This is a genomic window from Paraburkholderia sp. UYCP14C (assembly GCF_004197395.1).
In the GTDB taxonomy this organism is placed as follows: Bacteria; Pseudomonadota; Gammaproteobacteria; order Burkholderiales; family Burkholderiaceae; genus Paraburkholderia.
The window spans coordinates 57,080-114,586 of the sequence record NZ_SELS01000006.1 but is presented as its reverse complement, the minus strand read 5'-3'; the positions used below and the strand labels follow the sequence as shown (position 1 = coordinate 114,586).

The 57,507-nt window shown below is 65.1% G+C and carries 51 protein-coding genes and 1 other RNA gene (2 of these 52 only partly in view); 27 read left to right on the top strand and 25 right to left on the bottom strand.

Annotated features, from left to right (window positions below; translation table 11 throughout):
* The 12 genes from EVC45_RS07520 to EVC45_RS07465 all read right to left on the bottom strand — a co-directional run.
* Positions 1-557, bottom strand: partial view of an SDR family oxidoreductase gene (locus EVC45_RS07520; protein ID WP_129957385.1) — the 5' portion only. The gene continues 250 nt to the left of window position 1, outside the view; 557 of the gene's 807 nt are visible here — the first part of the coding sequence; its start codon is at positions 555-557; its stop codon lies beyond the left edge, outside the window.
* Positions 558-608: 51 nt separating this feature from the next.
* Entirely contained in the window at positions 609-1,766 is a 1,158-nt protein-coding gene (locus tag EVC45_RS07515) for a C40 family peptidase (RefSeq protein ID WP_129957384.1), read from the bottom strand.
* 211 nt (positions 1,767-1,977) lie between these two features.
* Positions 1,978-3,825, bottom strand: coding sequence for a PhoH family protein (locus EVC45_RS07510; protein ID WP_129957383.1), 1,848 nt, complete (start codon positions 3,823-3,825; stop codon positions 1,978-1,980).
* Between the two features lie 355 nt (positions 3,826-4,180).
* A complete protein-coding gene (locus EVC45_RS07505; RefSeq protein ID WP_129957524.1) occupies positions 4,181-4,642 on the bottom strand; it encodes a peroxiredoxin in 462 nt (153 codons plus the stop codon).
* Between the two features lie 175 nt (positions 4,643-4,817).
* Positions 4,818-5,711 carry a polysaccharide deacetylase family protein gene (locus tag EVC45_RS07500; protein ID WP_129957382.1) on the bottom strand — a complete coding sequence of 298 codons (894 nt, stop codon included), beginning with the start codon at positions 5,709-5,711 and terminating at the stop codon, positions 4,818-4,820.
* Positions 5,712-5,721: 10 nt separating this feature from the next.
* Entirely contained in the window at positions 5,722-6,768 is a 1,047-nt protein-coding gene (locus tag EVC45_RS07495; protein ID WP_129957381.1) for a bifunctional UDP-4-keto-pentose/UDP-xylose synthase, read from the bottom strand.
* Entirely contained in the window at positions 6,765-7,694 is a 930-nt protein-coding gene (locus tag EVC45_RS07490) for a formyltransferase (protein WP_129957380.1), read from the bottom strand. Before EVC45_RS07490 ends, EVC45_RS07495 begins: the two co-directional genes overlap by 4 nt.
* Complete coding sequence (locus tag EVC45_RS07485) at positions 7,691-8,734, bottom strand: glycosyltransferase (protein ID WP_129957379.1); 1,044 nt, start codon at positions 8,732-8,734, stop codon at positions 7,691-7,693. Before EVC45_RS07485 ends, EVC45_RS07490 begins: the two co-directional genes overlap by 4 nt.
* Positions 8,735-8,740: 6 nt before the next feature.
* On the bottom strand, positions 8,741-9,892 hold the full coding sequence (locus tag EVC45_RS07480) for a DegT/DnrJ/EryC1/StrS aminotransferase family protein (protein WP_129957378.1): 1,152 nt from the start codon (positions 9,890-9,892) through the stop codon (positions 8,741-8,743).
* Between the two features lie 176 nt (positions 9,893-10,068).
* Complete coding sequence (locus EVC45_RS07475) at positions 10,069-10,440, bottom strand: SMR family transporter (protein ID WP_129957377.1); 372 nt, start codon at positions 10,438-10,440, stop codon at positions 10,069-10,071.
* 24 nt (positions 10,441-10,464) lie between these two features.
* The gene (locus EVC45_RS07470; RefSeq protein ID WP_129957376.1) at positions 10,465-12,297 is read right to left on the bottom strand and encodes a glycosyltransferase family 39 protein; all 1,833 of its coding nucleotides are present in this window, start codon (positions 12,295-12,297) and stop codon (positions 10,465-10,467) included.
* 119 nt (positions 12,298-12,416) lie between these two features.
* Positions 12,417-12,791 carry an Mth938-like domain-containing protein gene (locus EVC45_RS07465; protein WP_090804589.1) on the bottom strand — a complete coding sequence of 125 codons (375 nt, stop codon included), beginning with the start codon at positions 12,789-12,791 and terminating at the stop codon, positions 12,417-12,419.
* A 469-nt stretch (positions 12,792-13,260) separates the two neighbouring features.
* On the opposite strand from EVC45_RS07465, the gene EVC45_RS07460 reads away from it, so the two are divergent.
* From EVC45_RS07460 to moaE, 6 genes are all read left to right on the top strand, one after another.
* Positions 13,261-14,508: a pyridoxal phosphate-dependent aminotransferase gene (locus EVC45_RS07460; protein ID WP_129957375.1), complete on the top strand. Its 1,248-nt coding sequence runs from the start codon at positions 13,261-13,263 to the stop codon at positions 14,506-14,508.
* A 101-nt stretch (positions 14,509-14,609) separates the two neighbouring features.
* The gene (locus EVC45_RS07455; protein WP_129957374.1) at positions 14,610-15,941 is read left to right on the top strand and encodes a homoserine dehydrogenase; all 1,332 of its coding nucleotides are present in this window, start codon (positions 14,610-14,612) and stop codon (positions 15,939-15,941) included.
* A gap of 8 nt (positions 15,942-15,949) precedes the next feature.
* Positions 15,950-17,401: a threonine synthase gene (gene thrC, locus EVC45_RS07450; protein ID WP_129957373.1), complete on the top strand. Its 1,452-nt coding sequence runs from the start codon at positions 15,950-15,952 to the stop codon at positions 17,399-17,401.
* A 224-nt stretch (positions 17,402-17,625) separates the two neighbouring features.
* The gene (gene glp, locus EVC45_RS07445; protein ID WP_211193385.1) at positions 17,626-18,906 is read left to right on the top strand and encodes a gephyrin-like molybdotransferase Glp; all 1,281 of its coding nucleotides are present in this window, start codon (positions 17,626-17,628) and stop codon (positions 18,904-18,906) included.
* Positions 18,907-18,951: 45 nt separating this feature from the next.
* A complete protein-coding gene (moaD, locus tag EVC45_RS07440; RefSeq protein WP_027197565.1) occupies positions 18,952-19,209 on the top strand; it encodes a molybdopterin converting factor subunit 1 in 258 nt (85 codons plus the stop codon).
* A gap of 50 nt (positions 19,210-19,259) precedes the next feature.
* Positions 19,260-19,736 (top strand): molybdopterin synthase catalytic subunit MoaE, encoded by a 477-nt coding sequence (moaE, locus tag EVC45_RS07435; RefSeq protein ID WP_129957372.1) that lies wholly within the window; start codon positions 19,260-19,262, stop codon positions 19,734-19,736.
* A gap of 72 nt (positions 19,737-19,808) precedes the next feature.
* Here the strand turns inward: moaE and EVC45_RS07430 are convergent, their stop codons facing one another.
* Complete coding sequence (locus tag EVC45_RS07430) at positions 19,809-20,363, bottom strand: group III truncated hemoglobin (RefSeq protein WP_129957371.1); 555 nt, start codon at positions 20,361-20,363, stop codon at positions 19,809-19,811.
* Positions 20,364-20,615: 252 nt separating this feature from the next.
* Here EVC45_RS07430 and EVC45_RS07425 point away from each other — a divergent pair, with 252 nt between their 5' ends.
* Together EVC45_RS07425 and clpB are read left to right on the top strand one after the other, a co-directional pair.
* Entirely contained in the window at positions 20,616-21,146 is a 531-nt protein-coding gene (locus tag EVC45_RS07425; protein WP_129957370.1) for an Rrf2 family transcriptional regulator, read from the top strand.
* A gap of 170 nt (positions 21,147-21,316) precedes the next feature.
* Positions 21,317-23,914, top strand: coding sequence for an ATP-dependent chaperone ClpB (clpB, locus tag EVC45_RS07420; RefSeq protein WP_129957369.1), 2,598 nt, complete (start codon positions 21,317-21,319; stop codon positions 23,912-23,914).
* Positions 23,915-24,095: 181 nt separating this feature from the next.
* Here the strand turns inward: clpB and EVC45_RS07415 are convergent, their stop codons facing one another.
* Together EVC45_RS07415 and EVC45_RS07410 are read right to left on the bottom strand one after the other, a co-directional pair.
* Positions 24,096-24,632, bottom strand: a complete 537-nt coding sequence (locus EVC45_RS07415) for a YidB family protein (RefSeq protein ID WP_373682999.1) — start codon at positions 24,630-24,632, stop codon at positions 24,096-24,098.
* Entirely contained in the window at positions 24,632-25,225 is a 594-nt protein-coding gene (locus tag EVC45_RS07410; protein ID WP_129957367.1) for a helix-hairpin-helix domain-containing protein, read from the bottom strand. The genes EVC45_RS07415 and EVC45_RS07410 overlap by 1 nt, the downstream gene beginning before the upstream one ends.
* Before the next feature lie 319 nt (positions 25,226-25,544).
* Here EVC45_RS07410 and EVC45_RS07405 point away from each other — a divergent pair, with 319 nt between their 5' ends.
* Both EVC45_RS07405 and EVC45_RS07400 read left to right on the top strand, forming a co-directional pair.
* Positions 25,545-26,072: a MerR family transcriptional regulator gene (locus EVC45_RS07405; protein ID WP_129957366.1), complete on the top strand. Its 528-nt coding sequence runs from the start codon at positions 25,545-25,547 to the stop codon at positions 26,070-26,072.
* Positions 25,991-26,401 carry a carboxymuconolactone decarboxylase family protein gene (locus tag EVC45_RS07400; RefSeq protein ID WP_129957365.1) on the top strand — a complete coding sequence of 137 codons (411 nt, stop codon included), beginning with the start codon at positions 25,991-25,993 and terminating at the stop codon, positions 26,399-26,401. Before EVC45_RS07405 ends, EVC45_RS07400 begins: the two co-directional genes overlap by 82 nt.
* Positions 26,402-26,522: 121 nt before the next feature.
* Here the strand turns inward: EVC45_RS07400 and EVC45_RS07395 are convergent, their stop codons facing one another.
* The 8 genes from EVC45_RS07395 to trxA form a co-directional block, all read right to left on the bottom strand.
* Entirely contained in the window at positions 26,523-27,902 is a 1,380-nt protein-coding gene (locus tag EVC45_RS07395) for an MATE family efflux transporter (RefSeq protein WP_129957522.1), read from the bottom strand.
* A gap of 2 nt (positions 27,903-27,904) precedes the next feature.
* Positions 27,905-29,662 carry a glycosyltransferase family 39 protein gene (locus EVC45_RS07390; protein ID WP_129957364.1) on the bottom strand — a complete coding sequence of 586 codons (1,758 nt, stop codon included), beginning with the start codon at positions 29,660-29,662 and terminating at the stop codon, positions 27,905-27,907.
* Between the two features lie 276 nt (positions 29,663-29,938).
* Entirely contained in the window at positions 29,939-30,202 is a 264-nt protein-coding gene (locus tag EVC45_RS07385) for a type B 50S ribosomal protein L31 (protein ID WP_129957363.1), read from the bottom strand.
* A 178-nt stretch (positions 30,203-30,380) separates the two neighbouring features.
* Entirely contained in the window at positions 30,381-31,214 is an 834-nt protein-coding gene (locus tag EVC45_RS07380; protein WP_129957362.1) for a zinc-dependent peptidase, read from the bottom strand.
* A gap of 14 nt (positions 31,215-31,228) precedes the next feature.
* The gene (locus tag EVC45_RS07375) at positions 31,229-32,785 is read right to left on the bottom strand and encodes an MFS transporter (RefSeq protein WP_129957361.1); all 1,557 of its coding nucleotides are present in this window, start codon (positions 32,783-32,785) and stop codon (positions 31,229-31,231) included.
* The gene (locus tag EVC45_RS07370; RefSeq protein WP_129957360.1) at positions 32,782-33,336 is read right to left on the bottom strand and encodes a MerR family transcriptional regulator; all 555 of its coding nucleotides are present in this window, start codon (positions 33,334-33,336) and stop codon (positions 32,782-32,784) included. Before EVC45_RS07370 ends, EVC45_RS07375 begins: the two co-directional genes overlap by 4 nt.
* A gap of 178 nt (positions 33,337-33,514) precedes the next feature.
* Entirely contained in the window at positions 33,515-34,783 is a 1,269-nt protein-coding gene (rho, locus tag EVC45_RS07365; protein WP_008921615.1) for a transcription termination factor Rho, read from the bottom strand.
* Positions 34,784-35,062: 279 nt separating this feature from the next.
* Positions 35,063-35,389 (bottom strand): thioredoxin TrxA, encoded by a 327-nt coding sequence (trxA, locus tag EVC45_RS07360; protein WP_013089343.1) that lies wholly within the window; start codon positions 35,387-35,389, stop codon positions 35,063-35,065.
* Positions 35,390-35,899: 510 nt separating this feature from the next.
* On the opposite strand from trxA, the gene ffs reads away from it, so the two are divergent.
* The 8 genes from ffs (at position 35,900) to EVC45_RS07320 (ending at position 44,665) form a co-directional block, all read left to right on the top strand.
* Positions 35,900-35,998, top strand: an RNA gene (gene ffs / locus EVC45_RS07355) — signal recognition particle sRNA small type.
* 180 nt (positions 35,999-36,178) lie between these two features.
* On the top strand, positions 36,179-38,710 hold the full coding sequence (locus tag EVC45_RS07350; RefSeq protein WP_129957359.1) for a DNA polymerase III subunit gamma/tau: 2,532 nt from the start codon (positions 36,179-36,181) through the stop codon (positions 38,708-38,710).
* Between the two features lie 73 nt (positions 38,711-38,783).
* A complete protein-coding gene (locus EVC45_RS07345; RefSeq protein ID WP_027197578.1) occupies positions 38,784-39,110 on the top strand; it encodes a YbaB/EbfC family nucleoid-associated protein in 327 nt (108 codons plus the stop codon).
* Positions 39,111-39,332: 222 nt separating this feature from the next.
* Positions 39,333-39,929 carry a recombination mediator RecR gene (recR, locus tag EVC45_RS07340; RefSeq protein ID WP_018418135.1) on the top strand — a complete coding sequence of 199 codons (597 nt, stop codon included), beginning with the start codon at positions 39,333-39,335 and terminating at the stop codon, positions 39,927-39,929.
* Between the two features lie 453 nt (positions 39,930-40,382).
* The gene (locus EVC45_RS07335; protein ID WP_129957358.1) at positions 40,383-41,624 is read left to right on the top strand and encodes a CaiB/BaiF CoA-transferase family protein; all 1,242 of its coding nucleotides are present in this window, start codon (positions 40,383-40,385) and stop codon (positions 41,622-41,624) included.
* 163 nt (positions 41,625-41,787) lie between these two features.
* On the top strand, positions 41,788-42,825 hold the full coding sequence (locus tag EVC45_RS07330; RefSeq protein ID WP_129957357.1) for an ABC transporter substrate-binding protein: 1,038 nt from the start codon (positions 41,788-41,790) through the stop codon (positions 42,823-42,825).
* Positions 42,826-42,955: 130 nt separating this feature from the next.
* Positions 42,956-43,768, top strand: a complete 813-nt coding sequence (locus EVC45_RS07325; protein WP_129957356.1) for an ABC transporter ATP-binding protein — start codon at positions 42,956-42,958, stop codon at positions 43,766-43,768.
* A 72-nt stretch (positions 43,769-43,840) separates the two neighbouring features.
* Positions 43,841-44,665 (top strand): ABC transporter permease, encoded by an 825-nt coding sequence (locus EVC45_RS07320; RefSeq protein WP_129957355.1) that lies wholly within the window; start codon positions 43,841-43,843, stop codon positions 44,663-44,665.
* Positions 44,666-44,741: 76 nt separating this feature from the next.
* Here the strand turns inward: EVC45_RS07320 and EVC45_RS07315 are convergent, their stop codons facing one another.
* Positions 44,742-45,716 carry an NADPH:quinone oxidoreductase family protein gene (locus EVC45_RS07315; RefSeq protein ID WP_129957354.1) on the bottom strand — a complete coding sequence of 325 codons (975 nt, stop codon included), beginning with the start codon at positions 45,714-45,716 and terminating at the stop codon, positions 44,742-44,744.
* A gap of 343 nt (positions 45,717-46,059) precedes the next feature.
* Between EVC45_RS07315 and surE the strand changes: the two genes are divergently transcribed.
* From surE to rlmD, 6 genes are all read left to right on the top strand, one after another.
* Positions 46,060-46,818 carry a 5'/3'-nucleotidase SurE gene (gene surE, locus EVC45_RS07310; RefSeq protein WP_129957353.1) on the top strand — a complete coding sequence of 253 codons (759 nt, stop codon included), beginning with the start codon at positions 46,060-46,062 and terminating at the stop codon, positions 46,816-46,818.
* Positions 46,815-48,026, top strand: coding sequence for a protein-L-isoaspartate(D-aspartate) O-methyltransferase (locus tag EVC45_RS07305; RefSeq protein ID WP_129957352.1), 1,212 nt, complete (start codon positions 46,815-46,817; stop codon positions 48,024-48,026). Before surE ends, EVC45_RS07305 begins: the two co-directional genes overlap by 4 nt.
* Before the next feature lie 5 nt (positions 48,027-48,031).
* Complete coding sequence (locus tag EVC45_RS07300; protein WP_129957351.1) at positions 48,032-48,982, top strand: peptidoglycan DD-metalloendopeptidase family protein; 951 nt, start codon at positions 48,032-48,034, stop codon at positions 48,980-48,982.
* An 11-nt stretch (positions 48,983-48,993) separates the two neighbouring features.
* Positions 48,994-50,082 carry an RNA polymerase sigma factor RpoS gene (gene rpoS, locus EVC45_RS07295; protein WP_129957350.1) on the top strand — a complete coding sequence of 363 codons (1,089 nt, stop codon included), beginning with the start codon at positions 48,994-48,996 and terminating at the stop codon, positions 50,080-50,082.
* Between the two features lie 4 nt (positions 50,083-50,086).
* The gene (locus tag EVC45_RS07290) at positions 50,087-50,863 is read left to right on the top strand and encodes a 3'-5' exonuclease (RefSeq protein WP_129957349.1); all 777 of its coding nucleotides are present in this window, start codon (positions 50,087-50,089) and stop codon (positions 50,861-50,863) included.
* 165 nt (positions 50,864-51,028) lie between these two features.
* Positions 51,029-52,459, top strand: coding sequence for a 23S rRNA (uracil(1939)-C(5))-methyltransferase RlmD (rlmD, locus tag EVC45_RS07285; RefSeq protein WP_129957348.1), 1,431 nt, complete (start codon positions 51,029-51,031; stop codon positions 52,457-52,459).
* A gap of 93 nt (positions 52,460-52,552) precedes the next feature.
* Here the strand turns inward: rlmD and EVC45_RS07280 are convergent, their stop codons facing one another.
* Positions 52,553-53,413 carry an outer membrane protein assembly factor BamD gene (locus EVC45_RS07280; protein ID WP_129957347.1) on the bottom strand — a complete coding sequence of 287 codons (861 nt, stop codon included), beginning with the start codon at positions 53,411-53,413 and terminating at the stop codon, positions 52,553-52,555.
* Between the two features lie 38 nt (positions 53,414-53,451).
* Between EVC45_RS07280 and EVC45_RS07275 the strand changes: the two genes are divergently transcribed.
* The 3 genes from EVC45_RS07275 to phaC form a co-directional block, all read left to right on the top strand.
* Complete coding sequence (locus EVC45_RS07275) at positions 53,452-54,702, top strand: RluA family pseudouridine synthase (protein WP_129957346.1); 1,251 nt, start codon at positions 53,452-53,454, stop codon at positions 54,700-54,702.
* A complete protein-coding gene (gene pgeF / locus EVC45_RS07270; protein WP_129957345.1) occupies positions 54,699-55,562 on the top strand; it encodes a peptidoglycan editing factor PgeF in 864 nt (287 codons plus the stop codon). The genes EVC45_RS07275 and pgeF overlap by 4 nt, the downstream gene beginning before the upstream one ends.
* A 608-nt stretch (positions 55,563-56,170) precedes the next feature.
* Positions 56,171-57,507, top strand: partial view of a class I poly(R)-hydroxyalkanoic acid synthase gene (phaC, locus tag EVC45_RS07265; RefSeq protein ID WP_129957344.1) — the 5' portion only. 478 nt of this gene lie beyond the right edge of the window; the window shows 1,337 of its 1,815 coding nt (coding positions 1-1,337); the start codon lies at positions 56,171-56,173; its stop codon lies beyond the right edge, outside the window.

The following is a 57,507-nucleotide window of genomic DNA, read 5'->3' as shown; positions in this document are numbered from 1 at the left end:
ATGCCGTAGCGCGCGTAGTAATGCGCCAGGCCGACGGTCGCGAGCATCAGCGCCGCGTTCGCCGCGCCGCCCGCGATATGGATGTCGCTCGCCACCTTTCCGCCCATGCCGATGATATTGACGATCGTGCCCGGCTCGGCACCGCCGTTGGCTTTCGCGCGCTCGGCCATCCGGCGCAGCACCTCCTGCTGTGGATAGATATACGGGAAATACTTCGCTTCCATCGTCGCGCGGAATGCGTCGGCGTCGAGCGTCTCGGGGTCGTACCTGCGCGCGGCGCCGGCGCTATTGATCAGCACGTCGATCGGGCCCACCGCGGTGCTGACTTCCTCGACGATATCGGCGGCGCTGTGCGGCTCGTGCAGATCGGCGCGCGTGCGGTGCACGTGCAAACCTTCCTGTTTCAGCTGTTCGTAGGCGCGCGCCAGGTTGGCGGGGTCGCGCGACACGATCGCCACCTTCGCGCCTTCCTGTGCGAAGGCGCGCGCGCAGGCGAAGCCGATGCCTTTGCTGCCGCCGGTGATGAGCACCACCTTACTTTTGAGCCCGAGTTCCATGGTCGTTACCCGCCGTCGAAAGAATATCGATGACGATAGCAGATCACGGCGTCAGAAGTTGCCGTTCGCGAAACGGGCGATCGGGTCGTCGCTGCTTTGCGTCGGTGCGGGCACGCCGTGGGAGGCCGTCGACGCACGCATGACCTGCACGGCGCCAGTGCCTTCGGTCTGCTGCATCTGCCGCGCCTGGCGTTCCGCGATGGAAGCGGGCGGCGGCGGTTCGAATGCATCGGCGGCGGCGTCGATTGGGTCGGGTGCAGTTTGCGGGAGGGAGCGGCCGGTCGTCGCGGACTGCATTGGTTGAGCGGGTGAGGTAGCGCCGCTGTCATATGTGCTTGCCTGAGTCGCCGGCACGACCGCCGCTGTCACGGCGCCTGCCGAGCGCGCCTGCAGTTGCGCGGCGCTCAGGCCCGCCGGCGGCGGCTCGAATTGATCGGCTTGCGCAACGGGCGTGCCGCCGCCTGCACTGCCCGCCGGAGTCGTGCTCGCGACCGGGCGGGCCGGTGCAATCGACGGCGCGCTCGACATCGCCGTCGTGCCTGCATAGGTCGACGCGGTCGGAACCGCTACGGTGGTTGCCGCGCCCGTCGCCGTCGCTGCCACCGCAGCACCGCGCTCGGTCTGCGGCGCCGCCGCCTGATAACTCGGTGTATCGAACGGCGCCGGCGTCGCCGCCGGTCCCGCCATCCGGCGGATGCCGTCGAAGCGCTTCGCCCAGTAGGGATTGGTCAGATAGTCGAGTCGCACGGTGCCGCCCGTCGACGGCGCGTTGACGAAGCGCAGCTTGCCCACATAGATGCCGACGTGCGAATGCGCGCGCCCGGTGGTGTTGAAAAAGATCAGATCGCCGGGCGCGATTTCGTCCGGTTCGACCGACTCGCCGCGCCCGCTCATCTCGGCCGTCGTGCGCGGCAGGTTCACCGACGCCGCGCGCAGCACGACGTACCGCACGAGCCCGCTGCAATCGAAGCCGCTGTCGGGCGTATTGCCGCCCCAGCGGTAGGGCACGCCGACGAGGCTCATCGCCTGGATCGAGATTTCCTCGCGGCCGATGCTGTGATCGACGAAGTGGGGGAAACCGGGCGGCGGCGCGTGATACGCGCCGTTCGCGACGACGATGCCACCGCCGCCGCGCGAGCTCTTCTGCGGCGCGCCGGCGCAGGCGGCGAGCAGCAGGACGGGCAGCAGCGATAGGGCGAGTCGGCGCATGAAGACGGCACGGGCGGTAAGCGCCCATTTACTCACTGACGATGTCGGGATGGTAGCCGCCCAACAAGGCTGCCGCAAGAATTGTTGATAAATTACTTGAAGATTGCGCGCTAAGTGTTGCCGGCGTGGAACGCAGGGGCGATAAAAAAGCCGCGTCCGGAACGAACCGGACGCGGCTTGCGATGGAACAGCCGGAAAAACCGGCGAACGCCTAGAGAATCTCCGACGCGTAGTCAGCGAGGCGCGAGCGCTCGCCGCGCGCGAGCGTCACATGTCCGCTATGCGCCCAGCCCTTGAAGCGATCGACCACATAGGTCAGGCCCGAGCTGCCCTCGGTCAGGTAAGGCGTGTCGATCTGCGCGATGTTGCCCAGGCAGATGATTTTCGTGCCCGGACCCGCGCGCGTGACAAGTGTCTTCATCTGCTTCGGCGTCAGGTTTTGCGCCTCGTCGATGATCAGATACTTGTCGACGAACGTGCGACCGCGCATGAAGTTCATGCTCTTGATCTTCAGGCGCGAGCGGATCAGCTCCTGGGTCGCGGCGCGGCCCCATTCGCCGGCGGCGTCGTCGGTTTTCTGCAGCACTTCGAGGTTGTCGTCGAACGCCCCCATCCACGGCTGCATCTTTTCCTCTTCAGTGCCCGGCAGGAAGCCGATGTCTTCGCCGACCGGCACCGTCGCGCGCGTCACGATGATCTCGTTGTAGCGCTTGTCGTCGAGCACCTGCGCGAGGCCCGCCGCAAGCGCGACCAGCGTCTTGCCGGTGCCGGCCTGGCCGAGCAGCGTGACGAAGTCGATTTCCGGATTCATCAGCAGGTTCAGCGCGAAGTTCTGCTCGCGATTGCGCGCCGTTATGCCCCACACGTTGTTCTTGTGGTGGCCGTAGTCACGCAGCGTTTGCAGCAGCGCGGTCTTGCCGTTCAGCTCGCGCACCAGCGCATGGAACGCGGGCTCGCCGTTCTGCGGCTCCAGATAAACGAACTCGTTGACCAGCATCGACGCGCACAGCGGACCCGTCACCCGGTAGTACGTGGTGCCGGTTTTCGTGTCCTGCCAGCTTTCCATGCCCTTCGCGTGCCGGGTCCAGAAGTCCTGCGGCAGCATCCGCACGCCCGTGTACAGCAGGTCGCTGTCCTCGAGCACCTGGTCGTTGAAGTAGTCTTCGGCGGGCAGGCCGAGCGCATGCGCCTTGATGCGCATGTTGATGTCTTTCGACACCAGCACGACCTGGCGATCCGCGCGATCGCGCTGCAACGCGCGCACGACGCCGAGGATCTGGTTGTCGGCCTTGCCTTCGGGCAGACCTTCGACCGGCTCGATCGCGGTCAACTTGGTCTGGAAGAACAGCCGTCCGGACGCCTCACGGCTGCCCAGACGCGCGAGCGAAATGCCGTCGGTTATGTCACCCGCGTTCGCGACGAGCGCGTCGAGCGTGCGGCTCACCTGACGCGCGTTACGCGCGACTTCCGACATCCCCTTCTTGTGGTTGTCGAGCTCTTCCAACGTCATCATCGGCAGATAGACGTCGTGCTCCTCGAAGCGGAACAGGCAGCTTGGATCGTGCATCAGCACGTTGGTGTCGAGCACGAACAGCTTCTGCACCTCGGCCGGCGTCGCGCTCGTGCCGCGTTTCTTGCGCGTGGTGGCCGGGGCTGCCGCGGCGGGCGCCGCAGCGGTTTCGGCCGAGGGCTTCTTCGCGGCAGGCGTGCGTGCGACGACCGGCTGCGCTTCGGCCTCATCGGCTTCGAGCGACGGGCGCGCGGACGGAACCGGCTGCAGCAGCGCGGCGGTCTGTTTGGTCTTGCGGCCGCGCGCCGGCGCGGGTTGCGCTGTGGCGGGCGACTCGACGGCGGGCACGGGCCGCAGCGTAGTGGCGGCGTTGGCGGCGTGCGCCATCGGTGTGGCGACATTGGCGCGGCCGTAATCGGCCGACTCTGCGGATTCCCCTTCACGCGCCTGTTTTTTCGCGGTGGAGCGCGCGGGCGTGACGGCTTTGGCCTTGTATTCGTCAGGCGACAAAAGATTGCCGAGCTTGCTGGGGGGAGTAGGCAAAGGCATGGTTTCCCTCGAAATGATCGGGTCACATATCGTGCGCCGCCTGTCGCATTCTGACGATGTCCTGATGGGACGCCCAGTTTGCGCGAGGAGGCGCGCATTCGGTCTAGAGATGCCGGTTCGCCTGGTCTTCGATAGGCTCCTTGACGGAAACGCGCGAACCAGTGAACGAGCGGTCGCGCGCAATTAAAAAAGCCGCCGCCCCGGCATTCGGGGCAAGCGGCTCGACGATGATGCTCTCATTGCGCCTCACGCTCCGAACGGCACCGGTGAATCCGGTCAAGCGGCCGTCAGGGCTGGCGCAGCGGAGAAAAATGTGGGGTGGACAGGCACTCATTGCGGCCCAATATAACGCGCATCAAAGCGCTTGTACAGCCTCCAGAATGTCGTCGACGTGACCTGGCACTTTCACGCCGCGCCACTCCTGGCGCAGCACCCCATCGGCGTCGATGAGGAACGTGGAGCGCTCGATTCCCCGCACCTCTTTGCCATACATTTTCTTCATTTTGATGACGGCGAAGAGGGCGCACAGCGCTTCTTCCGGATCGGAAATCAGCGGGAAGGGCAGTTCGAGCTTGGCCTTGAAGTTGTCATGCGAACGCAGGCTGTCGCGCGACACGCCGATCACCTCCGCGCCTGCCTTTTTGAACTTCGGATAAAGATCGCGGAACTGCAGCCCTTCGGTCGTGCAGCCCGGCGTGTTGTCCTTCGGATAGAAATACAGCACCACCTTCTTGCCCCGCAGCTTTGACAGCGTGATCTCGCCGCCCGTCGCGGCGGCGGTGAAGTCGGGGATGGGTTGGTCGACTGCGATGGACACGAGGTTCTCCGGTTGGGTGGGGCCGGCGTCGCTAGGTGCCGCGGCGTCGGCCGGTCTGTCGTCGAGGTTGTTGTTGTTCGGGGCCACGAACGGCGCGCGGCCTGGCGGTTGTCGCGCCGCGGGGGCGGCAGGCAGACAGCAAGCCGCGTGCTCGCCAACACCGCGCCGCAGCCCTTCAGGGCTGGACGATCAGTTCGCCGGAGCGCCCCGGAATCTCACCCCACGTTACAGGGTACGATGGCAGCGTGTCGCGGTCTAGCGTGGCGTAGTAATCGCCCATCGTCGCGAACGTGTGGCCTTGCGCGCGCCAGCCTTCGAGCAATTGTTCGAATACCGGCGCGAGTTTCTGTCCTTCGAGTTCCGCGTGCAGCGTGAACACCTGGTCGTGCGGATTTTTTTCGGTTTGCTTCAGCATCCAGGCGGCGACGTTGTGCGTGTCGACACCGTCGACGCCCAGTACTTCGTCGAGCGTCGGCAGCGTGGTCGGCATCTGCACGTGCGTCAGCGTCTTGCCGTCGACCACCGGCAGATAAGGCGAGTGGCCGCGGCCGTCGGACGCGTAGCGCATGCCCCACGCGTCGATCTGCTGGAACGCGTGCCCGTTCATCTGCCAGCCCGCCGCGCCGTGCGTGACGGGCGGCGCGCCGAATACCTCGATGAAGCGCGCGTGGCTCTGCTGCATCTGCGCGACGGTCCATGCGCGATCTTTGGCCCGCACGTTGTCCTGCCAGTACACGTGATCCCACGTATGGATGCCGCACTCGAAGCCGGCTTCGTGGATCGCGCGCATCTCGGCCGCGGCCTTCGCGCCGATGTCCGGACCGGGCAGCAGCACGCCGTACATCAGTTGCTTCACGCCGTAATGCTCGACCACCGACGTGCGCGACACCTTCTTCAGAAAGCCCGGCCGCAGCACGCGGCGCATCGCCCAACCGGTGTGGTCGGGCCCGAGGCTGAACAGGAAGGTGGCGCGCGCCTTGAAGCGATCGAAGATGCGCGCGAGATTCGGCACGCCTTCGCGGGTGCCGCGCAGCGTGTCGACGTCGATCTTCAGGACGATGCGAGCCAAGGACGCGCCCTTATTGCTGTTCGACGAGTGCGCGGGCTTCCGCGACGTGGCCGCGATACGCCTCGAAAATCTTGCGCAGCGCTTCGTCGAAAGTCGACCTGGGGGCCCAGCCGAGTTCCTGCATCGTGTTGTCGATCTTCGGCACGCGGTTCTGCACGTCCTGATAGCCGTTGCCGTAGTAGGCGCCCGACGACGTTTCGACCAGTTGCACCTGCTTGGCCGAGTCCGCGTATTCGGGGTATTCGGCCGCGAGTGCCAGCATCTTGTGCGCGAGCTCACGCACCGAGAAGTTGTTGGTCGGGTTGCCGATGTTGTAGATCTTGCCGGTGGCGACGCCGTTCTTGTTCTCGATGATCTTCATCAGCGCGCCGATGCCGTCGTCGATATCCGTGAACGCGCGCTTCTGCGCGCCGCCGTCGACGAGGCTGATGTTCTCGCCGCGCACGATATGGCCGAGGAACTGCGTGACCACGCGCGAGCTACCTTCCTTCGGCGTGTAGATCGAGTCGAGGCCCGGGCCGATCCAGTTGAACGGACGGAACAGCGTGAAGTTCAGGCCTTCCATGCCGTAGCCCCAGATCACGCGGTCCATCAGCTGCTTCGAGCATGCGTAGATCCAGCGCGGCTTGTTGATCGGGCCGTACGACAGCTGCGATTCTTCCGGATCGAACTGCTCGTCCGTGCACATGCCGTAGACCTCGGAGGTCGACGGAAACACCAGATGCTTGCCGTACTTGACGGCCGAACGCACGATCGGCAGGTTCGCTTCGAAGTCGAGTTCGAACACGCGCAGCGGCTGCTTCACATACGTTGCGGGCGTGGCGATCGCGACGAGCGGCAGAATCACATCGCACTTCTTGATGTGATATTCGACCCACTCCTTGTTGATCGTGATGTCGCCTTCGAAGAAGTGCATCCGCTCATGATTGACGAGGTCGCCGAGACGTTCGGTCTGCATGTCCATCCCGAACACTTCCCAGTCGGTCGTTTCGAGAATGCGTTTGGACAGGTGATGGCCGATGAAGCCATTCACACCCAGAATCAGGACTTTTTTCATGAATGAGATTGGATGAGCTGGGCGAGTTCCGCCGGACTGACGGCAGTCTCGCCGCCGTCGTGCTGGTGCCGCAATTCGTGGATGTTGATCGCGCGGCCGTCGCCGCAGATCGCGAAAACGGCATTATCGCTTACGTGCAGGCCCGGGGGCAAATCCGAGCGGAGCGCGCCGGGCGCGGCGAGCCGCGCGCGCGCGACGATGAAACGGTGGCCGTTCAGATCGGCGAAAGCGCCCGGATACGGCGGCGCGACCGCGCGGATCAGGTTGTAGACCTGCTGCGCGGACTGGCTCCAGTCGATGCGGCCGTCTTCAGGCTTGCGCCCGCCGTAGTAGCTGCCGTGCGCGAGATCGTTCGGCAGATGCGGCGCCTCGCCCGCGAGCAGCGCCGGCAGCACGCGCCACAGCGTCTGCTCGGCGGCGACCGTGACCTTGTCGAAGACCTGCGCGGCGGTGTCGTCGGGCAGGATCGGCACCGGGGTTTGCGCAATGATCGCGCCCGCGTCTGGCTTGGCCGCCATTTCGTGCAGCGTCGCGCCGGTTTCGCTTTCGCCGTTGAGCACCGCCCAGTTGGTCGGCACGCGACCGCGATACTTCGGCAGCAGCGAGCCGTGCATGTTGTAAGCGCCCCGTGCGGCCATCGCGAGCAGCTCGAGCGGCAACATGTGGCGGTAATAGAACGAGAAGATGAAGTCCGGCCGCGCGGCGCTCACCGCGGCGCGCAGTTCCGGACTCTTCGGATCGGCCGGCGTGACGACCGGGATGCCGTGCTCGGCCGCCACCGATGCCACGCTGCCGAACCAGATGTTCTCGCTCGGGTTGTCTTCGTGCGTGACGACGAGGGCGACGTCGACGCCGCGCGCGAGCAGCACCTGCAGGCAGCGCACGCCGACGTTGTGATACGCGAAGACGACGGCGCGCGGCTTCATTGCGTACGCCCCTGATCGCCGACCGGCACCGGCTGCGCGCCTTGCACGACGGTCGGACGCGGCGCTTCGGCAACGGCCGCGCCGTCGCGTTCTTCGAGAATGGTTTGCACCAGATAACGCGGCCGCGCACGCACCTGCTGATAGATCCGGCCGATGTATTCGCCGAGCAGGCCGAGCGCGAAGATGATCACGCCGAGCAGGAAGAAGGTGATAGCGAACAGCGTGAACACACCCTGAACTTCCGCGCCGATGATGAAGCGGCGAATCAGCAGCAGGACGAACAGCGCCGCGGACCCTATCGACAGGATCACGCCGATGAACGACAGCCATTGCAGCGGCACCACCGAGAAGCCGGTGACGAGGTCGAAATTCAGGCGGATCAGCGAGTACAGCGAGTACTTCGATTCGCCGGCGAAACGCTCTTCGTGCGCGACCTCGATTTCCACCGGATTCTGCGCGAACGTGTACGCAAGCGCCGGGATGAACGTGTTGATCTCACCGCAGCGATTGATCGTATCGATGATGTGACGGCTGTACGCGCGCAGCATGCAGCCCTGGTCGGTCATCTTGATGCGCGTGATGCGCTCGCGCAGATGGTTCATCGCGCGCGAGGCCTTGCGGCGCCACAGGCTGTCCTGGCGCTGCAGGCGGATCGTGCCGACGTAGTCGTAGCCCTCGCGCATCTTCGCGACGAGCTTGCCGATTTCCTCGGGCGGATTCTGCAGGTCGGCGTCGAGCGTGATGACGATGTCGCCGCGCGACTGCTCGAAGCCCGCGAGAATCGCCATGTGCTGGCCGTAGTTGCCGTTCAGCAGGATCACGCGCGTCGTGTCGGGGCGCGCGCGAAACTGCTCGGCGAGCAGCGCCGCGGATTTGTCGCGGCTGCCGTCGTTGATGAAGATCACTTCATAGCCGGTGCCGAGCGCGTCGAGCGCCGGATAGAGGCGCGCGAACAGCGCGGCCAGTCCGGCTTCCTCGTTGTACACCGGGACGATGATCGACACTTCCGGTGCGACGGCGCGATGTTCCGAATAAGTCATGTCCGCTTACTTTCCGTAGTGTTCGCAAATTTCGTTGACCGCGCGGCACACGCGCTCGACGTCGCCTTCGTTCATCAGCGTGAAGAGCGGCAGCGTGACGGTGGTGGCGCCGAAGCGCTCCGCGTGCGGGAACATGCCTTCCTTGAAGCCGCGCGCGCGGTACAGGGAAAACAGGTGCAGCGCCGGGTAGTGCACGCCCGAGCCGATGCCGCGCTCCTTCAGTTCACCCATGAAACCGGCGCGGTCGATCGACAGTTTCTCGAGCGGCAGTGTGATCTGGAACATGTGCCAGTTGCTGTTTTCGAAGTCCGCGAACGGCAGGCCCACGCCGAGCTTCACGGCCGCGCCGCCCTCGAGGTGCGCGAAGTACGCGCGCGCGAGCTTTTTGCGCTGCGCGATGAAGCGCTCGAGATGCGGCAGCTGGCCGAGGCCGACGCGCGCGGCGACGTCGGTCAGGTTGTACTTGCCGCCGAGCACGTCGCAGTCCATGCCGTCGAAGCCGGTGCGCGTAATGCCCTGCAGCCGGTACTTCTGGGCGAGCAGCGCTTCTTCTTCGTTGTTCAGCACGAGCGCGCCACCCTCGACCGAGGTCAGGTTCTTGTTCGCGTGAAAGCTGAACGACACGATGTCGCCGAGCTTGCCGATGCGCTCGCCGTTCCAGGTGGAGCCGAACGCCTGTGCGGCGTCTTCGATCACGCGCAGCTTGTGCGCGCGGGCGATCGCGTACAGACGGTCCATGTCGACCGGCAGGCCGGACAGATAGACGGGAATCAGCGCCTTGGTGCGCGGTGTGATGGCTTTTTCGAGCAGATCGAGGTCGATGTTGCGCGTGACCGGGTCGATATCGGCGAACACCGGCGTCGCGCCGGTTTCGAGGATCACGTTGCAGGTCGACACCCAGGTGGCCGGCGTCGTGATGACTTCGTCGCCGGGACCGACGCCGGCGATGCGCAGGCCGATTTCGAGCGTCGCGGTACCGGAATTGAACGTGCGCACCGGGCGGCCGCCGCAGAATTCGGACAGCGCGGCCTCGAACTTCTGGTTCTGCGGGCCGGTGGTGATCCAGCCGGAACGCAGCACGTCGGCGACGCCCTGGATCGTTTCCTCATCGATCTCGGGTTTGACAAACGGCAAAAACGGGACTTGTGACTGGCTCATGAATGCATCGCTCGATTGAAAGGGGCGCAGCCCGACGGGCGCGAAGTAAACCACAAACTACGCGCAAACCCAAGCCCGCGGCTGAAAAAACGCAACCGCACAGCTTACCGCGGCCTACCTTACGGCAGGCTTAGGCGGCTCGTGTGCCGCGCGGGTTCCTGCGCGGGTCGCCGTGCCTAGCTGCGCGTCAGCACGACCACGCCGAGGAGAATGATGCCGATGCCGACCAGCTTCTGCACCGACATCACTTCGCCGAACAGATACCACGCCGCGATCGCGTTGACGACGTAGCCGAGCGACAGCATCGGATAGGCGATCGACACGTCCACGCGCGAGAGCCCGACGATCCACACCACCAGGCTGATCACGTAGCAGGCGACCCCGCCGATGATCGGCGGCTGGGTCGCCAGCCTGAAGCCGATGGGCAGGATGTTCGCACGGGTGAATTCGAAGTGTCCAACGGCATTCGTGCCGGCCTTGAGCAGCAGTTGCGCGCCGGCATTCAGCGAGACGCCGGCGAGGATGCAGAAGAGGGAAATGGGGTTCATCGAACGGTCTGGCTCTCGAAAGGGTTAGGGCTTGGCCGCGGAGGCGGGGGCCGCCGTGGCCGATGCCGCGGGCGGCGTCTCGGCGACTGTCGAAGCGGCGGAAGCGGGCGCGGCCGTTGCGGCGTCGGCAGGGCCGGCGGCGGCCGGCGCCGCGTCGGCGAGCGGCTTCATCACCACCACGCGGCGCGAGTCGCGCGCGATCACCTGCATCGGCACGCCTTGCTTGACGAGGCGGTCGTAGGTCGGGGGCGGGATCAGCGCGAGCGCATAGCGATCGGCTTTCCAGCGCTCGATCCACGCGTCTTCCGTCGGCACCCATTTTTGCGGCTCGACGGACACGCCGAACGCGAGCTCGTCCGGGTGCGCGACCATGATCATCGTGTGGCCGATGTAGAACGGCAGCGTGTGGTCGAGCACGCCGACCGAGTAGAACGGCGTGTCGGGCGGCAGCTGCGCGAGCTCCGCCTTGATCGCGGGGGCGAGCGGCGCGCCGGAGCTCAGACGCCCGAACACGTCGTGGCCGGTGCCCGCGATCGTGCCGAGCAGCACCCAGCCCGCGCCGAACGCGGCGAGGCTGCCGAGACCGACCCGCGCGTTGGCGCCCACGCCACCCTGGCCGCGGCGGTTCAGCCACAGCGCGAACAGCGTGAGGACGAACGCGACGGCCAGCGCGGCCAGCACCCACACGCGGAATGCGACATAGAGCGCGGCCGGGTTGCGCGCGGTGCCGAAGCGCGGCAAGAACAGCGCCGCGAACGCGGCGACCACGAAAAACAGCGCGTAGCCCGCCAGATGGCGCCGGAGCTGCTCGCGCGTGACGAGCGGCAGATACATGCCGATCAGCATCGCGATCGGCGGCGCGATCGGCAGCGTGTAGGACAGCAGCTTCGAGTGCGACGCGCTGAAGAACAGGAAAATGAAGACGATCCACGTGAGCATCAGCGTGACCGGCGCGAAGCCGTTCGGCTGGCGCGGCTGGCGCCACGCGTGTCGCACGCTTTGCACGGTCACCGACAGCCACGGCAGGAAGCCCACCAGCAGCACCGGCACGAAGTAGTAGAACGGGCCGGGACGATTCTGCTCGGGCGTCAGATAGCGCTGGAACTGCTGGACGATGAAGAAGAAGTTCAGGAATTCCGGATTGCGCTGCTGAACGAGTACGAACCACGGCGTCACGATCGCGAAAAAGACGATCAGACCGCTCACCAGATGCAGTCGCTTCCACAGCGCCCAGTCGCGCGCGATCAGCGTGTAGAGCACCAGCACCGCGCCCGGCAGGATCAGCCCGACCAGGCCCTTGGACAGCACCGCCAGCGCCATCGACGCCCAGCAGACCCACATCCAGCCGCGAGCGCACGACGGCCGCAGGTTGGGGCGCTGCGCGAGCAGCAGCGAGCACAGCGTGAGCGCCATCCAGAACGACAGGCCCATGTCGAGCGTGTTGAAGTGGCCCATCAGGTTCCAGTACGGCGAGCAGGCGAGCACGAGCGCCGCGAACACGCCGGTCGCCGCGTTGAACACGCGCGCGCCGGTGAAACCGATCAGCAGCACGCCGGCGAAGCCCGTCAGCGCGGTGTAGAGGCGCGCCTGCCATTCGCCGATGCCGAACCACGCGAACGTCAGCGCGTTCGCCCAGGTTTGCAGCGGCGGCTTCTCGAAGTACTTGTAGGCGTTGTAGCGCGGCGTGATCCAGTCGCCGGTCAGGAACATTTCGCGCGCCATTTCGGCGTAGCGGCCTTCGTCGCTCGGCAGCAGGTGGCGCCAGCCGAGCGGCACGAACCAGATCACGGCGAGAACCAGCACCAGCAACAGGAGCGCGGTGCGGTTGAGCGGTAGCCTCGACGGCGTATCGTTCATCAATTTCAACCCTTTTTGTTATCGACGGCGCGCGCACGGGCGCGGCGCGGGGGCAAGAACGGCGGGCGGCCGGGCGTCCCGGCGCGAGCCCACGTGGGATGCGCCGGAGCCGGACACCCTCAGGCTTCGATCAGCAACGCGGCCGCGACCTTGCGGCCCTCGGCCATCAGGATGTTGTAGGTGCGACAGGCTGCCTTGAAGTCCATCGTTTCGACGCCGATGCGTTTGGCGGTCAGCGCGGCGGTCAGGCGCGGGTGCGGAAAGCGCAGCCGCTCGCCGCTGCCGAACACGACCACCTCGGGCGCGGCGTCGACCAGCATCGCGAAATGCTCGGCGCTCAACTGCTCGAACGACGAGACGGGCCAGGGAATGACCGGCGCGTCCGGCAGCACGAGAATGCTGCCCGCGTGACGCACCAGATTGATTTCGACGTAGTCGGCGCCGTAGCCGGTAACGGTATTCAGCGCGCCGCTGGAATCCTGATGTAATTTCAAATTGGTTTTCCGAAGTCGTCGTGAGACGTCATGCGTGTTGCCGGCCTGACTGCACGTCGCACAGGCCGCGCGGTTCGACGCCGCGGTTCGACGCGTATGACACACGAAAAGGCCGAAAAGGCTTGCCGATGCGGGTGGTGCATTGCGGAAGTCGGCCAAAATCCGCTAAATTATAACTTTTTAGCCGCCTTGCGGCGCCCCTCGCTCAAGCGCCGCCACAAGCCGCGCTGCGCGCACCGGCGTGGCCCACCGGCTACCTGTGTTGGCATCGCCCGCTTTCGCTGCGTTATTTCCCGCGCCGGAACCCGGAAAGCCGCGGCCGCTCGACAGTTCGACCCCATTTCGCGGACGGCCGCCTGCGCCGGTGCCGCCGCGTCCGAATTCCCCGTCGCGGTGAATCCGAGCGGCCCGGCGTCGTCAGCCGGGCCCCGTTTGCCCAAGGTTTGCCCCAGCCATCAACCAGGATGAAGTGCCCGCCGTGAAACCGATTCTCAAATCCAACAAATTGTTGAATGTCTGCTATGACATTCGCGGGCCCGTCCTCGAACATGCGAAGCGGCTCGAAGAAGAGGGCCACCGCATCATCAAGCTGAACATCGGCAATCTGGCGCCGTTCGGCTTCGAGGCACCGGACGAGATCATTCAGGACATGATCCTGAACCTGCCCAGCTCGTCGGGCTATTCCGATTCGAAGGGCGTGTTCGCCGCGCGCAAGGCGATCATGCATTACACGCAGCAAAAGGGCGTGCACGGCGTCGAGCTCGACGACATCTACATCGGCAACGGCGCCTCCGAGCTGATCGTGATGGCGCTGCAGGGCCTCGTCAACGACGGCGACGAGGTGCTGCTGCCCGCGCCCGACTACCCGTTGTGGACCGCCGGCGTGAGCCTCTCGGGCGGCACGCCGGTGCACTACATCTGCGACGAGTCGAATAGCTGGATGCCCGATCTCGATGACATCCGCGCGAAAATCACGCCGAACACGCGCGCGCTCGTCGTGATCAACCCGAACAACCCGACCGGCGCACTGTATTCGGACGAACTGCTGCTCGGCCTGATCGAGATCGCGCGCCAGCACGGCCTCGTGATCTTCGCCGACGAGGTCTACGACAAGATCGTCTACGACGGCAAGACGCACACGTCGCTGGCCTCGCTGTCCGAAGACGTGCTGACCGTCACGTTCAACAGCCTGTCGAAGAGCTACCGCTCGTGCGGCTATCGCGCCGGCTGGATGGCGATTTCGGGCCTGACCGGCGAGAACCGCCGGCTCGCGAAAGACTATCTGGAAGGGCTCGGCATCCTCGCGTCGATGCGGCTGTGCCCGAACGTGCCCGGCCAGTACGCGATCCAGACCGCGCTCGGCGGCTATCAGAGCATCAACGACCTGATCGTGCCCGGCGGGCGGCTGTACAAACAGCGCGAACTCGCCTACGACATGCTGACGGCGATCCCCGGCGTGAGCTGCGTAAAACCGGAAGCGGCGCTGTACATGTTCCCGCGCCTCGACCCGAAGGTGTATCCGATCCAGAACGACCAGCAGTTCATCCTCGACCTGCTGCTCGAAGAGCGCGTGCTGCTCGTGCAGGGCACCGGCTTCAACTGGAAAACGCCGGATCACTTCCGCGTCGTGTTCCTGCCGAACGTCGACGACCTCGCGGATTCGATCAACCGGATCGCGCGCTTCCTCGATGGCTACCGCAAGCGTCACACAGCCTGAGCCGGCCTCGCGTACGATGTGGCGCGTGATGTGGCAAATGAGACGCGCCACATGTGCCACCCCGACACCCTTTTCAAACCTCTACTAGAAACACACGCTGCATGGAACCGATCAAAGTTGGACTGCTGGGCTTCGGCACGGTAGGCAGCGGCACCTTCACGGTACTGCGCCGCAATCAGGAAGAAATCAAACGTCGCGCGGGCCGTGGCATCGAGATTGCGCGCATTGCCGTGCGCAACCCGGCCAAGGCGACCGCGGCGCTCGGCGGCGAAGCCGGCAGCGTGGCGCTGACCGACGACTTCAACGCGGTCGTCGACGATCCGTCTATCGCGATCGTCGCTGAAATGATCGGCGGCACCGGCATCGCGCGCGACCTCGTGCTGCGCGCGATCAACAACGGCAAGCACGTGGTCACGGCCAACAAGGCGCTGCTCGCGGTGCATGGCACGGAGATTTTCGAGGCGGCGCGCGCGAACGGCGTGATGGTCGCGTTCGAGGCGGCGGTGGCGGGCGGCATTCCGATCATCAAGGCGCTGCGCGAAGGCCTGACGGCCAACCGTATCCAGTACATCGCGGGCATCATCAACGGTACGACGAACTACATCCTGTCGGAGATGCGTGACCGCGGGCTCGACTTCGCGACCGCGCTGAAGGCCGCGCAGGAGCTCGGCTACGCGGAAGCCGACCCGACCTTCGACATCGAAGGCGTCGACGCCGCGCACAAGGCGACGATCATGAGCGCGATCGCGTTCGGCGTGCCGGTGCAGTTCGAGCGCGCGTACGTCGAAGGCATCAGCAAGCTCGCCGCGATCGACATCAAATACGCCGAGGAACTCGGTTACCGCATCAAGCTGCTCGGCATCACGCGACGCACCGACAAGGGCATCGAGCTGCGCGTGCATCCCACGCTGATTCCGGAAAAGCGCCTGCTCGCGAACGTCGAAGGCGCGATGAACGCGGTCGTGGTGCATGGCGACGCGGTCGGCGCGACGCTGTACTACGGCAAGGGCGCGGGCGCGGAGCCGACGGCTTCCGCCGTGGTCGCCGATCTGGTCGACGTGACGCGCCTGCACACGGCCGACCCCGAGCACCGCGTGCCGCATCTGGCCTTCCAGCCGGACAGCCTGTCGAACACGCCGATCCTGCCGATCGACGAAGTCACGAGCGGCTACTACCTGCGCCTGCGCGTCGCCGACGTGACCGGCGTGCTCGCCGACATCACGCGCATTCTGGCCGACAGCGGCATCTCGATCGACGCGCTGCTGCAAAAGGAATCGGAGCAGGTCGACTCCAATGGCAAGGGCGAAACCGACATCATCCTGATCACGCACATCACGGTCGAAAAGCAGCTGAACGCCGCGATCAAGTCGATCGAGGCGCTGAAGACCGTCGTCTCGCAAGTCACGAAGCTGCGCATGGAAGCGCTGAACTAGGCCGAACTATGAACTACCTCTCCACGCGCGGCGCCGGGGCCGGCGAGCGCCATACCTTCTCCGACATCCTGCTCGGCGGTCTTGCGAAAGACGGCGGCCTGTATCTGCCGGCCGAGTATCCGCGCGTCAGCGCAGACGAACTCACGCGCTGGCGCACGCTGCCGTACGCGGACCTCGCCTTCGAGATCCTGTCGAAGTTCTCCGACGACATCCCCGCGGAAGACCTGCGCGCGCTGACGCGCAAGACCTATACGGCCGCGACCTACTGCAACGTGCGCGACGACGAAAGCGCCGCGCAGATCACGCCGCTGAAGACACTCGGCGTCGAAGACGGTGCGCCGCTGTCGCTGCTCGAACTGTCGAACGGGCCGACGCTCGCGTTCAAGGACATGGCGATGCAGCTGATTGGCAACCTGTTCGAGTACGCGTTGGCCAAGCATGGCGAAACGCTGAACATTCTCGGCGCGACCTCGGGCGACACCGGCAGCGCCGCAGAATACGCAATGCGCGGCAAGCAGGGCATCCGCGTGTTCATGCTGTCGCCGCACAGGAAGATGAGCGCGTTCCAGACCGCGCAGATGTACAGCCTGCAAGACCCGAACATCTTCAACCTCGCGGTGGAAGGCGTGTTCGACGACGCGCAGGACATCGTGAAGGCGGTGTCGAACGATCACGCGTTCAAGGCGAAGTACAAGATCGGCACGGTCAATTCGATCAACTGGGCGCGGGTCGTCGCGCAGGTCGTCTACTACTTCAAGGGCTACTTTGCCGCGACGAAGTCCAACGACGAGCGTGTGTCGTTCACGGTGCCGTCGGGCAACTTCGGCAATGTGTGCGCGGGTCATATCGCGCGCATGATGGGTCTGCCGATCGAGAAGCTCGTCGTCGCGACCAACGAGAACGACGTGCTCGACGAGTTCTTCCGCACCGGCATCTACCGCGTGCGCAAGGCGGCCGAGACGTATCACACGAGCAGCCCGAGCATGGACATCTCGAAGGCATCGAACTTCGAGCGCTTCGTGTACGACCTGCTCGGCCGCGATCCGGCGCGCGTGCTGCAACTGTTCCGCGACGTCGAGGAAAAGGGCGGTTTCGACCTCGCGGCCAGCGGCGATTTCGCGCGCGTGAAGGAGTTCGGTTTCGTGTCGGGCAGCAGCAACCACGACACCCGCGTCGAGACGATCCGCGACGTGTTCGAGCGCTACGACACGATGATCGACACGCATACGGCCGACGGCGTGAAGGTCGCGCGCGAGCACCTGCAGCCGGGCGTTCCGATGATCGTGCTCGAGACCGCGCAGCCGATCAAGTTCGGCGAGACGATCCGCGAGGCGCTGCTGCGCGAGCCGGAGCGGCCGGCGGCGTTCTCGGGGCTCGAGTCGCTGCCGCAGCGTTTCGAGGTCGTGCCCGCGGATGCGCAGCGGGTGAAGGACTTTATCGTCGCGAATACCGGCAAATAACAGCGACCGGGACGCGTGAGCCGGTCTGCGGCTCACGCGGCATCCCGCGATGCGGTGCCGATTCACGCTAATCGACACCCACGCCCGCACCAGGCAAACCGCTGGCCGTACCCTCCGCGGCCATGCGTCGAAACACACAAAAAGCTCCCCATAACGCCCGGCCGCCCAGGCCAATGGCATCGGCCGCTACAATGTTCTTTTAACCTGCGGCTTCGACACTCCCGATGTCCACACCCACGCCCCGCGCCCCGTTGCTCGCCACCACCGATGCGCTGACGATCCTGCTCGACGCCGCGCGCCCGATCGACGGTATCGAAACGCTGCCGACGCTCGACGCGCTGAATCGCGTGCTCGCCGCCGACGTCACGTCGCCGCTCGACGTGCCGCCGATGCACACGAGCGCGATGGACGGCTACGCGGTCCGGATCGCCGACCTCGCGCACGGTAGCCGCCTGCCGGTCTCGCAACGCATTCCGGCCGGCCATGCGCCGGCGCCGCTCGCGCCCAACAGCGCGGCGCGCATCTTCACCGGCGCGACGGTGCCCGCCGGCGCGGACGCGGTCGTGATGCAGGAGCAGACCGAGGTGGCCGGCGCCGAAGTGACGATCGTGCATCGTCCGCAGGCGGGCGAGTGGATCACCGCTCAGGGCGCCGACATTCGCGCGGGCTCGGTGATTCTGCCGGCCGGCACGCGACTCACGCCGCAGGCGTTGGGGCTTGCCGCGTCGGTCGGATGCGCGCAGCTCGAGGTGCGCCGGCGCGTGAAGGTCGCCGTGTTCTTCACCGGCGACGAATTGACGATGCCCGGCGAGCCCCTGAAGCCCGGCGCGATCTACAACTCGAATCGTTTCACGCTGCGCGGCCTGCTCGACAAGCTAGGCTGCGACGTGACCGACTACGGCATCGTCGCCGATCAACTCGACGCGACCCGCGCGACGCTGCGCGAAGCCGCCGAGGCGCACGATCTGATTCTCACCTGCGGCGGCGTGTCGGTCGGCGAGGAGGATCACGTGAAGCCGGCGGTCGAGGCCGAAGGGCGTCTGTCGATGTGGCAGATCGCCATGAAGCCGGGCAAGCCGCTCGCGTTCGGCGCGGTGCGCCGTGGCGCGAGTGGTGTGGATGGTGCGGATGGTGCGGGTGCTGCCAGGGGGGGCGAGCCGGCCGAAGCGTTTTTCATCGGCCTGCCCGGCAATCCGGTGTCGAGCTTCGTGACGTTCCTGCTGTTCGTGCGTCCGTTCGTGCTGCGGCTGGCCGGCGCTCAGGCGGTCGCGCCGCGCGCGTTGTCGCTGCGCGCGGACTTCACGCAGGGCAAGGCCGATCGCCGCAACGAGTTCCTGCGCGCGCGCGTCAACGCGGCGGGAGGGCTCGATCTGTTCGCTAACCAGAGCTCGGCCGTGTTGACGTCGACCGTGTGGGCCGACGGGCTGATCGACAATCCACCGAACCACGCGATCAGCGCCGGCGAAACCGTGCGCTTCATTCCGTTTTCCGAACTGCTGAACTGAGGCCGGTCAGCCGCGACATGCGTGGCGTGGACCGGTGCTATTCCGATGAAGATTGAACTCCGATACTTTGCGAGCGTGCGTGAAGCGCTCGATACGTCCGACGAAACCGTCGAGGTGCCCGACGGCATCGCGACCGTCGGCGACGTACGCGCGTGGCTGCGCGTGCGCGGCGGCATCTGGGCGGAGACGCTCGCCGAAGGCCGCGCGCTGCGCATGGCCTGCAACCACGTGATGACCGACGCGAGCACCCGCATCACCGAGGGCTGCGAGGTCGCGTTCTTTCCGCCCGTCACCGGCGGCTGAGCCGCGCTTACGCGCATCACGCCAGCAATAGAAGCCCTCAGGAGCCGTCCATGCCCGTTCGCGTCCAGACCGAAGACTTCGACCTCAGCGCCGAGGTGGCCGCGCTGCGCGCGCGCAATCCGAAGATCGGCGCGGTCGCATGCTTCGTCGGCACCGTGCGCGACCTGAACGACGGAAGCGCGGTCGAGACGATGGAACTCGAGCACTATCCGGGCATGACCGAAAAGTCGCTCGAAGCGATCGTCGAGCGGGCGCGCGAACGCTGGCCGGGCATCGAGGTGCTGATCGTGCATCGCGTCGGCAAGCTGTATCCGCTCGATCAGATCGTGCTCGTCGCGACGACGGCGGCGCATCGCGGCGACGCGTTTGCGTCGTGCGAATTCGTGATGGACTATCTGAAGACCGAAGCGCCGTTCTGGAAGAAGGAGAAAACCGAAACGGGCGAGCGCTGGGTCGACGCGCGGGTGACTGACGATGCGGCGCTCGCGCGCTGGGGCATCGAATCGGGAAATCAGACGGCGGAGTAGGCGAGCCGCGGGCCGCGGAACTGCGAGGGCACGCGGCGACTTGGTATCACGGGCGTCGGCGCCGACCGACGTTCACTCGTCCCGTGAGCGTCCGATGATCGGCACCGGAAACGGCTCCCCAGCCGGCCGCGCCCCATGTTCGCCAGCGTCGTCGGCATCGCCATCGCGCGGCCGACGCTTCGGCGCCACCCGCTCGAGCAGTGCCTGCTGCTCCGGCGGAATCTTGTAGTCCCAGCCGAAACGGCTCAGTTGCAGACTCTGCGCGATCCGCAGCGCCGGCTCCATGAAGCGGACCGCCGCGGCCGGCTGATAGCGCGATTCGACGGTATCGAGGAACAGATACAGCCAGCGGCTGAAATGCTGCGGCTCGATGCCTTCGAGCGGCTGATGCGCCTGCTGCACGTTGCCGCGATACTGTTTCGCGCCGAGCACGAGGCTGCTCCAGAACGTGCACATCTTCGGCAGATGGTCGTCCCAGCGGCCCGCGAGCTTCGCGTCGAAGACCGGGCCGAGCAGCGGGTCGGCGCGCACGCGATCGTAAAATCCGTAGACGAGATCGCGGATATTCGCTTCGGTGGGTTCGGCCGCGCGCTCGACCGACGGCGCGGCGGGGAAAGACGGATTCATGCGGATTCCAGAAAAATGCGGTTGCCGGTGGCGGTTGAACTGAGCCTCGAACACCCCGTATTTCTAACAAACGGATGACGCGGAAAAAGCTACTATTGCTATCCGAAACAGATTTGCAACGCGACTCGAGGAACGACGCCGCCAGCCAGTCATGTTAGGGCGCGGCGCTCGTTCACGGCAACCCTTGCGACGTCACGGTTATCGGCACGTTCAAGGCGCTTGCTCGCGGCCTTTCACGCTACACCAGGACCTATGAGACTTACCGACTATACGGATTACGCGCTGCGCGTGCTGTTGTACCTCGCGGTGCGGGGCGACGGATTATCGACGATTCAGGACATTTCGCAAGCTTACGGCATCTCGAAGAACCATCTGATGAAGGTCGTGCAGCAACTCGGGGAACTCGGCTGGGTCGAAACCGTGCGTGGCCGCAACGGCGGGCTGCGGCTCAGCGCCCAATCGCTGTCGCTGACCGTCGGCGACGTGGTGAGAGTCACCGAAAGCGATTTTGCGCTGGTCGGCTGTCTGCCGGACCGGCAGGGCCAACAGCGGCCTTGCGTCATCACGACGCAGTGTCGGCTGCGTGGCGCGTTGCAGGCAGCGAACCTCGCTTTTCTCGCCGAACTCGATCGCGTTACGATCGGCGACGTCGCGCAACCTCAAAGTCCGCTCGCGGCATTGCTGGGATTAGGCCCTACGATCCAGATGGTGCCGCTGCCGATTCCGGCGGCATCGGATAGCACGCGCAGCGCCAGTCCGGCGGCGCTGGATCACAAGAACTAGAACATCCGGCCGACTCCGGGGGGCGGAAGGCCGTCCAGCGGCGGCACTGGGGAAGGATCGCGGCAGTTCTTGCGTTCAAATGTTAAATGGTTGCGACCGAGGCCAAAAAAGCGCTTGAAACCCCAATAAAACGCCTCATTTTGGTGGTAATCGAAATTGGAGGTCTCTTGATGAGAATCGACAAACTCACCACTAAATTCCAGGAAGCGCTCGCCGACGCCCAGAGTCTGGCGGTTGGCCACGACAATCAGTACATCGAACCGGTCCACCTGCTTGCGGCACTCGTCGCACAGCAGGACGGTTCCGCTCGCTCGCTGCTGTCGCGCGCCGGCGTGCATGTGCAGCCGCTGCAAAACGCACTGAACGACGCGGTCACGCGGTTGCCGCAAGTGCAGGGCACCGACGGCAACGTGCAGATCGGGCGCGAATTGACCGGTCTGTTGAACCAGGCTGACAAGGAAGCGCAGAAGCTCAACGACACGTTCATCGCGAGCGAGATGTTCCTGCTCGCGGTCGCCGACGACAAGGGCGAGGCCGGCCGTCTCGCGCGCGAGCACGGCTTGTCGCGCAAGGCGCTCGAAACCGCGATCGCCGCAGTGCGCGGCGGCTCGCAGGTGCATAGCCAGGACGCCGAAAGCCAGCGCGAGGCGCTGAAGAAATACACGATCGACCTGACCGAGCGCGCCCGCTCCGGCAAGCTCGATCCCGTGATCGGCCGCGACGATGAAATCCGCCGTTCCATCCAGATCCTGCAGCGCCGCACCAAGAACAATCCGGTGCTGATCGGCGAGCCGGGCGTCGGCAAGACCGCGATCGTCGAAGGGCTCGCGCAGCGCATCGTCAACGGCGAGGTGCCGGAAACGCTGAAGAACAAGCGCGTGCTGTCGCTCGACATGGCGGCGCTGCTCGCGGGCGCCAAGTATCGCGGCGAGTTCGAGGAGCGCCTGAAGGCCGTGCTCAACGACATCGCGAAGGACGAAGGGCAAACCATCGTCTTCATCGACGAGATTCACACGATGGTCGGTGCCGGCAAGGCCGAAGGCGCGATGGACGCGGGCAACATGCTGAAGCCGGCGCTGTCGCGCGGCGAGCTGCATTGCGTCGGCGCGACCACGCTCGACGAATACCGCAAGTACATCGAGAAGGATGCCGCGCTCGAGCGCCGCTTCCAGAAAGTGCTGGTGGACGAACCGTCGGTCGAGGCGACCATCGCGATCCTGCGCGGTCTGCAGGAGCGCTATGAACTGCACCACGGCGTCGACATCACCGACCCGGCGATCGTCGCGGCGGCGGAGCTGTCGCATCGCTACATCACGGACCGCTTCCTGCCGGACAAGGCAATCGATCTGATCGACGAAGCCGCGTCGAAGATCAAGATGGAAATCGACTCGAAGCCGGAGGAGATGGATCGGCTCGACCGTCGTCTGATCCAGCTGAAGATCGAACGCGAAGCGGTGAAGAAAGAGAAGGACGAAGCGTCGCAGAAGCGTCTGCAGCTGATCGAAGAGGAAATCGAGCGCCTGAACCGCGAATATTCGGACCTCGAGGAAATCTGGACCGCGGAAAAAGCGGCGGTGCAAGGCAGTGCGCAGCTGAAGGAAGAGATCGAGAAGACGCGCGCGGAAATCGTGCGTCTGCAACGTGAAGGCAAGCTCGAGAAGGTCGCCGAATTGCAGTACGGCAAGCTGCCGGGTCTCGAAGCGCAACTGAAGGAAGTCACGCGCGCCGAAGCGGAGGAGCAGAACAGTCCGAAGCGTCCGCGTCTGTTGCGCACACAGGTCGGTGCCGAAGAAATCGCCGAGGTCGTGTCGCGTTCCACCGGTATTCCGGTGTCGCGCATGATGCAGGGCGAGCGCGAAAAGCTGCTGCAGATCGAGACGAAGCTGCATGAGCGCGTGGTCGGCCAGGACGAGGCGATCAACGCGGTTGCCGATGCGATCCGCCGCTCGCGCGCGGGTCTGTCGGATCCGAACCGTCCGTACGGCTCGTTCCTGTTCCTCGGGCCGACCGGCGTCGGCAAGACCGAGCTGTGCAAAGCGTTGGCGTCGTTCCTGTTCGACTCGGAAGAGCATCTCATCCGTATCGACATGAGCGAGTTCATGGAGAAGCACAGCGTCGCGCGTCTGATTGGCGCACCGCCGGGATACGTCGGCTACGAGGAGGGCGGTTATCTGACCGAGGCCGTGCGCCGCAAACCGTATAGCGTGATCCTGCTCGACGAGATCGAGAAGGCGCATCCGGACGTGTTCAACGTGCTGCTGCAGGTGCTCGACGACGGCCGCATGACCGACGGCCAGGGCCGCACCGTCGACTTCAAGAACACGGTGATCGTGATGACCTCGAACCTCGGTTCGCAGGTGATCCAGGCGATGGTCGGCGAGTCGCAGGACGCGGTGAAGGACGCGGTGTGGGAAGAGGTGAAGCTGCACTTCCGGCCCGAGTTCCTGAACCGGATCGACGACGTCGTCGTGTTCCATGCGCTCGATCGCTCGAATATCCAGTCGATCGCGCGGATCCAGTTGCAGCGTCTGCAAGAGCGGCTCGCGAAGCTCGACATGCAACTGGTGGTGTCGGACGCGGCGCTCGAGCACATCGGCAAGGTCGGCTACGATCCGCTGTTCGGTGCGCGGCCGCTGAAGCGCGCGATCCAGCAGGAGATCGAGAATCCGATCGCGAAGCTGATTCTGGCCGGCAAGTTCGGTCCGAAGGATGTGATTCCGGTCGAAGTGGAGGACGGCAAGCTGCTGTTCGAGCGCGTCGTGCACTGAACGCGATGGCCTGCTGAGGCGACGGGGCGGCGGCAGTAAGTCGGTCCCGCCCGCGTTAAGAAACCGGCAACGAAGGTGACTTCGTTGCCGGTTTTATTTTGTGCGCCGATTTCAAACCGGGCGTGGGTGTCGGCGTCGAGCGGCAGCCTGAGCGGCCGTCGGCGGATCGCGCGCAGCGTGCTTAAGCGTTGCCCTTGTTGCCGAGCAGCGCCGACAGGCCGCCGAGCGCGCCGAGCACCGTGGTCGCGTTCAGCTTGCCATCGGCCGGTACTTCGCCTTCCGGGGTGGCCGCGTTGACAACGTGCGGCAGGATCTGCGACAGCAGACCCGTTACCTGATCCGGCTCCACGCCGGCCTTGGCGGCGAGACCGCTGACGGCTTCCGAGCCGAGCACGTTGTGCAGAGCGTCGGGTGCTATCGGCTGGTTTTCGCCGTTGCCGACCCACGACGACACGACGTCGCCGAGGCCCTTCTCCTGAAACCGCTGGATCAGGCCGTTCAGGCCGCCAGGCTGGTTGTTGACGAATTCGAGCGCGGCTGAGATCAGCGCTTGCTGGCCGCCGCCTTCTGGCGATTTGCCAAGCAGGGAACCGATAGTGTCGAGTAGGCTCATGACGGTCTCTCTTGAATGCCGGCGCGTGCATGACGGCCGGGCGGGTGACGACGACGCGCGGTTGCGCGTCGCGGTGAAACGCAACGGCGGCAGCCCCGCCGGCATCAGGCGCCGGACGCAGCCGCGGCGGATGCCGCCTTGCTGTTCTTCGCTTTCTTCTTCGAAGCCTTGGTGCCGGACGCGTCGGCCGGTGCGCTAGCTGCCGCGGCGGCCGGCGCCGAAGCGGCTGCCGCGTCGGATGCGGCGGCCTTGCCCTTCTTCTTCGACTTCGACGGCTTCTCAGCCGAGGCGGGGGCAGCCGCGGCCGGCGCGGTAGTCGCAGCCGGCGCGGGCGCGGCCGTGGTGGTTGCCGCGGCAGCCGCGGGTGCCGTCTTCGTGGCCGCCGTGCCGGCCGATTTGGTCGACGTCTTCGCGCCGGTCGGCGGCGCCGACGAGCCGTTGACCGTCAGCCCGGCCGCCTCGAGGTTCTCGACCGATTTCTGGCCGAGGCCTTTCACGCGCGCGGCGAGATCGTCGGCGTTCTTGAACGGGCCGTTTTTGGCGCGTTCGTCGAGGATCGCTTTCGCATGTACGGGGCCGATGCCCTTGACCGATTCGAGCGCGGCCTGATCGGCGGTATTCACTTCCACGGCCGCGGCAAAGCCGGCCGACAGCGACAGAACCACAGCGACGCAAAGCATGAAAAGCTTCTTCAGCATGGCAAGCACTCCATTGAGGGCAAAAAGTTAGCCGGGAACGGACGACGCATCCTGTCTGCGGGCGCTGCGTTTAAGCATAGGACAAATCGCAGGCCCGATTTGAGATAGCGGACGATTTATACCGATCGATTGATGACAAGTAAATCAGGTCGGACAATATTTAAAACTTTTAGCGGCATGCAATGCCGGTGAATTTATCGGTCATATCGGTCGATATCGGTCGCGATAAATCGTCTGCGATAAAAGCGGGCAACGCAGACGAATGACAGCGTCCGACGCTTGACTTAGAGTGCACTCGAAGTCCTAACCTGAGTCCGTCATGTCGAAACACTCAACCGCGCTCACCATCGGTCAGGTCGCCGAAACGATCGGCGTGTCCACGCATACGCTGCGCTATTACGAACAGGCCGGCCTGATCCGGCCAGTCGGGCGCACGCAGGCGGGGCACCGGCTGTACTCGCCGGCCGACCTCGACTGGTTGCGCTTCGTGATGCGTCTGAAGGCAACGGGCATGTCGATCTCCGGCATGCAGCAGATCGCCGCGTTGCGCGCGCAAGGCCATCCGACCATGGGTGCGCGCCGCGACCTGCTGGTTGCGCATCGGACCGCGCTGCTCGCGCGGATCGCCGACCTTCAGAGCAGCCTCGGCGCGATCGACGACAAGATCGCGTACTACGAGGCGGCCACGAGCGGCGCGCTTGAGCCCGAGCCGGCACGACAGGACGACGAAACCTCGTCGTCCTCACACGCCAATAAGGACTTGCAATGGACTACGCACACAACGACCGCTACGCGCGCGGCTGGGACAAGCTCAGGGAAATCGACGGCTCGGCGGGCGAGCAGGTAATCGCCGCGCTCGCGCCGGTCGCGCCGGAATTCGGGCGCCTGCTGATCGAATTCGGCTTCGGCGACATCTACAGCCGGCCGCAGCTGGATCTGCGCACGCGTGAGATTGCGACGATCGCGTCGCTCGCGACCCTCGGCTGCGCGCAGCCGCAGTTGAAGGTGCATATCGAGGCGGCGCTGAACGTCGGCTGCACGCGCGAGCAGATCGTCGAGGTGTTCATGCAGATGGCGCTTTATGCGGGATTTCCGGCCGCGCTCAATGCGTTATTCACGGCGCGGGACGTTTTCGAGGTCAAGGATCGGGAGGCGGAGGCCGCCTGCACGGCGTGAGCGGACTCAACTGGGCGGGCAGAGGATAGGCGGATGCGGCGCAGGTCGTCTCTCGCCCCTGCTTGAACGCAACTAACCGTCCAATTCGTTCTGCCCGTGACCGTTGCGATCCGCCATCTCCTCAAACAGGCGTATCGACCCGCACCGCCACAGCGTCGCGCAAATAGCGCTGGCTCACGATTCGCCAATACACGAGCAAGCCGACCCCGGCAATCGCGAGACTCACGGTGTTCGCGACCCAGAACCCGCGCGCACCCGTCAGCCATGGCGGCGTGAGGCCGGTCGTATCGAAGCCGAGCGCATAGCCGCCGCCGAGCCCGACGCCCCACAGCGCCACTGCATAGATGACGGTCGGCACGACCGCGACCTTGTAGGCGCGCAGCACGAACGCGGTGGAGATCTGCAACGCATCGAACAGGTGGTAGCAGGCGACGATCAGCACCAGCGGCAACGCCTTCGCCGCGACCTGCGCGTTCGTCGTATAGCCGTCGACGATGTACGACCGCAGCGCGAGCACGAGCACGGCATAGCAGCACGCGATCGCCACCGCCATCGCGATGCCGTGACGCGACAGCGTGCGCGCCGCCTGCGGCCGATGTGCGCCGAGCGCCTGCGCGACCAGCGTCGACGACGCGATGCCGATCGACAGCGGCGTCATATACAACACCGCGCCGATGTTGCCGGCGATCTGATGCCCGGCAAGCGTCGTGGTGCCGAAGCGCGCGATGAAAAGCGCCATGAACGTGTACGACGTGACCTCGATCAGATACGACAGCCCCATCGGAATGCCAAGCCGCAGTTGCGCCGCCTGGCGCTTCCAGACCGGCCAGCAGAAGTGCCTGAAGATACCGAGTGCCTTGAAATCGTCGACGCGCGCGAGCAGCAGCATGCCAAGCACCGCGAGTGCCCAGTTGAGCAGCGTGCTCGCGAGCGCGCAGCCCGGACCGCCCAGCGCGGGCATACCGAGGCCGCCGAAAATGAACCAGGTATTGAGCGGAATTTTCAGCAGCAGCGCGGCGATCTGCAGGAACATCACGAGCCGCGGTTTGCCGAGCGCATTGGCAACGGAGCTATAGACCCGAAACGCGAGGCCGGCAGGCAGCCCGAACGCGAGAATCCGCAGATACGCGAGCGTGCGCTCGTGCAGCGCGTCGGGCACGCGGGACACGTCCAGCAGCGGTCCGGGGAAGAACAGGATCAGGAAGCCGATCACCGTCAGCGCGGCGGCGAGCCACCATGACTGGCGCACCTCTTCGCCGATCTCGCCGTAGCGGCGCGCGCCGTACAGTTGCGCGGTGATCGGCTGCAGCGCGGTCAGGATGCCGGTCAGGCCGATATAGACCGACACGTAGATCGACGAGCCGAGGCCTAGCGCGGCCAGATCGACGGCGGAGTAGCGCCCGACCATCGCCGTGTCGATCACGCCGAACGCGATGATGGCTAGCTGGCCGATCAATACGGGCCACGCGAGCGCGGCGATTTTCCGTACGTCGGCGAACAGGGTCACTTGAGTTTCTTGTGCCAGTTGCGGGTCTTGCCGGGCGGCGGCTTCGGACGGTCGATGCGCACGTACAGGCGGAAGTGCTCGTCGCGGTCGGCGGCGCGGCGGCCTTCCCAGACGAGCTTCCAGATGTAGTCGGGCATCGCGCTTGGGTCGCTGTAGTCCTGCGAGTCCTGACGCAGGATTACGTCGCAGTCCTGGTCGAACGAGAAATTCATGTCGCCGAAATACGCGAACGTCGCGATCTGCGCGTTGCCGAGGCGCACCGGCGAGATGCACGTGTAGTCATCGGGCAAGTGGTTGGCGATCTGCTGCGCGACGTCGCGATAGGTCCGGCTGTAGTTGACGACCGGCAGCCACAACGTCATCAGCAGCACCCACATCAGCGTCGTGCCGGCGCTCGACAGCACGACGCTGCGCCACAACACCTTCGGATGACGGGCGAGGCGCCAGCGCACCAGCAGAAACCAGCACACGGTCACCGCGACAGCGCAGACGAACGACAGAATCTTGAACTGCGGCACGAAGCCCGGCGCAAGCCGCGCGAGGTTGCGCGCGAGCGGATGCGGAAAGCCGGTCAGGCCCGCCACGTACACGAGCCACACGAAGCTGCCGAGGATCGTGAAGCTCAGCAGCGCGAACCAGTCGATCGCGTTGATCGCGCCGCGCTTGAGCGTCGGCAGCGCGAAAGTCGCGAGCACCGCGAGCGGCGGCAGCAGCAGCATGTAGAGCCGGTTCGACTGATGGCTTTGCAGCACGACGAGCACGAGCAGCGGCCCGATCACCGACAGCGGAATCGCCACGTGCGGCGCGCGCCGCAGACCCTTCCAGCTGAACCACGACCACAGCGCGAGCGGCCAGGCGGGCCAGGTGAAGAGCGGCAGGTTTTTCAGCGCATACGCGGCGACCGAGCCTGGCGGGCCCGCGAACGAGCTCAGGCTCACGTGCAGCCACTGGTTCAGATACCAGACGGCGTCATCGGGGAAGGCGGCGAGCGCGATGATCGGCCACGACACCGCGAGCACGAGCGCGACGGGCAGACCCGCGAGCAGCAGCCAGCGCGATCGCGTTTCGCGCACGATCAGCGTCATCGCGAGCGTGCCGAGCAAGAGCGCGCCGACCAGCACCGGGCTGCTCGCGAGTGTGACGAGACCGATCGCGAGGCCCCAGATCAGCGCGCCCTGGATCGGCTTGTCGATCATCCGCACGAGGCCGTAGACGAGCATCGCGATGCAGACGAACTGCGCGAGCTGCGGCGTCGTTTCGTGGCCGCGCTCGGCGAGGCCGAAGCACGCGAGCAGGATCAGCAGCGCGCCATCGGCGAGCGTGCGGCCATAGTCGCGCGGTTCCGGCTCGCCGCCGAACGCATATTTGAACGGTTGTACTTCGGCGCGCCGGCCGAGCAGATATGCCGCGTACCAGACGAACGCACAGCCCGCGCAGAACAGCAGGCCCGTGAATACGCGCGAAGCGTTGCTGGCGTCGACCCATGGCGCAAGGACACGGATCGCGCTCGCGCCGAGCCAGTAGCCGAGCGGGCCGTCCTCGGTCAGATATTTGCCGACGAGATTCGGCAGCAGCCAGTCGTGCGCGCCGCCGTTGGCCATCGTCCACATGACACCGAAGCCGGCTGCGTCCTCGTTCTTCCACGGATCGCGGCCGAACAGGCCGAACGAGGCGTAGACGATACAGATGGCCAGCAGCAGCCAGCGCGGCAACGCACTGGTCGCAGAGGCGGTGAGGCGAACGACAGGTCTCATGCGGTGTGTGGAGTCTGGATAAACGATGCAGCCGGAGCGGGCCGGCGGGTCAGGGCGGCAGGGCCAGTTTCGAGCATCCGGCATTGTAGTCGTGCCGTGCGATGCACGTCACGGCCGGTAACGCCCGGCAACGTCAATGGAGATGCAGTAACACGATGGCGCGAAAGCGCGGCGTGCGAGCCAGCGGCCGCACACGCACAGGCGACAAAAAAGGGCAGCTCGCGCTGCCCTTTCTGTTTGCTCCGTTGCCGGCCGGAAGCCGGCACCGTTGCGGTATTACTTCGTTGCCTTGCCCGAAGCGCGTGCGCCGAACTTCTTGTTGAACTTCTCGACGCGGCCGGCCGTGTCCATGATCTTTTGCTGGCCGGTGTAGAACGGATGCGATTCCGACGACACTTCGATCTTGGCGAGCGGGTAGGTCTTGCCGTTGAATTCCGCGGTTTCGCGCGTCTGGATGGTCGAGCGCGTCACGAACCTGAAGTCGTTCGACATGTCGATGAACAGGACTTCGCGGTAATCCGGGTGAATGCCTTCTTTCATGGTCTTTCCTTTAATCTGGCGGTAGCCAACCCGCGTGCAGTCTAAAATTGGACTGCCTTCAGGCGCGAGCCACTTGCCTACGGTCGAAAAACCGCGATTATGCCAGAAAATCAGTCGCTTGGCGATTTTTCTGCCAGCGGATTCTATTGCGGCGCAAGCGTCGCCCGTTCGCGGCGTTTCAAATGGATGTGAACGTCAATCCCACGCGCGCCGGATCCTGCCGGTAGTAGCGCGCGAGCAGCCTGTAGAGCTCCGGATACTCCGCCTCGAAAGCCTGCGGCTGCACGAACAGCGCCTCGCTGCACACGGCAAAGAATTCCGACGGATGGTCCGCGGCATAAGGATCGATCAGCGATTCGCGCTCGAAGCGCGCCCAGCGGCGTTCGGGCACCGCGTCGACATTCGCGCAGAAGTGATCGTACGCGTGGTCGAATATGTCGGCCCATGCCTGCGTGTCGAGCGGGGCGTGCCAGCGACGCATCAGCGGCGGGTGGCCGTCCGCTTCGCCGTTCAGCATGTCGATCTTGTGCGCGAACTCGTGAATCACGACGTTGTATGCGTCGCTGCCGTCGGTCAGCTGCGCGTCTTCCCATGACAACACCACTGGGCCGCCTTCCCACGCCTCGCCGCTGGCGTCGTGTTCGACCTCGTGCACGACGCCGTCTTCGTCCTCGACGGTCTTGCGGATCACGAATTCGCCCGGATAGACGATCACTCCGACCCAGCCGCGATACAGATCGAGGCTCAAATTCAGCACCGGCAGGCACGCCTGCGCGGCGATGCCGACCGTCATCGCATCGGTCAGCTCGAGCTCATGCGCGGTCGAGAACTCCTTCTGCGCGATGAACAGGCTCGTCAGCTCGCGTAGCCGCGCGAGATCGGGCGCGGTCAGATGCGCGAGAAAGGGCAGGCCGGCGAGCGTCGCCTGCCACAAGGAATCGTCGATCGCATAGTCGCGCAGCGCGCGCTCGCGACGCCGCGTGCCCAGCCAGTTCGTGAGTTTCGACAGCATGCTTGAGCCCACCTTCAGTCGATCTGTTTTTGCCACGCGGCGAACAGGCCGCCGCATATCGCGACGCCGATCAGAAAATAGAAACCGTCGAGCGACGCGAGGAAACTGGCCTGCTGCGCGACCGACCGGCCGATCGACGCGATCGCGAGCGCATGCGCCTCGCTCGCCGCATGGCCGGTGGCGGCGAAGCCGCGAGTCAGTGTCGCGAGCGTATTCTGGTAGACCGGATTGTACGGATTCACGGACTCCGCGAGGCGACTTTGATGCAGTGCGAGCCGATGCTGCTCGATGATGATTGCCGAGGCGGTCGCGAAGGAGATCGTCAATTGCCGCACGATGTTTTTCAACCGGTAGCCGTGCGTGAACTCCTCGATCGCGAAGATGCGGAACGTCAGATTCGCGACCGGCAGCACGATGAACAGCAACAGCAGGCCGCGCAGCAGCAGCGGCACGACGAGCGCCGCCTCGCCGACCTCGGGCGACATGCGCGTCATCCATGCGGCGGCGAACGCGGCCACGGCGAAGCCCGGCACGATGATCCACTTCTTGCGCGGCAGCAGCTTCGCATAACGTAGATAAACGAACAGCGCGCTCGCCGAAATCAGCGACGTGACGCCGACGAGCTGCCCGGTGTTCTCGACCGGATAGCCGAGGCCGCCTTCGAGAAAGCGCGAGATCAGGTAACTGAACACCGTCGACATGTAGTAATAGAACATGTACAGCACGATGCCGACCTGAAAGACCTTTTCGCGTAACGCATGCAGGCGCACGAGCGGCGCCGGGTGATGCCACTGGTGATACACGAACCAGCCGAGCGCGGTGACGCCAGCGACCGTCAGCAGGATCAGCGCCGGCGACGTGCTGAACAGCTGGAAGCGCACCTGCTGCATCACGATCTGCAGCGCGCCCTGCGCGAACGCGAAGATCAGATACGGCCAGAAATGGGCGGAGCCGCGTTCCTCGGGCAGGCGGTTGCCCGCGTCGGGCAGCGCGAGCAGCGCGAGCACGGCGAACAGCACGCCGGCCGGCACCGTGCACGCGAACAGCGCGCGCCAGTCGAAATGCGCGACCAGTTGTCCGCCGACGAGCGGCGCAAGCGCGCTCGCGAGCACGATCAGCAGCAGAAACGCGCGCGTGGCGCCGGGCCGCTGCTGCGGCGTGAAGCTCATCTGGATCAGGATGCGGCAGGTGCCCATCATCGGGCCGATGAAGTAGCCCTGAAAGCCGCGCGCGAACGCGAGCTCGATCGACGATTCGCTGAGCGCCGTGGCGGCCGCGCCCGCCGAATAGAGCAGCATGCAGCCGGCCACGTAGCGCCGGTAGCCGAAGCGCTCGACCCACCATTCCTGCTGCAGGATGCCGAGCACCGCGGCGACTGCGTAGGCGCTTGACGCCCACACGAGTTCATCCGGCGACGCATTGATGCCACCGGCGATATAGCTGGCGAAAAACGAGAAGACCGCGTTGTCGAAATAGTCGAGACCGGTGACGACCGCGAGCACCCACGGGAAAAAGTCGTCGCGCAACTTGTCGACGCCGAACCACGCGGCGCGGGACGAGGTGAGGCTCATGACGACCTGGGCGGTGTGCCGGTGCGCGATTTGCCCTTACGTTTGGCGGGCGCCGTTCCGGGCTTTCCAATCGCCCCGGCCGCTTTGGCCTGCGCGTGACGACGCCGTTCGAGCAGTTGATCGGCGTTTTCGCCGGCGAGGCGCCGCTCGAGATAGTCGAGATCGGGGGCCAACTCGGCGCGCAGGGCCTGGGCTTCCTTCAGTTCGCGGCGCACCGCTTCGATACGGGCGTCGAGTGCTTCGACCTGCTGGGCGATCGCATCGCGAATCTGCTGCAGCGATTCCATCGAGAAGCGATGACCGCCTTCGACCGGTTCGAGCGGCCGCTTCAGCATCTCAGTGATGCTGTGCAGCGAGAAACCGAGCGAGCGCAAACGCAAAATGCGCGCGAAGCGCTTCAGGTCCTCCTCGTCGTAGATGCGATAGCGGCCTTCGCTGCGAGTCGGTGATACGAGGCCGCGTTCCTCGTAGTACTTCAGCGTGCGCGGCGTGACGCCGAGACGTTCGGCGGCGTCGCGCACGGTCAATAGCGCGGGGGAGTCCTTCGACATGGTGGTGACGGGGAGGGCAGTGAGTCGGCATTGTACTGCAACGTGTACGTTCACGTACACGTTGAGGAGGCACGCATTGCATGGGCTGACGACGGGCGAAAAAAAACCGCTCGCAAATTGCGAGCGGCTTTTCATGCGTGCAGTTGCCGGCTAATTCAGCCAGCACGAAGGTGGGGCGTTAGCTGCCGCCACCTCGACGCATCATGTCGAAGAACTCGGAATTGCTCTTCGTCTGGCGGATCTTGTCGAGCAGGAATTCCATCGACTCGACTTCGTCCATGTCGTGAATGAACTTGCGCAGCACCCAGATCTTCTGCAGCACTTCGGGCTTGATCAGCAGCTCTTCGCGGCGCGTGCCGGACTTGTTCAGATTGATCGACGGGTAGACGCGCTTCTCGGCGAGACGACGCTCGAGGTGCACTTCCATGTTGCCGGTGCCCTTGAACTCTTCGTAGATCACGTCGTCCATACGGCTGCCGGTTTCGATCAGCGCGGTGCCGATGATGGTCAGCGATCCGCCTTCCTCGATGTTGCGCGCCGCGCCGAAGAAACGCTTCGGGCGCTGCAGCGCGTTCGCGTCGACACCGCCCGTCAGCACCTTGCCCGAGGCCGGCACCACCGTGTTGTAAGCGCGCGCGAGACGCGTGATCGAGTCGAGCAGAATCACGACGTCGTTCTTCATTTCGACGAGGCGCTTGGCCTTCTCGATCACCATTTCGGCGACCTGCACGTGACGCGCGGCGGGTTCGTCGAACGTGGAGGCGATCACTTCGCCGGCCACCGAACGCTGCATTTCCGTCACTTCTTCCGGGCGCTCGTCGATCAGCAGCACGAACAGCACGACATCGGGGTGGTTCTGCTTGATCGCGTGCGCGATGTGCTGAAGCATCACGGTCTTGCCCGATTTCGGCGACGCGACGAGCAGGCCGCGCTGGCCTTTGCCGATCGGCGCGATCATGTCGATGATGCGGCCCGTCACGTTCTCTTCGCCGCGCATTTCACGTTCGAGCAGCAGCACCTTGTTCGGGTGCAGCGGCGTCAGGTTTTCGAACATGATCTTGTGCTTCGAGGCCTCCGGCGGCTGGCCGTTGACCTTGTCCACCTTCACCAGCGCGAAATAGCGCTCGCCGTCCTTCGGCGTGCGCACTTCGCCTTCGATCGTGTCGCCCGTATGCAGATTGAAGCGGCGGATTTGCGACGGGCTGATGTAGATGTCATCCGTGCTGGCGAGGTAGGAGGTTTCCGGCGAACGCAGGAAGCCGAAACCGTCCGGCAGCACTTCGAGGGTGCCGTCGCCGAAGATCGTGTCGCCCGCTTTGGCTCGTTTTTTTAGAATGGCGAACATCAGTTCCTGCTTGCGCAGGCGGTTCGCGCTTTCGATCTCGAGGCCATTGGCCATCTCGATCAATTGGGACACGTGCAGAGTCTTAAGCTCGGATAAATGCATACGGAGAACCCGCAGGAGAAGGTGCGACGAAATGAAATCTGGGAGGAGGGTGAGCGGAACCGCTCAAAGACTTACACGTCTTTTCGACGTTTTGTGGATTCTAGCATAGCACACGCCAATTTCCGCCAGTGCGGCGGAGTGGCATCTTTGTCGTAAAGCGTGTTGCCGGCTGACAACACGCTCGACTGGAGGGCGCGGCGGCTTGCTCCACCGAGGCGCCCGATTCTCAACTGCTTGCAGCGCGCGATGAACCCGAGAGCGCCGCGACGTGCTGCTGCTTTACAGGTTGCCGTCGAGGAACGCGGTGAGTTGCGACTTCGACAGGGCGCCGACCTTCTGAGCGGCAACAGCGCCGTTCTTGAACAGGATCAGCGTGGGGATGCCACGCACGCCGAACTTGACCGGCGTGGACTGATGCTCGTCGACATTGATCTTCGCGACTTGCAGGCGATCGGCGTAATCCTTCGCGACTTCGTCGAGGATCGGCGCGATCATCTTGCACGGACCGCACCATTCAGCCCAGAAATCGAGCAGCACGGGTTTATCGGATTTCACGACGTCCTGTTCGAACGATGCGTCGCTAATATGCTTGATTTGTTCGCTCATTTATGAATACCTCTATCGGTTCGAGGCCCGCCTGAATTGCTCGCCACGATACGTCAAAAACCGGGAAATTTTCCGTTCGCTTTGCCGCATCCGGAGACTTGCCGCGCATGCCTGTGAAAATCAGAAAACCGTCTGAAAAAACGCCGGATTTTCACGGAATGCGCGGAAAGAGACGCGTATGCGGGTCTTTCAACTGGCAGTGTAGCTTAATTCGCTATGCGTTGCCGATGGCGATAGTACTCATTAGGGCAGTGGGGCTAATGGGCCGTCGCCGCGGCGTCGGCCGGTTTCTGCGGCTCACTGATACCGCGTTGCGATCTAAATGGTGGCGGGCGCGGCGAACTCAAGGGACGTGCGTGACGGGCCGTCGCCGAGGGTGGCCGGGAGGTTGTCGTACGGCGTGTATGATGCGGGCGCAAACAGTGTGAGGCCGTTCGAAGCGGCGCGTCGTTCGCGTTTTGTTCGTATCAACAGTCGCACAATGCGCGCGGCAATGATAGAATCTTTCGTGACGGGCCTCCTCGCATGGAGGGATGGTCAACCTGGTCAGGTCGGGAACGAAGCAGCCACAGCCGTTTTCCACCAGTGCCGAGGGTCGGGCTCGTCACCTTCCTTTGTTTTTTCTCCGCGGCCGTTTTCACGGATTCTCCGCAAAATCTCCACAGTCATTCCCAGCTTTCGTATTGATCGTTCGCCGTGTTCGGACGGAGCGTCGTCGTGGCCGTGTCACGCGTTCGAGGACCGTTCCGAATCGGTTTTGCGCGCCATTGTTACTGATACAATTTCCGGATGACCTATCAAGTTCTCGCACGCAAATGGCGGCCGAAGGATTTCGCTTCGCTCGTCGGACAGGAGCACGTGGTGCGCGCGCTCACCCATGCGCTCGACGGCGGCCGTCTGCACCATGCCTATTTGTTTACAGGTACGCGCGGCGTCGGCAAAACCACGCTGTCGCGCATCTTCGCGAAGGCGCTCAATTGCGAGACCGGCGTCACGTCGACACCGTGCGGCGTGTGCCGGGCGTGTCGGGAGATCGACGAAGGGCGCTTCGTCGATTACGTCGAGATGGACGCGGCGAGTAATCGCGGCGTCGATGAAATGGCCGCGCTGCTCGAGCGCGCGGTGTACGCGCCCGTAGATGCGCGCTTCAAGGTCTACATGATCGACGAAGTGCACATGCTGACGAACCACGCGTTCAACGCGATGCTGAAGACGCTCGAAGAGCCGCCGCCGCACGTCAAGTTCATTCTTGCGACCACCGACCCGCAGAAGATTCCGGTCACCGTGCTGTCGCGCTGTCTGCAGTTCAATCTGAAGCAGATGCCGGCCGGCCATATCGTGTCGCATCTCGAACGCATTCTGGGCGATGAGAACGTGCCGCACGAGGCGCAGGCGTTGCGCCTGCTCGCGCGCGCGGCCGACGGTTCGATGCGCGACGCGCTATCGCTGACCGATCAGGCGATCGCCTATTCGGCGAACCAGGTCAGCGAAGACGCGGTGCGCGGCATGCTCGGCGCACTCGACCAAAGCTATCTGATCCGCTTGCTCGACGCGCTCGCGCAGGGCGACGGTGCGGCGGTGCTGGCGGTCGCCGACGAGATGGCCTTGCGCAGCCTGTCGTTTTCGACGGCGCTGCAGGATCTGGCGAGCCTGCTGCATCGGATCGCGTGGGCGCAGTTCGCGCCTTCGTCGGTGCTCGACGAATGGCCGGAGGCCGCCGATCTGCGCCGCTTCGCCGACGCGTTGAGCGCCGAGCAGGTACAGCTGTTCTATCAGATCGCGACGATCGGTCGAAGCGAACTGGGCCTCGCACCCGACGAATACGCGGGCTTCACGATGACGCTGCTGCGCATGCTCGCGTTCGAGCCGGCGCCGACAGGCGGCGGTGGGGGAGCGGCGGGAGCCGCCGGCACGCAAGCCGGTGCGCCCGGCGCGGGCGCCGGTGCGAAGCGTTCTGGCGCACCGACGGTCGCGGCGCTGCGCGCGTTGTCGCCTTCGTCCGTGACGGCCATGGCAGCCGCTGCGCCGGCTCGTGGACCTCAGGTTGGCGTGGCCGGCGAGGAGCAGGGCGATGCAATGAAACCCACCGCGCCCGTTGCAAAGCCGATCGCGAAACCCGCAGCCGACACCGCTCAAGCTGAAGCAGCGCCGCAATCGGTTGATGGCCAAGCTGCTCGCGCGCCGGACGCGCCCGTTGCGACGGCCCGCCCTTTGGCGCCGTGGGAAGACGCGCCAGCGGATGCCGGCGCCACGATCGCCCCTTCGAGCGCGTCGGTCTCGAACGAAGTTTCCGACATCTCACCTTCATCCGCACCGAGCGCGTTTGCAACTGCCGCGCTTACTCGCGCGGAAGAGGCGACGTCACCGGAACCGGAAGCCCGGCAGGACTTGGCGGCGCGCGCTTCACCTGCGGCACCCGCAGCCGACGACTCCGCGCCGCGTCGCGCGGGCGGCGCGAGCGCCGCGCTCGACGTGCTGCGCAACGCCGGCATGAAAGTATCGTCCGACCGTGGCCGCGCCAACCCGGCGGCCGCGAAGCCGGCCGCGCCCGCCACCCCGAAGCCGGCCGCGCCGCGGGTGGTCGTGCCGACGCCCGGTGCGCCGCGCCATGCGTCGCAGGACGCCGCCGCGCAGGCTGCGCCCGCTCGCCATGCAAGCAGCGGCGCCAGCGGCAACGCGCAACAGAACAGCCCGTCGATTCCACCATGGGACGACATGCCGCCCGACGACTACATGCCGCTGTCGGCCGCGGACGACGCCTACTTCATTCCGCCAGACGAGAACTTCGTGCCGGTGTTCGACCACGGCCCCGACGATGTCCGCATGGACGCCCCGGCCGGGCAGGCCGCCGCGCCCGCTCCGGTCGTCGATACGCGCCCGCTGCCGCCCGCGGTGCCGCTCGATCCGCTCGGTTTCACCGGCGACTGGCCCGCGCTCGCCGTCGATCTGCCGCTGAAGGGCATCTCCTACCAGCTTGCGTTCAACAGCGAACTGATGGCGCTCGAAGGCAGCACGCTGAAGCTCAACGTGCCGGTGCCGCAGTACGCGGAAGCGTCGCAGGTCGCTAAACTGAAGGCGGCGCTCGTCGAGCGGCTCGGCCAGAACGTCGACGTGCAGGTCGAAGTCGGCGCGGCGCGCCGTACCGCTGCCGCACACGACGCGAAGCTGCGCGCGCAGCGCCAGCAGGAAGCCGAGCGCGAGATCAGCGCCGATCCGTTCGTGCAGTCGCTGATTCGCGAGTTCGGCGCGAGCATCGTGCCGGGCTCGATCCGCCCGATTACCCCGGACGCCGCCCCGAACGGCGCGTCGCCGGCCCACTGATCCATCGTTCGCGGCGTCGTCGCAGCGCGGCGCCGGAATGCCAGATTTCACGCTATCTAGAAGGAGCACGTCCATGATGAAAGGCCAACTCGCCGGGCTGATGAAGCAAGCCCAGCAGATGCAGGAAAACATGAAGAAGATGCAGGAGCAACTCGCGCTGATCGAAGTCGAGGGGCAGTCGGGTGCCGGTCTCGTCAAGGTGACGATGACCTGCAAGAACGACGTGCGCCGTGTGTCGATCGACCCGAGCCTGCTCGCCGACGACAAGGACATGCTCGAAGATCTGGTCGCCGCCGCGTTCAACGACGCCGTGCGCAAGGCCGAGGCGACCGCGCAGGAAAAGATGGGCGGCATGACCGCCGGCCTGCCGCTGCCGCCGGGCTTCAAGCTGCCGTTCTGAACCTGCTCTGCCTGGGAGCGCGCTGAAGCGGGTGAGCGTCGCAGCGGTTGGTTGCTGCGGTGCGACAGCAAACGCTCGCCGCCGCGCGCAGGCCGGAAACATCGAACCCACGGCCGCGTGTGAAAGCGCGATCATGGCGCGAAAGCGCGGCCGGGTTCGAGCATCACCCCCGCCTTCCAATTCGCCCACCCGGGCATTACACCCACGTCGACGCCGATCCGCATGAAACAACCTTCCGCCCTGTCGGCGCTCGTCGAAGCGCTGCGCGCGCTGCCCGGTGTCGGGCCGAAGTCCGCGCAACGCATGGCGTATCACCTGATGCAGCACGATCGCGAAGGCGCCGAAAAGCTCGGCCGCTCGCTGCTGTTCGCGACCGAGCATCTGCGTCACTGCGAAAAGTGCAACACGTTTACCGAAGCGCAGATCTGCGAGGTCTGCCTCGATGAGGAGCGCGATCCGTCGCTGCTGTGCGTCGTCGAAACGCCGGCCGACCAGATCATGCTCGAACAGACGATGACCTATCGCGGCCTCTATTTCGTGCTGATGGGGCGGTTGAGTCCGCTCGACGGCATCGGCCCGAAGGAAATCCATTTCGACCGGCTGGTGAAGCGCGCGTCGGATGGTGTCGTCAAGGAAGTCGTGCTGGCCACCAACTTCACCAACGAAGGCGAGGCCACCGCGCATTACCTCGGGCAGACGCTGAAGGCGCGCGGTCTGGCCGTCACACGTCTCGCGCGCGGCGTGCCGGTGGGCGGCGAGCTCGAATATGTCGACGCGGGCACGATCGCGCGCGCGATGCTCGACCGTCGATCGATGTAGCCACGCGGCCGCCGTTGGCCGCCGCGGTACCCGTCGAGGTGCGCGTCGCCGCAGGCGGTGGAGACCGTGCGCAAGACGATGCAGAACAATGCAACCAACTTGCAGGGGACCAGGGTAAGTGCCTTGCGCCAACTCTGGCCGAAAGCTTTGCATGGGATCGGAGTAAGCGCTAAAGCGCTAACTCCGGATCGACAGCTTTGCATGGGATCGGAGTAAGCGCTAAAGCGCTAACTCCGGATCGACAGCTTTGCATGGGATCGGAGTAAGCGCTAAAGCGCTAACTCCGGATCGACAGCTTTGCATGGGATCGGAGTAAGCGCTAAAGCGCTAACTCCGGATCGACAGCTTTGCATGGGATCGGAGTAAGCGCTAAAGCGCTAACTCCGGATCGACAGCTTTGCATGGGATCGGAGTAAGCGCTGAAGCGCTAACTCCGATCGACAAAGGAGACACATGAGCGCTACCCCCGAATCAGCCGCCAGCGCCGCACCGCATGACGCGCGCGGTCCGCTCGCCGGCGTCAAGGTGCTGGAACTCGGCACGCTGATCGCCGGGCCGTTCGCCGCCCGTTTTCTAGGCGAATTCGGTGCCGACGTGATCAAGATCGAAGACCCCAAAGGCGGCGACCCGCTGCGCAAATGGCGCAAGCTGTATCCGGAAGTCGGCGGTACGTCGCTTTGGTGGGCCGTGCAGGCGCGCAACAAGAAGTCCGTCACGATCAACCTGAAAGCCGAAGAAGGCAAGCAGATCGTGCGGCGCCTCGCGAAAGATGCCGATATCGTCGTCGAGAATTTCCGGCCCGGTCTGCTCGAAAAGCTCGGACTCGGCTACGACGTGCTGTCCGCCGAAAACCCCGGCCTCGTGATGGTGCGTCTGTCCGGCTATGGCCAGACGGGCCCGTATCGCGACCGTCCCGGCTTCGGCGCGATCGCCGAGTCGATGGGCGGTCTGCGCCATATCACCGGCTATCCGGATCTGCCGCCGCCGCGCATCGGCATTTCGATCGGCGATTCGATCGCCGCGCTGCACGGTGTGATCGGCGCGCTGATGGCGCTGCATCACAAGCAGGTGAACGGCGGCAAGGGGCAGGTCGTCGACGTCGCGCTGTACGAGGCCGTCTTCAACATGATGGAGAGCGTGGTGCCCGAGTACGGCGTCTACGGCATGGTGCGCGAGCGCACCGGTGCGTCGCTGCCTGGCATCGTGCCGTCCAATACCTATCCGTGCCGCGACGGCAGCATCGTGATCGGCGGCAATAGCGATCCGATCTTCAGGCGTCTCATGATCGCGATCGAACGCGACGATCTTGCCAACGATCCGGCGCTCGCGCATAACGACGGCCGCGTGCCGCGCACCCAGGAAATCGACGCCGCGATCGCCGCCTGGCTGTCCACGCGCACGATCGACGAAGCACTCGCGGTGCTGAACGCGGCCGATGTACCGGTAGGCCGCATCTACAGCGTCGCCGATATGTTCACCGACCCGCAGTTCATCGCGCGGCAGATGATCCAGCGCTTCAAGTGGCAGGACGGCAAGGAAATCGCGCTGCCCACGGTCACGCCGAAGCTGTCGGCGACACCCGGCGAGACCCGCTGGCTGGGGCCGGAACTGGGTGAACATACCGATGAAGTCCTGCAATCGCTAGGTTATGATGCTGACGGCATCGCGAGGTTGCGGGCGCAACAGATCGTCTGATCCGCACGGCGCATCGTATAGAGAAGAACGCGAAAAGCGCGGCGCTGAGTCACGACTCGCGCTGCGCGACCGGTACGCCACAGACCGCGGCGAGGCACGTGCGCAACGGCGCGCACCCGGGCGGTCAAAAGCCGGACTACAAAAAATCTGGAGACAACGGACCATGCAACGCAGAACTTTCCTCGCCGGCGGTGCGGCGCTCGCGGGCGCCTCGCTCGCGGCCACACCGTTCGCTTTCGCGCAGGGCAAACCGGAGACCACCAAGGTTGCCATCGCGGTCGGCGGCAAGAACCTGTTCTACTACCTGCCGCTGACCATCGCCGAGCGCCGCAACTACTTCAAGGACGAAGGGCTCGAAGTCGAGATTTCCGACTTCGCGGGCGGCTCGCAGGCGTTGAAGGCGGCAGTCGGCGGTAGCGCGGACGTGGTCTCCGGCGCGTTCGAGCACACGCTGCTGTTGCAGGCGCAAAAGCAGATGTTCCGCGAATTCGTGCTGCAGGGACGCGCGCCGCAGATCGTGCTCGCGGTGTCGAAGAAGACGATGCCGAACTTCAAGTCGATCGCCGATCTGAAGGGCAAGAAGATCGGCGTGACCGCCCCGGGTTCGTCGACGTCGATCATGGCGAGCTTCGTGCTCGCCAAGGCGGGGTTGAGTCCGAAGGACGTCGCGTTCATCGGCGTGGGCGCGGGTGCCGGCGCGATCGCCGCGCTGCAGTCCGGGCAGATCGACGCGATCGCCAATCTCGATCCGGTCGTCACGCGGCTCGAACGCGCCGGCGACGTGCGCGTCGTGTCGGATACGCGCACGCTCGCCGATACCCACACGGTGTTCGGCGGCGACATGCCGGCGGGCTGCCTGTACGCGTCGCAGTCGTTCATCACGAAGAACCCGAACACCACGCAGGCGCTGACCAATGCGATGGTGCGCGCGCTCAAGTGGCTGCAGAACGCGAGCGGCAGCGAACTGATCAACACGGTGCCGGAGAGCTATCTGCTCGGCGACCGCGCGCTCTATCTCGACGCGTGGGCGCACGTGCGCGAAGCGATGTCACCCGACGGCCTGATGCCCGCCGACGGTCCCGCGACGTCGCTGAAGACGCTGAAGGCGTTCGATCCGTTGATCCAGAACGCGCAGATCGATCTGTCGAAGACGTGGACCAACGACTTCGTGAAGAAGGCGCTGACGACCGTCAAGGCGTAAGCCAGGCGGCGCGCGCATAGGCTTACCGAACAGGACGTGGACAGGCCGATTCGCTTCGTCCACGCCCGCCGCCCGCAGCGTCACGCCGCGACAACTCCCCGCAAACCCGATCCCCGAAGCGAGCCAAACGATGACCGTTGCTGCCCTGGCGCTCGAAAACATCACCTGCACGTTCGCTGCGCGCGACGACCGCGCGCAGCGCTACACGGCGGTCAAGGACACGACGCTGCGTATCGAGCCGGGCGAGTTCGTGTCGGTGGTCGGCCCGACCGGCTGCGGCAAGTCCACGCTGCTGAACATCGGCGCGGGGCTGCTACAGCCGTCCACGGGTGGCGTCAGCGTGTTCGGCGAAAAGCTCAGCGGCCTGAATCGCCGCGCGGGCTACATGTTCCAGGCCGATGCGCTGATGCCGTGGCGCTCGGCGCTCGACAACGTGATGGCCGGCCTGTCGTTTCACGGCGTGCCGGCTTCGGACGCGCGCGCGAAGGCCGAGGAGTGGTTGAAGCGCGTCGGTCTCGGCGGTTTCGGCGACCGTTATCCGCATCAGCTGTCCGGCGGCATGCGCAAGCGCGTCGCGATGGCGCAGACGCTGATACTCGATCCCGACATCATCCTGATGGATGAGCCGTTTTCCGCGCTGGATATTCAAACGCGGCAGCTGATGGAAAACGAGCTGCTCGATCTATGGGCCGCGAAGCGCAAGGCAGTGCTGTTCATCACGCACGATCTCGACGAAGCGATCGCGATGTCGGATCGCGTGGTGGTACTCTCGGCCGGGCCCGCCACGCATCCGATCGGCGAGTTCCGGATCGATCTGCCGCGGCCGCGCGATGTCGCCGAAATCCGCTCGCATCCGCGCTTCGTCGAATTGCACGCGCAGATCTGGGGTGTGCTGCGCGATGAGGTGCTCAAGGGGTATCAGCAGCAACTGACCGCCGTTTAAGGGTGCCGCGCATGCCTGCATGCGCATCAAAAAAGAAGACGTGTTCAATAATCGTCCAAGGCAAACCAAGTCATGTGGAAGACGTTGCGCCCGAGTCGGGCGAATCTGGTGATCTGGCAGTGGCTGCTGCTCGTGCTGTGCTTCGTGCTGTGGTACGTGCTGACGAGCCCGACGCTGTTGCCGCCGTTCTATTTCGACGATCCGAACAAGGCCGCGTTCTTCTTCGGCGAGCCGCAGAAAGTGCTGCAGCGGATCTGGGAGTGGTTCACGGGCGGCGAGATCTATCTGCATCTGTGGATCACGCTCGTCGAGACCGTGCTCGCGTTCGTGTTCGGCACCGCGATCGGACTCGGCGTCGGCCTGTGGCTCGCGCTCGCGCCGACCGCGAGCGCGCTGTTCGATCCGTACGTGAAGGCCGCGAACTCGATGCCGCGCGTGATTCTCGCGCCGATCTTCGGCGTGTGGTTCGGCCTCGGCATCTGGTCGAAGGTCGCGCTCGGCGTCACGCTGGTGTTCTTCATCGTGTTCTTCAACGTCTATCAGGGCGTGAAGGAAGTGAGCCCGGTCGTGCTCGCGAACGCGCGCATGCTCGGCGCGAACCGCAAACAGCTGCTGCGTTTCGTCTATTTGCCGAGCGCGATGAGTTGGGTGTTTTCGAGCCTGCATACATCGGTGGGGCTCGCGTTCGTCGGCTCGGTGGTGGGCGAGTATCTGGGCTCGGCGCGCGGGGTCGGCTATCTGATCCTGCAAGCCGAAGGCACCTTCGACATCAACACCGTGTTCGCGGGGATTCTGGTGTTGACCGCATTCGCGCTGGTTCTCGATGCGATCGTCGGAATGGCGGAGCGGCGCTTGATGAAGTGGCAGCCGCGCAGCGGAGAGACGGAGAAGCTGTAAGGGTAGATCGCACGCGGCGCGGCGCCCGAAATCGCCTTCGGGCGCCGCGCCGTTTTCGATGCGGCCTGACCGGTTGCTACGGTGTGGTCACCACCTTGCCGATCACACGGCGCTCGGCCATGTCGCGCAACGCGCGGCCGGTGTCGTCGAGCGAATAGCGGGCGGACACGTAGGGCTTGAGCTTGCCTTCGCGAATCCAGCCGGTCATCTGCTCGAATGCCGCGCGATTGCGCTGCGGCTCACGCCTGGCGAAGTCGCCCCAGAACACGCCGACCACGCTCGCGCCCTTGAGCAGCATCAGGTTCAGCGGCAGCTTCGGGATCTCGCCGTTGGCAAAGCCGACCACCAGATAACGCCCCCGCCAGCCGATGCTGCGAAACGCCGGCTCCGCATACATACCGCCGACCGGGTCGTAGATCACGTCCGGACCTTTGCCGTCGGTGAGCGCCTTGATGCGCTCGCGCAGATCCTCGGTGCTGTAGTTGATCGTCGCGTCCGCGCCGTGCTTCACGCAGGTCGCGAGCTTTTCATCGCTCGATGCCGCCGCGATCACGCGCGCGCCGAGCGCCTTGCCGATTTCGACCGCCGCGAGCCCGACGCCGCCCGCCGCACCGAGCACGAGCATCGTCTCGCCGGGCTGCAGCGCGCCGCGATCGACCACCGCGTGATGCGAGGTGCCATAAGCGAGCGTGAACGCGGCCGCGAGTTCGAACGACACGTCGTCGTCGAGCGGCACGCAGGCCGCAGCGGGCGCGAGCGCCTGCTGGGCGAAGCCGCCGGAGCCGGTGAACGCGGCCACGCGCGAGCCGGGCCTGAATTGCGTGACGCCTTCGCCCACCGCGCGCACGATGCCCGCGGCCTCCGAGCCCGGCGTGAACGGCAGCGGCGGCTTGAACTGGTATTTGTTCTCGATGATCAGCACGTCGGGAAAATTGACGGCCGCGGCCTTCACGTCGATCACCACGTGGCCGGGCGGTGGTTCGAGATCCGGCAGGTCGTCGACGGTCAGGCTTTCGGGCGGCCCATATTGCTTGCAGCGAATCGCGCGCATCGTGTCTCCGTATCGTTCAGGGTTCGCAATGTTTTCGAGTGTAAAGCAAAGCGCACGACCGTGCGATTTATTGCGCTGCAGGTTAGAGCGTGCAGCGCGCTTTTGATGCGGCGCACGCGCGTGGTCGCGCAAGCCGTATTGCATCGCACAGCGAAGCACGCACCGGATGCCGATTCATCGACGCGCGCACACGCCGGCGCGTTCAATGCAAAGCAGCATCTTTGCGATCGACACAAGCATCTGCGCGCGGGAAAAACACCGGCTCGCGCGACGCTTGTGTTTGCCAAGCGGACACGCTGACCGTGTCGTTCGCGTGCCATCTTTCCTCGGTTACAATCGGCGCATGCGAATCCTACTCAGCAACGACGACGGTTATCTGGCGCCGGGCCTCGCCGCGCTTTATGAAGCGCTGAAGCCGATCGCCGACGTCACCGTGATGGCTCCCGAACAGAACTGCAGCGCCGCGTCGAATTCCCTGACGCTGTGGCGGCCGCTCTCGGTTCTGCGCTCGGCGAACGGTTTCTACTACGTGAACGGCACGCCGACCGACTCGGTGCACATCGCACTAACCGGCATGCTCGACCATACACCGGACCTCGTCGTCTCGGGTATCAACAACGGCCAGAACATGGGCGACGACACGCTGTATTCCGGCACCGTCGCGGCCGCCACCGAAGGCATCATGTTCGGCGTGCCGGCCATCGCGTTTTCGCTCGTCGACAAGGACTGGGTGCATCTCGAAGACGCGGCGCGCGTTGCCGCCGAAATCGTCGCGCATTATCTCGAGCGGCCGTTGCCGGGGCATCCGCTGCTGAACGTCAATATTCCTAACCTGCCGTACGACCAACTGCGCGACTGGCAGATCACGCGACTCGGCAAACGTCATCCGTCGCAGCCGGTGATCCGCCAGACTAATCCGCGTGGTGAGCCGATCTACTGGATCGGCCCGTCGGGCCAGGCGCGCGACGCGAGCGAAGGCACGGACTTCCACGCGGTCGCAAACGGCGCCGTGTCGATCACGCCGCTGCAGCTCGATCTGACCTACACGCAAATGCTGCCCGCGGCGCGCGACTGGCTGCGCGCCGGGAGCGGCACTTCATGACCGGCGAGCGCGCAAAGCGCTTTCCGCTGGGTCTCGAGGACCTGGTGCGTGAACCGCGCCGGCCCGAGGGACGTCCGGGTGAGATGCGCGCGGCGGCGCTCGCGGCGAGCGCGGCGCTGAATGCGCGGCAGCAGTCGGTTAAACCGACCCAGGGCGGCGCGGCCGCGCGGGCGCAAGCGAGAACTTCCGCGGCTGCACAAGCGACGCCGGCGCCGCGACCCCAGGTGATTCCCCAGGCGAAGACGCACAGCGCTTCGTCGGGCATGCCGACCGGCGCCGGCGGTGCGATGCCGCCAAAGCCGCAGGCCGCGCCGGTCGGAAAGACGTCGGCGAACTCGTTGGCTGCCGCATTGGCGGGGCAGCCTGTCAAGCAAGCACCGAAGTCGTCGGTCAAGCCAGGCAAAACCGCGTCGCATGCGACTGGACACAGCGCACGCCCGACGCCGTCGCCACTTCAGTCGCAGGCGCAGCAGAGCGCGAAACCCACGCCGAACGCGGCGCTAGCCGGAGCAATGAGCGGCGCATTCGGCGGTGCAAGCAGCGGCGCGATGAACAACGCTCTCGCGCTGACCTCGGAACGGGTTCGCGAGCGCATGGTCGAACGCCTGCGAGCCAATGGCGTCAGCGATCAGCGTGTGCTGAATGCGATGGCGGCGGTGCCGCGCCACATGTTCGTCGATCCGGGTCTGGCGGCCCAGGCGTACGAAGATGCGGCGCTGCCGATCGGTCATCACCAGACTATCTCGAAGCCGTCGGTGGTCGCGCGAATGATCGAACTCGCGGCCGCCGGGCGCGCGCTGAACACCGTGCTCGAAATCGGCACCGGTTGCGGCTATCAGGCGGCCGTGCTGAGCCAGGTCGCGCGCGAGGTTTATTCGATTGAACGCATCAAGCCGCTGTCCGAGCGCGCGAAGACGAATCTTCGTCCGCTGCGCATTCCGAATATCCGGCTGCATTACGGCGACGGGCGGCTCGGTTTGCCGTCGGCGGCGCCGTTCGACGCGATCGTGATCGCGGCGGCCGGGCTCGACGTGCCGCAAGCATTGCTCGAGCAGCTTGCTATCGGCGGACGTCTGGTTGCGCCGGTCGGCTCGCAGGAAGGACAGAGCCAGGTGCTGACGCTGGTCGAGCGCCTCGGGCCCGCGCAGTGGCGCGAGTCGCGGCTTGATCGCGTTTTCTTTGTACCCTTAAAATCCGGAGTGATTTGACACCGATGAGTATGTTGCGCGCGATGCAGAGAACCACCCCGAATACCCCCCTGACCGTAACCCAGCGCAGCGTGTGCGTGCTCGCCTTGTCCCTGTTGATGACGGCTTGTGCATCCCGGCTCGACCAGGCGCCCGTCGTCGACCGCTCCGGCGGCGGCACGCTCGCCACCGCGCAAGGCGCGGCGCAACCGGCCGCGCCGCTCGGCCCGCCGCCGCCCGGCTACTATCGCGTGAAGCCGGGCGATACGCTGTATCGCATTGCACTCGAGAACGGCCAGAATTACCGCGACATCTCGACGTGGAATAACCTGACCAACCCGAATCAGATCGAAGTCGACCAGCTGCTGCGCGTCGTGCCGCCGGGTGCGAATACCGCGGCCATCACGCCGGGCGTGTCGACCGCGCCGATCGGCAGCACGGGCGCGGGGCAAAGCGCGCCGCTGAACAACAACGCGCCGGCCGTGGTCGGCGCCGCGATGCCGCCGCTCTATGGCGGTGCGACCAACGGCACGCCCGCGAATGGTGCGGTCGCTGCGCCTCCGGCCAATCCCTCTGCGGCGAGCGCCGATACCGGCAGCGCCGCTGCAGGCAACGTAGCATTTGCGTGGCCGGTGCGTGGTCCGCTGCTCAACACGTTCAACGACTCGACCAACAAGGGCGTCAATATCGGCGGGTCCGCGGGCGAGCCGGTCAAAGCGTCGGCCGATGGTCGCGTCGTCTATGCCGGAAATGGGCTGCGTGGTTACGGCAATCTCATTATCATCAAGCATGATGCAACTTATCTCACAGCGTATGCACACAACCGCGCTTTGATGGTAAAAGAGGGGGACGCGGTTACGAAAGGGCAGAAGATCGCAGAGATGGGCAATAGCGATTCCGACCGCGTGATGTTGCATTTCGAAGTTCGCCGACAGGGTAAACCAGTCGACCCACTGAAGTATTTGCCGCCGCAATAAGCGATACGACCATGCCGAAATCGAAGCGCCGCCCGCCGCAAGCCGAGTCTGAGACGATCAGCGAAGTCACGTCCGCCGCAGTGGACGAGAGCGGCGCTTCGGAAGTGGAAGAAGAGGTCGTCGAGGAGCGCGATCTCGACGAACGCCAGAGCGGCCTCGACGACAGCGAGGGCGCTGACGCGCGCGAAAGCAGCGGCGACGCGGTGCCCGACGCCGACGATTTCCGCGCGCTGCTGCAGGCCGAACTCACGGCCGACACGATTCAGCATTATCTAAATCGCATCAGCGTGAAACCGCTGCTCACCGTCGAGGAAGAGCAGAAATATTCGCGTCTTGCCAAGGCCGGCGAGTTCGAAGCGCGGCAGGTGATGATCGAGCGCAATCTGCGGCTGGTCGTCAGCATTGCCAAGGGTTATCTGAATCGCGGCGTGCCGCTGCTCGATCTGATCGAGGAGGGCAATCTCGGCCTGATGCACGCGATAGAAAAGTTCGATCCGACGCGCGGCTTCCGTTTTTCGACTTACGCAACCTGGTGGATCCGCCAGAGCATCGAGCGCGCGATCATGAACCAGGCGCGCACCGTACGGTTACCGGTGCATGTGATTCGTGAGCTGAACCAGGTGTTGCGCGCGAAGCGCCATCTGGAAAAGAACTCGATGAATTCGGGCGAAGCGGCCGAGCGCCGCGATGCGAGCATCGACGACATCGCCTATCTGACCGGCAAGACCACCGACGAAGTCACCGACATCCTCGCGCTGAATGAGCACACCGCGTCGCTCGACGCGCCGCTCGATCTCGACCCGGCGAGCAGTCTGCTCGATCTGCTGTCGGACGACCAGAGCCAGTCGCCTGACGCCGAGGTGCAGCATCGCGAGCTCGAGACGCTGACACGCGCGTGGCTCGCGCGTTTGTCGGACAAGCACCGCCATGTGATCGAGCGGCGCTTCGGGCTGAATCACATCGAGCCCGCCACGCTCGAGGAGCTGGCCGACGAAATGGGCCTCACGCGCGAGCGTGTGCGCCAGATCCAACAGGAAGCGCTGGTCCGGCTCAAGCGCTTCTTCGCCTCAAACGGTGTCCGCAAAGACGCCGTTCTCTGACCTGATGACACCGATTCTTGTTTTCGACATCGAGACGATTCCCGATGTCGCCGGCATCCGCCGTCTTGAAGATTTGCCCGCGTCGATGAGCGACGCCGAAGTCGCCGAGCACGCGTTCGCCGCGCGCCGCGAAAAAACCGGCAGCGATTTTCTGCCGCATCACCTGCAACGGGTGGCGGCGATTTCCTGCGTGTTCCGCGACAACAACGGCTTTCGCGTGCGCTCACTCGGCACCCCCGAGGACGGCGAGGCGACGCTCGTGCAGTCGTTCTATCGTGTGATCGAAAAGTACACGCCGCAACTGGTGTCGTGGAACGGCGGCGGTTTCGATCTGCCGGTGCTCAACTATCGCGCGCTCGTCAACGGCATTCCCGCCTACCGGTTCTGGGATCTCGGCGAGGACGACCGCGATTTCAAGTGGAACAACTACATCAGCCGCTACCACGCGCGCCACACCGACCTGATGGACGTGCTCGCGATGTACCAGGCGCGCGCGAACGCGCCGCTCGACGCGCTCGCCAAGATGTGCGGCTTCCCGGGCAAGATGGGCATGGACGGCAGTCAGGTGTGGCAGGCGTTCCAGCAAGGGCGCATCGAGGAAATCCGTAACTACTGCGAGACCGACGTCGTCAACACCTACCTGCTGTATTGCCGCTTTCAGCTGATGCGTGGCGGCTTTTCGCCGTCGGAGTATGCTGACGAAATCAATCTCGTGAAGAACGCGCTCGCGCTGGAAACCGCGCCGCAGTGGGCCGAGTATCTGGCGGCGTTCGGGCAGTAGGCTCGCGCGAGCAGGGCCTGAGCCTGGGTCTTCCGCGGGTCGCCGCGCCGCGAATCAGGCCGCGATCCGCGCGCTCTGCGGGCGTGGTCCGCACCGCATCGCAGGCAAGCCCGGCGCTTCGTCTACAATCTCGCCTTTCCCCACAGCTTGTCAGGAAGTCCGCAGGTGTCCCGAACTGCCCCCCAACGTCGCTCGCCGCGGCGCTCATCGAAGCACGCCAGGGCGCACGCCCCGGCGTCCGCGCCCGTCATTACCGGCAACGAACCGGTCATCGAAATCGTTTCGCTCGATATGGAAGCGCGCGGCGTGGGCCGCACCGCGAGCGAAGACGGCACGCCCGGCAAGGTCGTGTTTGTCGAAGGCGCGCTGCCGGGTGAGCTCGTCAGCTACTCGACGCATCGCAGCAAGCCGAAATTCGAGCAGGCCGAAGTCGTCCAGGTGTTCCGCGAAAGCGTGATCCGCACGACGCCGAAATGCACGTACTTCAACGTCTGCGGCGGCTGCTCGATGCAGCATCTCGACATGCGCGCGCAGGTGGCGGTCAAGCAGCGGGTGCTCGAGGACAACCTGCAGCATCTGGCGAAGCTGCGCCCGGAAACGGTGTTCCGGCCGATTCACGGGCCGTCCTGGGGTTATCGCTATCGCGCGCGGCTCGCGGTGCGCTTTCTGCCCGAGCGCGGCGGCATGCGCATCGGCTTTCACGAGAAGAAGAGCAGCTATATCGCCGACATGAAGACCTGCGAGGTGCTGCCTCCGCATGTATCGGCGATGCTGATGCCGCTGCGCTTCATGGTCCGCAAGCTGTCGATCTACGACCGCATGCCGCAGCTCGAACTCGCGGTCGGCTCGTCGGTCACGGCGCTCGTCGTGCGCAACCTCGAACCGCTGACGGAGGAGGACGAGCAGGTGCTGCGCGAGTTCGCCGACGAGCACAAAGTGCAGTTCTGGATCCAGCCGGGTGGTCCCGACACGGTCACGCCGCTTTATCCGCTCGACGTGCAGCTCGACTACACGCTGCCGGAATACGGCATCCGCATGCCGTTCAAGCCGACTGACTTCACCCAGGTCAATCACGCGATCAACCGTGTGCTGGTGAGCCGCGCGTTGCGTCTGCTGGCGCCCGCGCGCACGGACCGCGTGCTCGACCTGTTCTGCGGGATCGGCAACTTCACGCTGCCGCTCGCGCGAGTCTCGCGGGAAGTGGTCGGCATCGAGGGCAGCGAAGTGCTGACCCAGCGCGCGCTCGCGAACGCGGAGCTGAATGGCGTCGCGGGGCATACGTCGTTCGCGTGCCGCAACCTGTTCGAAGTCACCGCCGACGATCTGCGCGCGCTCGGTCACTTCGACAAGTTCCTGGTGGACCCGCCGCGCGAAGGGGCGCTCGCGATCGCGAAGGCGCTCGCGGAGATCGCGCAGAGCGGCGACGGGCCGCTGCCGAAGCGCATCGTCTACGTGTCGTGCGCGCCGGCCACGCTCGCGCGCGATGCCGGGCTGCTCGTGCACGAGGCCGGCTATCGGCTGGTGGGCGCGGGCGTCGTCAATATGTTCCCGCATACGTCGCACGTGGAATCGATTGCGCTGTTCGAGCGCGACTGAGTTTCGCGGCGCGCATAAACGAAAACGCCACGACCTGGGTCGTGGCGTTTTCGTTTCCGGACGACGGTCAGCGTACCGTCGGCGCGTGAGGCGTCAGAACTGCCACCACGACCGCGCCGTGCCGGGCCGTGCTTTGCCGGTGACGTACGGGCTGTCGGGGAAGGTGCCGGCCAGCACGCGACGCGTGTCGTCGGCGAGTTGCTGGTTGTTCAGCTTCTCGTACGACAGGATCATGATATGCAGCGCGTCTTCGATCGCCGGCGCGTTCTTGTACTCGCGCAACGCGAGCTGCGCGCGGTTGATCGCGGCGACATAGGCGCCACGGCGATAGTAGTAGTCCGCCGCGTGGACTTCGTGCGAGGCGAGCGCGTTGACGATGTAGCGCATGCGCTGCGCGGCGTCCGGTGCGTACTTGCTGTTCGGGAAGCGGTCCACCACGATCTTGAACGCGTCATACGACTCGCGCAGCGACTTCGGATCGCGCTCGCTCATATCCTGGCCCGAGAAGCGGCCGAACAGACCGAGGTCGTCGTTGAAGTGGATCATGCCCTTCAGGTAGTACGCGTAGGCGATGTCCGGATGATCCGGGTGCAGCTGGATGAAGCGGTCGATGGCCTGGTCGGCGGCGGCGTTTTCGTTGTCTTTCCAGTTGCAATACGCGACGTTGATTTGCGCCTGCTGGGCGAAGTGGCCGAACGGGTCACGGCCTTCGAGCATTTCGAAATACTTCGCGCACTTGCCCCAGTCACCACCGGTCAGGGCGTCGTTCGCCTCCGTATATAATTTGTTGTTGGTCCACGTTGCCGTTTCGTCGGTCTTCTCCGGCAGGCCGTGGCAAGCCGCAACAGCGACGACGGCCGCGGCGCACGCAACGTATCCGGCCACTTTCCGGGCCGCCTTCTTGATGGCCGCCAAATTGATCGCCGCTTCAGTGATGGTGTTCAAGGCTCGCATTTTCCAGTCTAGCTTTACGTCCAGGTGACCCAGACTCAATGACCCGCTCAAATACTCCAGGCACCGCAGGCGCCGGGAATAGCAACGAAGATTATAGCGTAAGCGCCGACCCCGCCGACGCGTTGGGCGTCGATTCCCTCGACGACGATTTCGCCGGCGAGGCGCTTGCCGCAAGCAGTCCGCAAGGCTTGGCGGCAACGACGGCGCCCGTGCCCGTTCGTGCGGCCGACGAAGCGCCGCGCAGTGTCGTCGTCCCCGACGAACTGGCCGGCGAACGCCTCGACAAGGTGCTCGCCAAGGTATTCCCCGAGTTCTCGCGCAGCCGTCTGCAAAGCTGGATCGAGGCGCAGCGGGTGCGTGTCGACGGCAAGCCGGCGAAGATCCGCCAGCCGGTGCCGCTTGGCGCCACGATCGAGCTGGTGCCCGATCTGCTGCCCGAGCAGCTCGCCTTCACGCCCGAGCCGGTGCCGCTCGACATCGTCTACGAGGACGACACGCTCGTCGTCATCAACAAGCCGGCCGGCATGGTCGTGCATCCGGCGGCCGGCAACTGGAGCGGCACCGTGCTGAACGGTCTGCTGTACCGCTATGGCGAGGCCGCGGCGGGTCTGCCGCGCGCAGGCATCGTGCATCGACTCGACAAGGAGACTTCGGGGCTGATGGTGGTGGCGCGCACGCTGGAGGCGCAGACCGACCTCGTGCGTCAGTTGCAGGCGCGCACGGTCAAGCGTCGCTATCTCGCGCTCGTGTGGGGCAACATGCCCGACGAAGGTACGATCGACGCGCCGATCGGCCGCGATCCGCGCGAGCGCACGCGCATGGCCGTGGTGACGGGCGCGGCCGGCAAGCCGGCGCGCACGCATTTCCGGCGCGTGGTGTCGGCGATCTGGCAACGTCAGCCGGTCACGGCGATTCATTGCGATCTGGAAACGGGGCGCACGCATCAGATTCGCGTGCATTGCGCGCATATCGGCCATCCGCTGCTCGGCGATCCGGTGTACGGACGCGCGCGCGGCAAGCGCTCGGTCACGCCGTTGCCGGACGGCTTCGCGCGCCAGGCGCTGCACGCGTGGCGGCTCGGTCTGATCCATCCGAAAACCGGCCGCTCGATGCAATGGCGCGCCGACGTGCCGGCCGATATCGAGGCGTTGTCGGCCGCGCTCGGTCTGGGTCGCGACGACGCGGGCGAGTTCGACGACGGGTATGACGAGGATGAGGGCTACGATGCATCGTCCGACGCCGCCACGTACGATGAAGAGAACGACCACGACGAGGACGATCACGCATGAGCACGAAGTTGCCGGAGCTGGGTTTTGCCGATGTCGTGCAACCCGCATGGAACGTGTCGCCGCGCGTGCGCGCACTCGTGACCACGCGCGACGGCGGCGTCAGCGACGCGCCGTACGGCCGCTGGCGCGACGGCGCTGACCAGCCCGGCGGTTTGAACCTGGGCATGAAGAGCGGCGACGATCCCGCCGCGGTCGCGAGCAATCGTGCACGGCTCGTCGCGCTCACCGGGGTTCGCGAGACGGCGTGGCTCGAACAGATCCACGGCGCCGGCATCGTCCGCGCCGAGGATGCGCTCGCGTACGCGCGCGAGCATGGCGCGCCGGCGCGCGCCGACGCGAGCGTCACCGATCGCGCGGGCATCGCGTGTGTGGTGATGGTCGCCGATTGCATGCCGGTGCTGTTGTGCGACCAAGCGGGGCGCGTGGTCGGCGCCGCGCATGCCGGCTGGCGCGGACTCGCGGCGGGCATCGTCGAGCAGACCGCCGCGCAGGTCGCGGCGCTGGCGGGTGTGAAGGCGAGCGAACTGCACGCGTACCTCGGACCGTCGATCGGGCCCAGCGCATTCGAAGTCGGCTCAGACGTGCGTGACGCCTTCATGACGGGTGTCGACGACGCACAACGCGATGCGACCGCGCAAGCGTTCGTCGCGCATCCCGAGAATGCCGGCAAATATCTCGCCGATCTGCCGGCGCTCGCGCGCCTGCGCCTGCAGCGGCTCGGCCTTACGCGCATCAGCGGCGGCGATCTGTGCACGGTCACGCTGCGCGAACGTTTTTATTCATATCGCCGTGACCGCGAAACCGGCCGGATGGCGGCGTTGATCTGGATCGACGAACAGGCGCAATCAATTGCCGATTAATTCGGGGTGGCGCCCGCGCGAATCTCGTCATACTTTTTAAAATCGAACGGTGGTTTTATTTCGCGTGAATGCGCACCGGTTCGTGATTCAAGAAGCCCACTGCGGATCCGCCGCTGAAGGCCTGTCCCCGGGCCTTCACGCGGCTTTTTTGTTGCGCTGCCGGAAGCGGCGCCAATAGCGCGAATCGCCCTCCGGTTATGTGGGCGGCCGAACCAATAAATATGCTTAAGTACTATGCGCCGCAGGAGTTTTTTGGTTTGCGCGCGGCATGGATCATTTGATTCGCAAAAGCGCGATTTGCCATACAGGGAAAACGATAATTAAAAAACTATCGCACTGCGGCAAAATCGGGAACAAGCATTGACATGCCTTGTGATGGGGAGCAAGAATGTTCCTCCCAAGCTCCTCTCCTCGTTCATGGGGCAGGGCGTGACGAAGTAACGAGCAATCGGTACGTGAGCACGAACCTGCCTCTCAACCCGTCCGCAAGGACTTACCGGTCAAAAGCAGGTATGGCAGCATCTCATTCCTCAGCTTCCCCCAGCACGGACTCCTCGAAGGAGCAGACGCAGCAGGCCGGTACGAGCGGTGCATCGTCAGCCGCAGGCATGCAGCAATTTCTCGACGCGTGGATGAACGCCTGGCGTTCGTTCGGCGCGCCGCCCAATGGCTCGGCGTTCCAGATGCCCTCGATGCCGCAGATGCCGGACCTCGCGCAGATTACGGCGGGCTTTCCGCAAATACCGGCGTTCCCCGGCATGCCCGACTTCAGCAAGCTGGCCGCCGGCGCGCTGCCGTCGTTGCAGGGACTGAACATTCCCACCGCCGCGATACCGTCCGAGCGTTTGCAGAAGTTGCAGACCGACTACTCGCGCGAGGCAATCGAGCTGATCCAGCAGGCCACCACATCGGCGATCAAGTCGCCCGAGCTCAAGGACCGGCGCTTTAGCGCGGACGCCTGGAGCCAGGCACCGGCCTATGCGTTTACCGCCGCATGGTATCTGCTGAACGCGCGCTATTTGCAGCAGATGGTCGACGCGCTCGACACCGCGCCGAAAACCCGCGAGCGCATTCGCTTCGCGGTCCAGCAGTGGACCGCGGCGGCCTCGCCGAGCAACTTCTTCGCGCTGAATCCCGAAGCGCAGAAAACGCTGCTCGAGAGCAAGGGCGAGAGTCTGCGCCAGGGCGTGATGAACCTGCTCGGCGACATGCAGCGCGGCAAGATTTCGCAAACCGACGAATCGCGTTTCGCGGTCGGCGAGAACCTCGCGAACACCGAAGGTTCGGTCGTGTTCGAGAACGATCTGCTGCAGCTGATCCAGTACAAGCCGCGTACGCCTACCGTGCGCGAGCGGCCGCTCCTGATCGTGCCGCCGTGCATCAACAAGTTCTATATCCTCGATCTGCAGCCGGAGAACTCGCTCGTCGCGCACGGGCTTGATTCGGGCCACCAGGTGTTCCTGATTTCGTGGCGCAACGCGGATCAGTCCATCGCGCACAAGACGTGGGACGACTACATCGGCGAGGGCGTGCTCACCGCGATCGACACGGTGCGCAAGATCAGCGGCCGCGAGCAGATCAATACGCTCGGCTTTTGCGTCGGCGGCACGATGCTCGCCACCGCGCTCGCGGTGGCCGCCGCGCGCGGCGAACATCCGGCCGCGTCGATGACGCTGCTCACCGCGATGCTCGACTTCTCCGACACGGGCGTGCTCGACGTGTTCGTCGACGAGGCGCACGTGCAGATGCGCGAGCAGACCATCGGCGGCAAGAACGGCGCGCCACCCGGACTGATGCGCGGCATCGAGTTCGCAAACACGTTCTCGTTCCTGCGTCCGAACGACCTCGTCTGGAACTACGTCGTCGACAATTATCTGAAGGGCCGCACGCCGGTGCCGTTCGACCTGCTGTACTGGAACAGCGACTCGACCAGTCTGCCGGGCCC

Bases quoted from the DNA above. Each gene is read 5' to 3' on its own strand.
- EVC45_RS07390 (WP_129957364.1), bottom strand. From the start codon at position 29,662: ATGAGACCTGTCGTTCGCCTCACCGCCTCTGCGACCAGTGCGTTGCCG.
- EVC45_RS07330 (WP_129957357.1), top strand. From the start codon at position 41,788: ATGCAACGCAGAACTTTCCTCGCCGGCGGTGCGGCGCTCGCGGGCGCC.
- EVC45_RS07290 (WP_129957349.1), top strand. From the start codon at position 50,087: ATGACACCGATTCTTGTTTTCGACATCGAGACGATTCCCGATGTCGCC.
- EVC45_RS07510 (WP_129957383.1), bottom strand. From the start codon at position 3,825: ATGCCTTTGCCTACTCCCCCCAGCAAGCTCGGCAATCTTTTGTCGCCT.
- EVC45_RS07405 (WP_129957366.1), top strand. From the start codon at position 25,545: ATGTCGAAACACTCAACCGCGCTCACCATCGGTCAGGTCGCCGAAACG.
- pgeF (WP_129957345.1), top strand. From the start codon at position 54,699: ATGAGCACGAAGTTGCCGGAGCTGGGTTTTGCCGATGTCGTGCAACCC.
- EVC45_RS07515 (WP_129957384.1), bottom strand. From the start codon at position 1,766: ATGCGCCGACTCGCCCTATCGCTGCTGCCCGTCCTGCTGCTCGCCGCC.
- rpoS (WP_129957350.1), top strand. From the start codon at position 48,994: ATGCCGAAATCGAAGCGCCGCCCGCCGCAAGCCGAGTCTGAGACGATC.
- EVC45_RS07475 (WP_129957377.1), bottom strand. From the start codon at position 10,440: ATGAACCCCATTTCCCTCTTCTGCATCCTCGCCGGCGTCTCGCTGAAT.
- EVC45_RS07305 (WP_129957352.1), top strand. From the start codon at position 46,815: ATGACCGGCGAGCGCGCAAAGCGCTTTCCGCTGGGTCTCGAGGACCTG.
- EVC45_RS07490 (WP_129957380.1), bottom strand. From the start codon at position 7,694: ATGAAGCCGCGCGCCGTCGTCTTCGCGTATCACAACGTCGGCGTGCGC.
- thrC (WP_129957373.1), top strand. From the start codon at position 15,950: ATGAACTACCTCTCCACGCGCGGCGCCGGGGCCGGCGAGCGCCATACC.
- glp (WP_211193385.1), top strand. From the start codon at position 17,626: ATGTCCACACCCACGCCCCGCGCCCCGTTGCTCGCCACCACCGATGCG.
- EVC45_RS07345 (WP_027197578.1), top strand. From the start codon at position 38,784: ATGATGAAAGGCCAACTCGCCGGGCTGATGAAGCAAGCCCAGCAGATG.
- surE (WP_129957353.1), top strand. From the start codon at position 46,060: ATGCGAATCCTACTCAGCAACGACGACGGTTATCTGGCGCCGGGCCTC.
- EVC45_RS07350 (WP_129957359.1), top strand. From the start codon at position 36,179: ATGACCTATCAAGTTCTCGCACGCAAATGGCGGCCGAAGGATTTCGCT.
- EVC45_RS07335 (WP_129957358.1), top strand. From the start codon at position 40,383: ATGAGCGCTACCCCCGAATCAGCCGCCAGCGCCGCACCGCATGACGCG.
- EVC45_RS07320 (WP_129957355.1), top strand. From the start codon at position 43,841: ATGTGGAAGACGTTGCGCCCGAGTCGGGCGAATCTGGTGATCTGGCAG.
- EVC45_RS07485 (WP_129957379.1), bottom strand. From the start codon at position 8,734: ATGACTTATTCGGAACATCGCGCCGTCGCACCGGAAGTGTCGATCATC.
- EVC45_RS07495 (WP_129957381.1), bottom strand. From the start codon at position 6,768: ATGAAAAAAGTCCTGATTCTGGGTGTGAATGGCTTCATCGGCCATCAC.
- moaD (WP_027197565.1), top strand. From the start codon at position 18,952: ATGAAGATTGAACTCCGATACTTTGCGAGCGTGCGTGAAGCGCTCGAT.
- rho (WP_008921615.1), bottom strand. From the start codon at position 34,783: ATGCATTTATCCGAGCTTAAGACTCTGCACGTGTCCCAATTGATCGAG.
- EVC45_RS07370 (WP_129957360.1), bottom strand. From the start codon at position 33,336: ATGTCGAAGGACTCCCCCGCGCTATTGACCGTGCGCGACGCCGCCGAA.
- EVC45_RS07425 (WP_129957370.1), top strand. From the start codon at position 20,616: ATGAGACTTACCGACTATACGGATTACGCGCTGCGCGTGCTGTTGTAC.
- clpB (WP_129957369.1), top strand. From the start codon at position 21,317: ATGAGAATCGACAAACTCACCACTAAATTCCAGGAAGCGCTCGCCGAC.
- EVC45_RS07470 (WP_129957376.1), bottom strand. From the start codon at position 12,297: ATGAACGATACGCCGTCGAGGCTACCGCTCAACCGCACCGCGCTCCTG.
- EVC45_RS07275 (WP_129957346.1), top strand. From the start codon at position 53,452: ATGACCCGCTCAAATACTCCAGGCACCGCAGGCGCCGGGAATAGCAAC.
- EVC45_RS07455 (WP_129957374.1), top strand. From the start codon at position 14,610: ATGGAACCGATCAAAGTTGGACTGCTGGGCTTCGGCACGGTAGGCAGC.
- moaE (WP_129957372.1), top strand. From the start codon at position 19,260: ATGCCCGTTCGCGTCCAGACCGAAGACTTCGACCTCAGCGCCGAGGTG.
- recR (WP_018418135.1), top strand. From the start codon at position 39,333: ATGAAACAACCTTCCGCCCTGTCGGCGCTCGTCGAAGCGCTGCGCGCG.
- EVC45_RS07280 (WP_129957347.1), bottom strand. From the start codon at position 53,413: ATGCGAGCCTTGAACACCATCACTGAAGCGGCGATCAATTTGGCGGCC.
- EVC45_RS07385 (WP_129957363.1), bottom strand. From the start codon at position 30,202: ATGAAAGAAGGCATTCACCCGGATTACCGCGAAGTCCTGTTCATCGAC.
- trxA (WP_013089343.1), bottom strand. From the start codon at position 35,389: ATGAGCGAACAAATCAAGCATATTAGCGACGCATCGTTCGAACAGGAC.
- EVC45_RS07400 (WP_129957365.1), top strand. From the start codon at position 25,991: ATGGACTACGCACACAACGACCGCTACGCGCGCGGCTGGGACAAGCTC.
- EVC45_RS07415 (WP_373682999.1), bottom strand. From the start codon at position 24,632: ATGCCGGCGGGGCTGCCGCCGTTGCGTTTCACCGCGACGCGCAACCGC.
- EVC45_RS07300 (WP_129957351.1), top strand. From the start codon at position 48,032: ATGAGTATGTTGCGCGCGATGCAGAGAACCACCCCGAATACCCCCCTG.
- EVC45_RS07315 (WP_129957354.1), bottom strand. From the start codon at position 45,716: ATGCGCGCGATTCGCTGCAAGCAATATGGGCCGCCCGAAAGCCTGACC.
- EVC45_RS07380 (WP_129957362.1), bottom strand. From the start codon at position 31,214: ATGCTGTCGAAACTCACGAACTGGCTGGGCACGCGGCGTCGCGAGCGC.
- EVC45_RS07410 (WP_129957367.1), bottom strand. From the start codon at position 25,225: ATGCTGAAGAAGCTTTTCATGCTTTGCGTCGCTGTGGTTCTGTCGCTG.
- EVC45_RS07480 (WP_129957378.1), bottom strand. From the start codon at position 9,892: ATGAGCCAGTCACAAGTCCCGTTTTTGCCGTTTGTCAAACCCGAGATC.
- EVC45_RS07430 (WP_129957371.1), bottom strand. From the start codon at position 20,363: ATGAATCCGTCTTTCCCCGCCGCGCCGTCGGTCGAGCGCGCGGCCGAA.
- EVC45_RS07325 (WP_129957356.1), top strand. From the start codon at position 42,956: ATGACCGTTGCTGCCCTGGCGCTCGAAAACATCACCTGCACGTTCGCT.
- EVC45_RS07375 (WP_129957361.1), bottom strand. From the start codon at position 32,785: ATGAGCCTCACCTCGTCCCGCGCCGCGTGGTTCGGCGTCGACAAGTTG.